Raw genomic sequence first — 57,671 nt, 5'->3', positions numbered from 1 at the left:
TCCTTGTTCTAAAATCAGATGAGAATTAGTGCCGCCAAAACCAAAAGCGCTAATAGCTGCCCGTTTAATTGATGCGTTATTATTTGGCCATGCTGTAGCTGTTCTAACAATTTTATCGGCAGAAATTGTACTTTTTTCTGATGTTAAAGGTTCAGAAACATTCATGGTTGGTGGAATTAGACCATGCGACATACTCAAAATCACCTTAGTCAAGCCAACCATGCCAGCAGCAGTTAACAAGTGACCAGTATTTGCCTTAACAGAACCTACCAGAGGCGCAGCTTGATTTTGACCAAAGAATGTTTCTATGGAGTTGAATTCGGTTGTATCTCCTAGCAATGTGCCTGTAGCGTGACACTCTAAATAATCGATGGTTTTGGGACTAAATTTCGCCTCATTATAGGCTCGTTCAAAAGCTAAAACTTGTCCTTTAGGATTAGGGCTAAGTAGATGTTTACCTTTGCCATCATTTGAGAGTCCATTACCGCAGATAGTAGCGAGAATATTATCACCATCTCTAACGGCATCAGAATATCTCTTCAGCATCACCATCCCAACACCATCGGCGGGAATTAGCCCTCTAGAGGATTTGTCTAAGGGACGGCTGATGCCATTTTCTGCATATCCTTGAACACCGGAAAATAACATCCGCACGAATAAGGAATCAGCACAACTTATGGCTCCAGCTAACATGACATCAGCTTTGTGTGACCATAAGTAATGAGATGCTAGTTTAATCGCATAAAATGATGACGAACAAGCAGCATCCAGACATAAATTAATCTGGGAGAGGGAGAAGGCTTGAGCAATGATAGATGCTGGTAAGCCAGATATCAGAGCATTGTATAAAGACGCTTTAGTTGTACCTGGTAGAGCAGCTAAATCAAAGTTTTCATATTGCAAAAGTTCTCTAACAGCAGGTGCGATCGCTTGCTGGTAAATTGGAGAGAATAGCTGATTAGATAATTTTGTTGGGAATGACAAATTACCTAAAATTACGCCACATTTTGCCAGGACAGTTTGATTACCCCAATAACCACTCTGTACAATTGCTTGTTTAGCGGCATACAATGACCATTTGAAGGTGTTATCTAAACCAGCAACAAGTTCTGAGGGTAGATTGTATTCACTAGGATTAAACTGAAAGTTGCGGATGTATCCGCCTTTGAGGGAATAGGTTTTGTCTGGTGTACCTTTAACTGGATTGTGAAAGATTGTCGGATCTACTCCGATTTCTTCGACAGTTGCAGAGGATGTCGAATCTTTTTGATTAACGATATTCTGCCAGTATTCTTCAGGATTTTTAGCATCGGGGAATAGGCATGATAATCCGATAATGGCTATTTTTTCCACGATTGATATGCTCCGAGTTTGGGTATTTAGCAAGAGATAATTAAAAGGCAGGATTTACGCTGTTCCCCAAACTTTAAAGTGGCAAATTATAGCAATCCTATTTGAGTTGTGAAAGTTACTGTTTTTAACGAACCGCGTTCACGAAGTGTCTCGCAGAGAAGGACGCAAAGGACGCGAAGGTTAGAAAGAGAAGATTTCACAGAGCATTTAGGAATGGCTATAGGTGTTGAGTGTTAAAGGAAGATTATTAGCTTCGGAGGAGTTTCATTGACCAAATAATGGCGTGGGCACCGAGCATTCGTGAGTATATTTTTCCTTGGCGGTCGTGTATGATGAAGTTAGCGATCGCACTACTTGGTGTCTTAGATATTACTTCACAAGAAACGTAAAATGTTTCGTTATGTGGTATCATCTCAAACTGTTCAAATTTTTCTACTTTTCCAGGTAAACAACCTTCTTCATGAAAGTGTTGTGTCCAAATCCATAAAGCGTGCATACTCAAGTCAGTTGTGTAAGGATTTACCCATTGGACAGGGAATTGTCCTTGTTGCTGGGCGGTGAGTTCTGGCCACAGACATTCTGTAGTGATTTTTTCAGGACTGATGTTTAAAACTCTTTTGATTTCTTGAAAAGCCGCGCCATGAAATAATGTAGCTCCCCCATTTTGGTAAAAAGCTTTTCCGGTAGCGGTGATAATATTATCTTGTTCGAGATTGAGAGATTCATAAGTGGGTGCAACTGGGATTTCTCGCTGGAGATTGAGTTGAGCGCTAAAATGAAAATGGATTTTTCCTTCTGGATTTTTACTCGAAATTTTGGCTTTAAGTTCGATTCTTTCTAAGTTAACCTTGGAAACTTCTTCTATTTCTAAAATATGTTCCTTCGCTAATGTCTCATTGAAAGTAATCCCCTTCAAAACCTTGAAATCTTGGTAATAAAACAACCGATAACCGGGATATAATTGTTCACAAGCATTGATAATCCAGGTCATTGCACAAGTTGCTGGCAAAACTGGAGAACCAGCAATAGTATGATCGTGTAAAAATGGATTAGCCTCTAATGTCATTTGGCGACGAATACGATAAGTTCGTAGTTCTGAATCTAGTTCTGTCGCCATTGGAACTAGTGGACTACCAATAACAACTTGTGCAGTTGCATGATTAGTATTATCCATTTCTTTCACGAGCATTTGTGTCCCGACTGCAATGGGAATTATTTCAATTTTTCGCTCCTGAAAAATTTTCTTTAATTCTGCTGTCACCATCCCACTATCCCAAGCGCCCCAGTTGATAGCGACTACATGACATGAGGGATAACTTTGCTTAAATATATGGGCTGATTTGTTCAGAATTTCATTTGCGATCGCATAATCAGATTGTCCGGGATTTCCGTAAAATCCTGTTACTGAAGAAAACAAAACTAAATGCTGAAGTTGATTAGGATTAACGCAAGCCAACAGGTTTTCTAAACCTTGAACTTTGGCGGTGTAAACTTTTTCAAAATCTTGTTCTGTTTTCTTTTCAATTAACTTATCAGCTAAGTTTCCTGCGCCGTGGATGATTCCTGTAATTGGACCAAGATGTTGCACAGCATTGGCAAGTTTTTCTTGTAAAGCTTGCGTATCTGTGACATCGACGCTGATATATTCGGCTTTAGCTCCGGTTTTTTCAATTGCGGCTAGAGTCTTTTTAATTTCGCGGCTGGAGGTAATTTTGTTATATATCTTTTGCACATTCATGGGTGTGGGCTTCTCTCCTTGGGAAAGAAGATTTTCCATGATGCCTTTTTTCAATGCGGATTCATCAGAATTTTGAGCAAAATCTGGCTCGGTTTCTAAAATTTCGGAGCGACCAAGGAGGATGAATTTGCAGGGTTGCTGTTGGGCTAATCTGATAGTACACTCAGCCGTAATCCCTTTTGCACCGCCGCTCACGACAAAGACAGATGATGGACTAAGCTGGGCTGTTTGTGTCATAAATCCTCGTGAATACCTGCATAAATTGGTTTTTTTGGATATACGAACCGCGAAGGACGCGAAGGACACGAAGGAAGAGAAATAAGTAGCCTTCTTGTAGTAAAAAACATATTAATAGCAGCCCTAAAAAATTTGTGAAATTCTCTGTCTATTTCCTTTATTCGCGCCCTTTGCGCCTTCGTGGTTCGTTAAAAACAGTAATTTTCACAACTCAAATAGGACTGCTACATCAGCCCTTTAATCGGCAATAATGGTGACTCGTCCCTGTGAACCATACCCAACTTCACTAATATAAAGATTAGGATCGTGAAGTTCGGCTATGATGTTTTGTACTGACTGTTTGGCATCAAGTCTGGGACTTAGGTCGATCGCACGGGTGAAAACTTTTGGCCATTCCCATCTCAGAGTTTTGGTTAATCCGAATAAACCAGCACCGATCGCACCAAAGTTGACTTTGTACTCTAAGCCGAAGGCTCCATCAAGATGAGCAACTGTGCAGAAACAACTACGTCCATGACGCGCGGCTTCGTTTAGAGAGGGTTTGAGGTGTTTCGCCATCAAAAATACGTGCTTGACGATCGCCTTTTCTGGTTCGTTGTAGGAAATACTCCCAGTGTGATTTGCTACAAATATCGGATGTAGATGGATGAAAGCCCCAATCGCTCCGCAGTGAGATGCGATCGCTTGCAATTGTTGTTGGAGATGTTCTTCACTCAAGTTTGCTAAGGTGACGCGGGTTACTCCTATGGGTAAGGGCGCTTGCTGGGGGATGAGCGATTGGGGGAAGCTGACAACTACTACTTTCCAGCCTTTCTCGATTAGGGATTCAGCTAATTTATAAGTGGTGAGGGAACCATCATCGGTGATTAAACCGATATGTCCCTCTGGTAACGTGAAATCCAAATAATCGGGCTGTGGTAAGCTTCTGAGTTTGACCGGATGGCGCTGGATATTATGCTCTAATTCCGGTGGTTGTTGGACAAACTCAGGCTCAGACTTTTTTTTTTCACCTCCAGCCAACTGCTGTAGGTAATCGACTATTTGACCGATGGTGCGGAGATCGCCGAGTTCTTCAATGTTTGGCTTGGGTAAGTTGGGGTACATTTCTTGCATCGCCCCTAAGATTTCTACCCGTTTGATGGAGTCAATCCCTAAGTCGGCTTCCATATCCATGTCCAGTTCCAGCATCTCGACTGGGTAGCCCGTCTTATCACTGGTGATGGCTAGTAGGGTTTCACCTAAGTTTGCAAATTCATCACTTGTAGCGAGTTCTGGTTCTGGTGCGGTGACTACCTCAACTACTGGTGCAGTCTCTACTGGAATCTCAGTTGCTTGTTGTACTTCGTGAACTGCAATTTCTACAGAAATATTTTTGGAAGTATGGGATTGCAGATACTCTACAACTTGACCGATGGTGCGTTTTTCTGACAGTTCTTCTAAATTGGGCTTGGGTAGGTTGGGGTACATTTCCTGTAGCGCCCCTAAGATTTCCACCCGTTTGATAGAGTCAATCCCTAAATCAGCCTCCATGTCCATGTCCATTTCCAGCATCTCGACTGGGTAGCCCGTCTTGTCGCTGGTAATGGCTAAGAGGTTTTTATCCAAGTCAACAATATCGATAGTTGCACCAGATACAGGTGCAGCAGTTGTGGGTGCTGGTTCTGGGGTGAATGCAACAACTTCGTTGACTGGAGGTGAGCTAATTTTGACTACAACCTCGGTTTGGGGTTCTACAACTGGGACAGGCTCTACTGTCTCGACGGTGGGGAAGTGGGGAGTGGGAAGTAAAGACGCGATTGATCGTGTCTCTACTGGGGATACAGGAGTTTCAACTACAGGCTCTACGGCTGCCGCCAGAGGTGCTTGGGTAACATTTAAGGAATTTTTAGCTACAAGCTCGGGTACAGGTAGAGGTTGGCTTTCTACTATCTTGGTAGGTGCGTCAGTAACAGTTGTTTCTGTAGTGAACGGATAGCGTACCCCGTTACTTAGTTTCTCTGTTAGTTGGGTTGCTCCCTCACCAGATATGATTTGAGAATACTCTTGCTGGATGAGTTGGAAAAAGTTTTTAGTATATTCCAGTTGCTCTTGGAGATATTGCTCATGGATGCGTAGGGTTTCACCTTGTTGAGAGTGAAACTGCATCATGCTGCGCTCTAAGCTTTCCATGACAACTAGCTTCATTTTGGCAGTTTCGGCTGTTGATTTACTTTCACTCAACAATGAATTCTGCTGCTGCATCAGTTGGAAAAACGCTTTGGCGTATTCCATTTGATGGTTGAGATAAGTACCGTGAACTTGTAAATTTTCGGCTTGATTTTCCTGAAACTGTGTTAGCAGGTATTCTAAACTTTCTAAAAGTTGTTGGTAATTTGTAAGTTTTTCTGGTGTTGGTTGCATCTTAGATTCCTGGGCTGGTTGTGAAAAGGTCACAGGATTCATTTGTTGCTCTGTTTGGGTGATGATATTAGCAGTCACACTATTAGCGATCGCAGGTGTTTTTTTATGTCCGTTAGTCTCTCTGACTGCGAGAGTTGGAGTTACACCGGGGCTGGTAAACAAAGGAGCCGCATCAGAATATTCGGGGGTGGGTAATGTGACTTTATGCCCATCTTGCAAAGCTAGAGCGAAGGCATTTTTCGTTTTTTCGGATCTGTAGTTGATGCCGTTTAAACGGACATTTAATGTCTTCTTCGTCTCAATTGGCGGTATAGTTTGGGGAAGTTGGTAAGGATCGAGGTTAGTCAAAGCCAGACCAATTACCCGCAACTGCACAACTGCTTCTCGCAAAGAGCGATCGCTATTCTTTTGAGTGCTGGGGTTCAAAGATACGGTAAGATGAGGGCGATCGCCAAGGATATCTTTTACCAAATTGTTCAGAATTCTCCTTGGGCCAAATTCCACAAAGCAAGTACCACCGGCTGCATAGATATTTTCAATTTCCTGTTTAAACAGCACTGAGTTGGAAAGGTGCGTTTCCAGGATTTTTTGAATACCTTGAGGTTCATTGGGATACTGCTTACTGGTGACGTTGCTGTAAACAGGGATTTTGGGACTTTGGAACTTGACAGACTTAGTAGCGATAGCAAAGGATTTTTGAGCAAAGGCGATTAGCGGTGTATGGAAAGCTGCTGATACAGGTAACAATACAGCTGTATATCCTTTCTCATGTAAAGCCTCTCTGATTCTCGCTATTTCTCCGGTGGGGCCAGCTAAGACAAATTGAGTGGGAGAATTTTGATTAGCGATCGCAACTTGGGGAAAATGCTTTAGCACTGCTTCCACTTTGCTGATGTCTTCTTTAACAGCCAGCATACTACCCGCATCATGATCCGGGTCTTCGGGTGCAGCCATTGCTTGACCCCTAGCTTTCACCAAGAACAAGTAATCTTCCGTACTCAAAACCCCCGCAGCCCACAAAGCTGTGAGTTCTCCAAAGCTATGTCCCGCCACAAAATCTGACTTGAACCCAGCTTGTTGGAGTATGCTGTACATCCCTGCACTCAACACCCCGATGGCTGGTTGAGCGTATTCTGTGCGTTGTAAGGCAGCAATTTGGACATTTTTTTCTGCTTCCTCAAACACCGGATGAGGAAAAACGATTTCTGATAATGGCTGCAAATTATCTTTGATTAACAAGCTATCCATATAGCCATGAAGACGCCGCATCAAAGGAAAATTCATCACCAGTTCGCGCCCCATCTCCAAGTATTGCGAACCTTGACCAGAAAATAGAGCAACAACTTTTCCACCCAACTCCATACCAGAGGCGCGGTAATAAATCCCTTGGGGATGCTCCCAAGATGCTGCTGTTCCTTTGTTTTTCAGCCAGTCAATGCTAGTTTGCAACAACTTGCAAGCGTCTTCGAGATTCTCAGCTACAAACCCAAATCTGGCAGCAGAGAGGGGAATCTGTGGCGATTTGCATTCCTTGACTAATTCTGCATAGTGTGTTTTTGCTTCAGGCGATCGCAACTTACCTAAAATCTCTTCAGATTTGCTCAACAATTGGTCTACTGTGGGAGCAAATAACAGCACTTCACTAGCATCACTATGTAAGCGGTAGGCGTGGTTTTGGTCAGCTTCATATTCTTCCAAAACGACGTGATAGTTGGTGCCGCCAAAGCCAAAAGAACTCACACCCGCGCGTCTTGGTGCTTCCCCTTCTGCACGAATCCAAGGTCTGGTTTCGGTATTCAAATAAAACGCCGAATTTTTAATATTGAGTTTGGGGTTCGGCTCAGTAATGTTAATTGTGGGCGGTAATACTTTGTGATGTAAAGCCAAAGCAGTTTTAATCAAACTCGCCGCACCCGCAGCCGCTTTTGTGTGTCCAATTTGTGATTTTACACTACCCAAAGCGATGTGCTGTTTTTTGTCATCATGTTCGCCAAAGAAGTCTTTTAAAGAGCCGAATTCTGTGGGATCTCCAGCCATTGTGCCGGTGCCATGTGCTTCCATCAAACCAACAGTAGCAGGAGAGAAGCCAGCATCTTCATAAGCACGTTCTAAGGCTTTAATTTGACCCTCTTTACGAGGAGCATAAATGCTCTTATAACGCCCATCACTGGAAGTCCCAATTCCTTTGATTACAGCATATATTTTATCCTTGTCACGTTCAGCATCTTCTAGCCGTTTGAGGACAATCATCCCGATCCCTTCACCCAACATCATCCCATCAGATTTAGCATCGAAAGGTTTGACATTTTCACTAGGAGAAACTGCCGGTGTTTTGCTGAAGGATATGTAAGCCATGATGGTGTTATCGGTATCAACACCACCAGTTAGCATCATGTCAGAACGATGCTCAACTAGCTCACTAATTGCCATTTTTAAAGCACCAAAGGAACTAGCGCAAGCGGCATCAACTACGCAGTTCATCCCGCCAAAATTTAGACGATTGGCAATTCTACCCGCGACTACGTTAGCTAACATTCCAGGGAAAGCGTTCTCATCCCATTTCACATAGGCGCTTTTGATTTTATCAACGATTTTTTGGGTATCCTCATCAGATAAACCACTGCTTTTGAGTACTTTTTCCCAAATCGGATATTCCAACCTCGCAGAAAGTGGCATTCCTAATTGCTTGGCCATCGCCACGCCTAAGATTACGCCAACAGTCTCGCGGCTAAACTCACGTTTTTCGCCATAACCTGCATCTTCCATCGCCTCTTTCGCAACCACTAAACTTAATAGTTGCGATACATCTGTGACTTCCAAAATGCTGGGTGGGATACCGAATTCCATTGGGTTAAAATCAACCTCTGGAAGAAATCCACCTCTTTTACAGTAGGTTTTATCTTCAGTAGTTCTCGGATTAGGATCGTAATAATCTTCCACACTCCAGTGAGTGGAGGGAACATCAGTAATACAGTCAATTTTGTTTACTATATTTTGCCAGTATTCTCGCAAGTTTCTAGCTTTTGGCAATAGAGAAGCCATCCCAACAATGGCAATAGGATTGTGTTGTAATTGTCTATTAATTCTGTGGATTGACATTGATTTATCTGACCTCATGTTTTTTTCCTCTATAGACCTCATCACAGCCTTTTCACAATTATTGACAAGGCTTTCTAACTCCGCTAAGGCAGTATCAATTGAATAAGCAGACATAGGGCATAGTTAGTACTGTGGATTCTGTAGCTACAGTAATTTCTGTTGCCTACTAAATAATGGAAAACTCTCGTTTTGTAAGCAGTTAGCTATCCTATCTGTGCTAAATGCTTTTTTCTAAATCGACACCACACGACACATACTGCCCTAATAAAGCCTTAGATTTACAGGCGATTTTGGCACACAGCGATCGCACAAAAATGTTATACAACGCTAGACTGTTGAGATTGTGGCAATAGGTCAATGACGTTGTTAAAACTGGTAAAATAGTCTTGGAGTGTAATAGCTGCTTGACCAGTGAATTCAATCCATTTGTAATCGTAGAGATTTTGAGCAATGGTATCCCACTGGAGCGATGAAAACTGAGGAGTAGGTAAGGGAACAGAAACGCTTTTTTCGCCCGAAACCGTTTGATTATCTAGCCTAACTACAGCAACATAGCTGATGTTAATGACAACGTTCTGTATCTTGATAAATGTCATAGCCAGTTTCAACGTCCAGGATAATATATTTTATGCTACTTCACCCAGTAAAGTTGACAAGCTCGTTACAGAAAAGACACCACCTTTCATCCGAATTTATGCAAGTTGAAAAAGTAATTAAACGATCACAATGTGATGACAAAGCAGTTATCTTTAGTTATTTTTAATTTAAAAATATCAATTCAATAACTAGTTTGTCTAACCACTTTAAAGCATTGAATTAATAAAAACACTAACATACTTTACAGAAACTAAATCTTTCCTTTAAAGTTATTTTATAAATAGCCCTCCACCATTACTGATGTGAATTTTGCATAAAATCTAGCATAAAAGTATAATTTCTAACTATATAAATGTGTGAGAGATTTACCTCGTTCCCAGTCTCCGGCTGGGAATCCCCCTCATTCAGACTCCGCCTCCCTTACTCGCGGCAAAACCGGAATTGAGCTGCATTTCTAACCTCCGGCTGGAAACGAGGTTTGAATAGACCACGCGGTAGGGGCAATTCATGAATTGCCCCTACAAAATATCTGGTTCAATTAAATGAAAACTGTTGTAAGTTAACAATGCAAATTTGTTGTCTAGTAAGTCACAATTCAATGAATACATAGATAAATTGAATAACCATAAGTATTTTTTCTCAGAAAAACATCATAATTGAGTCAAAGTTGTTAGTTATTTTTCAATATAAGTCAACTTCAGAAGCAAAGCAGTTATTTATAAAGCAAATGTTAATTTTTACTATGTTGCTTGATAAACATAATATAGGTTAAATGAGTCTTTAGTAAAAAGTAGCTCAGATTTTGCATCTACCAACCAATCCGCTCTGTAATCAATTGCACGGCTAATAAGTAAGTGGGTCAAATTAAATATAAAACCTCACCCTGCCTCCGGCTTCCCTCTCCGATGCTTTGGAGAGGGATTGAGGGTGAGGTTTGATCTGATATTTAATTACGCCTACCTATTTAGTAGAGGGAATTCATGAATTGCCCCTACTATAAATCGCTATAAGAATGTCTTATAGTACAATACGCTTGGGTTAGAGCCAAAAACCAAAACCAGCGTAGGTTGGGTTGAGGAACGAAACCCAACATTTTGCAGGGTTGGTTGGGTTGAACGAAGTGAAACCCAACCTACAATTATCCTTAACTGAACTGTATTGTCTTATAGTACACAACCTTGCTAATAATAATCTGTTAGTAATATCAAATCTACTTAATAACTAACTATTTGTTGGTATTCAATTGCTAGACAAGGAATTAGTGATGAGTAAATTCTTCAGTCTCTAATCTGACTGTGATTAAAAGTTTTAGTGATAGAATCAGGACTTATGCCAAGTCAACCAGTTGACAAAAACCGATTTTTACGGCATACTTAATGACAAGTTTATCCAAGTTTTGAGTTCATTTTTATTAGCGCTTCGTTGTGATTGAGAGTTAAGTTTTCTGGTTAGCGCTATTGTATTTTACGCTACTGGAATAGATATGAAATTAGGATATAACTTAGGAAGCTTTGAAGTAACACCACCATTAATTTTCACGCCATAAGAGCGAGTTTGGGCGGCAAAAGCGTACAACAATTCATATAAAACCAATTTAGACCCATCCACTTGATTAAGGTAGAAAACCTAGAGGAAAAGCCCTCTTGGTAATTTGCGGATGAGTCTATATCTAATCGACTAAATATAACCAGGCTATCCCCTAAAAAAGCAGAATTGGAATGAAAATATGGCAGCAAATAAAGAAAGCCGATTATTCACAAAACCCGTAGGCCGATCGCAAGTAATTTTAGCAGCTTCTCTCACTTTAGCAGCCGGATTAATCGCTTTCTATAGTTTGGCACCGTTTTCGTCTAAACCGAAAGTTCAGACAGCGCCAGTGAATCCTCCAAAAGCTGCTACACCTGCGAAAGTTGCTGTGACTGCTTTAGGACGTTTGGAGCCAGAAGGCGAAGTTACTACTTTGACTGCTCCCACTTCTAATAATGGGGTGCGAGTAGAAAGACTGTTGGTAAAAGAAGGAGATACGATTAAGGCAGGGCAATTATTGGCGTATCTAGAAAATTATGGTCGTTCCAAAACAGCTTTGCAACAGTCTATAGACCAACTGCAAGTTGCCAAAGCTAAACTAGCGCAGGTGAAATCTGGAGCTAAAACCGGAGATGTCGATGCTCAAAAGGCTGCGATCGCCCGTTTAGAGCCACAATATAAAGGAGACGTTGCCACACAACAGGCGACAATCGCCCGCATCCAGGCTGAAGTAGACAATGCTCAAGCGGAGAACGATCGCTATCAGCAATTATACAAACAAGGTGCGATCGCAGTTTCGGTAGCAGATACCAAAGCTTTGCAACTCAAGACTACACAACAGCAACTAACAGAAGCCCAAGCCACTCTCAAGCGGACTCAAGACACATTCCAAGAACAACGCAAGCAAGCACAAGCACAACTCACAAGTATTAGTGAAGTGCGTAGTGTAGATGTTCAAGTAGCACAAACCGAAGTCAACAGTGCAACAACTTCTGTTCAACAAGCAAAAGCCGACTTGGATTTAAGTTACATCAAATCTCCCATAGATGGCAAAATTTTGAAAATTCACGCCAAAACCGGAGAAGTCATCAGCACCAACAAAGGATTTGCTGAAATAGGTAAGACATCTCAAATGTATGTGATTGCAGAGGTGTATCAAACCGATGTTCAAAAAGTGCGTGTAGGTCAAAAAGCCACTATTAGCAGCACTGCATTTACTGGAACATTACAGGGAACTGTAAAAGAGATTGGTTGGCAAGTTGACAAGCAAAACATCTTCAGCCTCAACCCCGGATCAGATACAGACCGCAGAATAGTTGAGGTAAAAATCTATATCGATAATCCCGCAGATAGTAAGCGGATAGCTCGTTTAACCAACTTACAGGTGGATGTCGCCATTCATATTTAGTTATAGGGCATAGGGCATGGGGCATTGGTCATTCACAAATGACAAATGACAAATGACAAATGACAAATAACAAATAAATCCATGATTTTCAAAATTCCTTTAGCATGGCTACAGCTAGCCCAGCAAAAAATTCGTTTACTAGTAGCTGTAGCCGGGATTGGTTTTATTGTGCTGCTAATGTTTGTGCAACTTGGTTTTCAAGATGCTCTCTATTCCAGTGCAACCGCAGTCCATCAGAATCTCAAAGGAGATTTATTTTTAGTTAGTTCGCAATATAAATCTTTGACCTCAAATCAAAGCTTTTCGCGGACTCGTTTGTACCAATCTCTGGGGTTTGATGGCGTAGAGTCAGTTAGCCCGATGTATTTGCAATTTGCCAAACTCAAAAATCCAGCAACTAGTGAGAAATATTCAATATATGTGATTGGTTTCGATCCAGGCAGACCTGTGATCAACATCCCAGAAGTTGAGAAAAATTTAGATAAACTGAAAATTCCCGATGTTGTGCTTTTTGACCGGGGTTCTCGTCCAGAGTTTGGCCCAATAGCTGAAAAATTTAATGCGGGAGATACTGCACAGACAATTGAAATATTTCCTTACAATTCATTAATTGGCTATAGAGTGAGAGTTGGTGGTTTATTCAGCTTGGGGCCTTCTTTTGGTGTAGATGGCAACTTACTTGTTAGTGACTCAACTTTCTTGAGGATAAATCCCAATAGTCGTCCGGCAGATATGATCGACATCGGTTTGATTTCCCTAAAACCTGGTACTAATGCAGAAACAGTACTGAAAAATTTACAAGCAAGTTTGCCTAATGATGTTCAAGTTTTTACACGCCAAGGCTTTATTGATTTTGAGAAAAAATATTGGGCAGTCAGAACACCCATTGGTTTTATACTTAACTTGATGTTAACAATGGCTGCGGTTGTTGGTGTAGTTATTGTTTATCAAATTCTTTATAGCAATATTGCTACGCAGTTCGTTGCTTACGCCACTTTAAAAGCCATAGGTTATGCCAATAGATATTTATTAAATGTGGTATTTCAGCAAGCTTTAATTTTGGCAATTTTAGGTTATATCCCAGGATTTCTTACTTCTGTGTTGTTATATAGTTTTGCAGCCGAAGCAACTAAATTACCAATAGTTATGACCACTAATAATGCACTGATAGTCTTAACTTCAACAGTATTAATGTGTATAACATCAGGAGCGCTTGCTATCAACAAACTCCGCTCCGCAGATCCGGGAGATATTTTCTAGCTGATTATTAGCGGCAAAATAATCAAATTATTTTGCCTTGATATAGACTTATAACTCAATACGCTTGGGTTGAACATTCGTGTTACCCAACAAACCACGACAAATGTTGGGTTTCGTTCCTCAAACGCCACTTGCTTCAAGTCGGGAAACCCGCCCAACACAGTGGCTCCCCAACCTACACAGGTTATACCAATTTTAGATTTTAGATTAAAAGTCTTTACCAAAATCAAAATTTTGTACAACTTTGAAGTCTTTTATCTAATAACTCCAATTCACCCATTTAACAATAATCCCGACTTTATGAACCTCAAAAACAAAACCCTCCTAATTACCGGGATTGATCAACTTGTCGGTTTGCGTACAGCCGAGTTAGCCATAGCGCAAGGAATGAAGGTTCGTGGACTGCAAAGTTCTACAGAACAGAACAAACAATTACATAATTTAGGTGTTGAGCTAATTATTGGTAGTATCACCGATTCTACTATTGCTCAAAAGGCTTGTCAGGGAGTAGACATCGTTTTACATACAGATCAAATTGCCGAAGAAACTGGCGCAATTAACCATTTTCGTGATGTCAATGTTGGTGGTACTGTCAACATGGCTAAAGCCGCTAAACAGGCTGGTGTCAAAACATTTGTGCATCTATCCAGTGTGATGGTTTACGGTTTCAACTATCCGAATGGTGTTACAGAATCAGGTCCACTTTCTGGCGAAAATAATCCCTACTGTCAAACGAAAATAGAAGCCGAAACAGCACTATTAGAATTGAATAATCCTCCTGATTTTGGGATCATCGTTATTCGAGCCGGAGATATTTACGGTCCGGGAAGTATTCCCTGGATAGTCAGACCAATTCTGATGATGCGTCAAAAATTATTTGCCTGTGCCAATGATGGTAAAGGAGTAATCAATCATGTATATATAGATAACTTGATTGATGGCATCTTTCTGGCGATAGAAAAAGAAACCTTCGGTGAAATATTTAATATCACCGACGGACAAGAAACTTCCTGGAAAGAGTATTTTTTGTATTTAGCAGCAATGGAAGGTTTAGCAGCACCCCTTTCATTACCGAAAGATGAAATCAAGTTGTTTCTAAAGCTGCGTGTTCAAGGACAAAAACTTTTTCGCCAAAAAGTTGATATTTTACCAGAGTCTATAGATTTTATGACTCGTCCCTACGCTTGTTCCATTGTCAAAGCACAAAGCCTGTTAAATTATAAACCTACAATTGACCTAGAATCAGGAATGCAGCGAACACATGAATGGCTGCAAAAAACGGATATTCAAAACTTGATCAAATAATCTCTTGAGAGTGGGGAGTAGGGAAATAGAAGAATTAGAATAGTAGGTTTGGTTTCGCTATCGCTCAACCCAACAAAGCATTGAGAATGTTGGGTTTCGTTCATCAACCCAACCTACTAAATTCTGACTTCTGAATTCTTACGTTGTATCTACCTAACAATTATCTGCAACTAAGCATAAAATCATCCCTACATTTTCCGAGTACTTATTTTCTATGAGTAGCAATCAGCCCCGATTGAGCATAGGATTACCTGTATATAATGGTGAAAAATTTATCAAAGAAGCCATAGATTCACTCTTGGCTCAGACCTTTGAAGATTTTGAACTAATTATTTCAGATAATGCATCTACAGATAAAACTGAAGAAATTTGTAGAGCATACGTCGAGCAAGACCAACGTATCTGTTACTATCGCAATGACAAAAATATTGGTTGCGCTCGTAACTTCAATCGCGTCTTTAAATTGTCTTCGGGTGAGTACTTTAAGTGGGCAGCCTATGATGATCTACATGCTCCAGATTTTATCAAGAAGTGTGTTGAGGTGCTTGACCAAGACCCTACTATCATCTTATGTCACTCCCAGACATATTTCATTGATGAACAGGGTAATTTTCTCCAAAACTACGATATAAAACTCAAGGCAGATGCATTAAAACCACAGCAGCGTTTTCACGAATTGCTGACCAAGCACTTATGTTATCAATGTTACGGGGTAATTCGTGCCAGTGCCCTGAGAATGATACCGCCTATGGGTGGTTACGGTAATGCAGATGGAATTTTCTTGTTAAGACTTGGTATTCTTGGTAGGTTTTATGAAATCCCTGAATACCTATTTTTTGCTAGAAGCCATCCGCAACAATCAATGAGTATGTATTTCCCTAATTATTTGTTGTTTACTAACAACAGTAAAAAACACTCATTGAGTATGCTGCCTGATTTTTATGCATATGCAGTATGGTTTGATTCAGCAAAGAAAGGAAAAATTTTATTGCCACATTGGAGAATCATCTGGGAGTATGTACTCTCAATCTGGCGTAGTCCCCTGAGTTTATATGAGCGGCTGTATTGTCATATAAGTCTACATCAGCAGTTAAAAGGGACAGAATATCTTTTGCTGAAAGATTTACTAAAAGTGCTGCAAATACTTTGGAAAAGTTGGCATAGAGCATCAATTAAAAAACAGCAAGCCACACTTTGACAAATTACTTCAGAAAAAAAATCTGGCGTTCGCAGCTTTTATCACAGAGCATCTCACTTGCGTAAAAAGCCTTGTAAAACCTCACCCCAACCCTCTCCTTACTAAGGAGAGAGAGCAAGAATGATGCTCCCTTTTTTCAGCCCTAAAATCACCTATTCTGACTGTAAAACTATGTTGAAACTATCTCAATTATGTCGTGTTTTGCTTGCAACTTTAGTGAGTATCAGCTTTGCTAAAACAGTGAATGCCGAGCCGACTGCAAAACTTACTGTTGTGGTATATGGAATACACCACCAAAAAGGTGAGATTTGCTTGCGACTTTACCCAAGTGAACGAGGATTTCCGACGAGTAGTAATAGTGAAGATCAAAGTGGCTGCGTTAAGATTACTGGAAGTTCTGTAAAAAAAGAATTTTTCGGTTTGAAGCCTGGAACTTATGCTGTCGCCGTGATTGATGATCAGAATGGCGATCGCAAACTGAATAAAGACTTTTTCGGTATTCCTAAAGAAGGTTTTGGGATTTCCAAAAATCCAACTGTGTCCATAGAAACAGGTACACCAAAGTTTCGTGATGCCAGTTTTGTTGTAAACAAAAATACAACAGTCAACATCATCATTAAATATTCGCTGGATTCGTAAAGGGAGTAGAGAGTGGGGGAGCAAGAATTTTGGATTTTAGATTTTGGATTGAAATTTAATCCAAAATTTAAAATCCAAAATCCAAAATTGAATTGCCCAATGTCCAATGCCTCATGCCTCATGCCCCATGTCCAATTCTTCAGAATTACGGTTTAGATCAGACCTACATATAAACAAGCCGAAATTCTACCGGAGATTAAAAATTTAATGGAAGATTTGGCGATATTTCTCTCTAAGTCTTTGATGAGTTGGGTGGTTATTCAGGTGTGTTTTACGCTTGTCTTTATATGGTATCTGCGCTCATCCAAAAAAAACTTATTACCAGATGACCAGTTGCCCAAAACCGCAGTGATTCTTTGTCTACGCGGAGCCGATCCCTTTTTGCCTAGATGTTTGCGATCGCTCCTAAATCAGAATTATCCACAGTATGATTTAAAGTTGATCGTTGATAGTCACGAAGATCCCGCTTGGAAAATTGCCAGTGAAACCATTACAGAGCAAGAAGCAACCAATGTTCAAATCAGCCCTTTGAGAATAGTACGCAACAATTGTAGTCTCAAATGCAGTTCTTTAGTGCAAGCTGTCCGCGAGTTGGATGATTCATACAAGGTGGTTGCTCTAGTAGATGCTGATACTATAGTCCATGTGAATTGGCTGCGAGAATTAGTCAGTCCTTTAAACGATGCTAAAGTGGGGGCAACAACAGGTAATCGTTGGTACGTACCTACAGGTCAGTATTGGGGATCTTTAGTGCGCTACATCGGCAATGTATCCACAGTAGTGCAAATGTTTATCTTCCAGATTCCTTGGGGTGGATCTTTAGCTGTGAAAACAGAAGTATTTCGCCAAACAGAACTGCTAGATAAGTGGGGACAAGCTTTAGGCGAAGATTTTATGATGCACGACATCCTCAAAAAACATGGGTTGCAGGTAAAGTTTGTGCCTTCGCTGTTGATAGTAAATCGTGAAGAGACCGATTTATTCAACTTAATAGACTATCTCAAGCGTTTAATGCTGTATTCTCGACTGTATCACCCACGTTGGTTAGCTTTAGTTAGTGAAGCTGTTTCTAGCATTTTGTTTCCGACTACAGTTATCATCTTAATTTTAGAGTTGTTGTTAGAGGCAAAATGGGAAGCTGCGACTCTCTTGTTAAGTTGCTATGGAGTCTATACTGTCGGATTACTCTTAATAATGCTCGTTTTGGAATTAGAGATACAGCGAGTCGTTCGCTCTAATAACCAGGCGATCGCCAAATTATCAGCTCCTACAATCATTAAAATGTTAATTGGGATTCCTCTGACACAGTGGGTTTATGGGTTAGCAATACTATCGTCACTATGGATTTCAACAGTTACTTGGCGCGGTGTTAGCTATCGGGTTCAAAGTCCCTGGAATATCCGGCTAATCGAATATCGCCCTTATCAATGGTTGGATCAGCCTATTGATAGCAAGGTTTCTCTTTGAACTGAATCCTTGGATTATGAACTAGGGCATGAAAGTTCTTACACTAAACATTCCCTAGTCTTCAAAATATATTATCTTATATTTAGTAGAACTATATTAGCTATAACCCTTGTTAAAATATACGCTTTGTTTGTTGATTAGCAAAATGTATTTGCATTAATGGCAAGGGTTTAGACAAATATATTAAGGGGGATTTTGACTTAGTATTTTGGATGTTTTGATAGTTTCAATTCAGGTTTATAAACATCCGCTTTACAATCGACATTTTCGGCTATTTGACAATGCGTAAATCCTTAGTTGAACTGTATTATATCAATGTCCGCCAAATTACCGATAATAAAAGAACCCCACCCCCAACCCCTCCCCGCAGGCGGGGAACTCGGGGCCCCCTCTGGGGATTAGGGGCAGGGAGACAAAGCATAGCTTTGGCGGGGTGGGGTTGCTCACGTTTAATAAGCAATCAAGCGGACATGATATTAGTGGGAATTTATGAGCCAAATAATCAGGATGTTCATAAAACATTTGCTGCGTAAATCCTAAATTAAAAACCAGCAACTTCTTGAAATATTCCCCTTTTTTATGACTAAGCAAAAACTTCGCATTGCACTGTTTACAGGATTGTACGCTCCTTTCTTAACTGGAGTTTCCGTTGCAGTACACCAACGAGTTCGTTGGTTGCTAGAGCAGGGACATGAGGTTTTTCTAATCCATCCGCAAATCAACGATCGCTACCCCAAAAATGTTGGCGATCGCCCCATGCCAGGTTTAGATGAAATTCAGTCTTTCTCCAATTTCTCTGCTTACGCATTCCCTACACAACCACTGCTATTTTACAAGTCTCTTCCTCAACCGTTGAACTATCGACATTGGAGTGATACTAAGTTGCTGGAGAAATTCCAGCCTGACATTATAATTGTTGAAGAAGCGGCGCAAATGAGAGGTTTATACTCATTTTTCTTGCAAGGTTATGGTCGCCCCATTGGCATTGAATACGCAAAACGAACAGGCACGCCAATAATATCACTCTTCCATACAGATATTGTTGCCTATATCAAATATTACTTTGGCGATCAGTTCTTCAGCTTGGTTCGTCCGATCATTCCTGTTTTGGTTAAACAATTTAGTGAGTCTTATGACTTCAATTACTTCTCTTCTAAAGAACAACTCACTAAATACGAAGAACTGAAATGCCAACGCGCCGAATACGTTGCTTATCAAGGCATCGATTGCGAAAAATTTCACCCGCGAAACATCTGTTACGATCCGATTCCTAATGACAACCGACCGACTCTTTTGTTTGTCGGACGCATCACCCCCGAAAAGAACGTCAACCAACTACTTGATATATTTCCAGTCATAGCTGCCAAAATCCCTGATGTCCATCTGGTGATTGTTGGTAGTGGTCCTCTAGATGAAGAGATCCGTCAGCGTGCCCAAAAGTTTGCATCCGGTATTACCATCTGGGGCGAGTCTCATGGTACAGAACTTTTGGGTTGGTTTGCCAGAGCGGATGTTTTTGTCAACCCTTCCGTAACCGAGAACTTCTGCACTACAAATAACGAGGCGTTAGCGTCTGGAACGCCTGTAGTTGCTGTTGTTGCACCCTCAACTGCAGAACAGGTATTTCCTGGTCGCAACGGCTTCCTTGCCCAACCTAACAATCCCACAGATTTCGCCCAAAGGGTAATTGCGATTCTGGAAAATCCCGATTTGAAAGCAGATATGACTCGGCAGGCCCGCCCTTCCATACTCGAATTTGATTGGTCAGCATGTATGCAAAAATTAGAAGACAAACTTTACCATATTGTTGAAGGATCACGGAAGCTGGAGGTAGGTACAGGCAGTATAAGACCATAACGATTATATGGTGTTCGCCTAACGAGCGGAATCGAAAGACCTCTCCCTGGTTTTACTACGTAAAACCGTCCCTCTCCGACTCGGAGAGGTCCCTAAAGAAACTGGCTATTAGTCTCGATGGGATCGAGTTTCAGCCAATTCCACAAGACGGTGAAGCACCCCCGCGCTCGGAGCAGTCTGCTGCTGGTGTGCCTGGGACAATGCTAACAATCGCCGAAGCAAAGAAAGCTCTCGCCAGAACGTTCGGGGTCAGCCCCGAAGCTGTAGAAATTACGATCCGTGGGTGATGAGGGGCAACAGTATGTGGGCAATCATCGCCACAACCTCTTGAAAAGAGCGGTATTGGCATTGAGCCGCGATCCTTGCGAAAACGGAAATAAATGCTGAAAAAACTTGCCCTATAAAGCTTGCATCTTTTTTACTTTCTCCAGCTTTACCCAAATATAAGAAGACTAGATTTAGTACACAGTTACTAAGTTGCAGAGATCGCCAAGACTTCATTGCTGTCTTGCTGGCATTTAGGTTTGTTTTGGTGCCACTGCTAACGGCGAGTAATACTCCAGTAGCTTTAACACTAGCGATCGCAGTTAGTATTATTTTAGTTTTCTGTGCTATCGGTGCTTTGGTAAGGTAGTTTAAAAGGTGAGACAGCAGAAGCGATCGCTAATTATTGCCCTATTATTTTGCTACGGAAGTAATTTTTATGACATATGTACAAAAATTCTCAGTATCTCTGGCTGCAGCAGCTTTAATTGCCTTGGGTACAGCGCAAATAGCGCAAGCAGTATTATTAGTTGAATCAGAGTCAGCCGTAGTAAATCTTGATGCCAAAGAAGTGTTATTCACTGTAAATTTTAATAAGGCGCCAGACTTTTTCACAGTTGATAAATTTAATCGGCACGCCGACTCTTTCCAATACTTTATTGATCCGGATGGGGAATTGCCTATTTTGAATGCATCCCCTATCTATAGTAACTTTTCGTCAATTATTCGCGGAGAAGAAATCCCTGTTGCAAGTGACATTCCGATACGTGATGTTTTTTCAGTTGGTGCATCGGAACCAAATTCAGGAGGCTGGGGTAAAATTCGTGGTTCAGTACCATACAGCCTTGATGGCAATGTCCTGAAATTTTCAGCACCTCTGCAACTTATTGGAGATTCAGATGGCGTGTTTAGCTATCAATTGCTTTTGACTGAGTTTGGTGCCTGGAATGGTATTACAAACGAAAATAAGTCTATTATTACCAGTGTTCCCGAACCTAATTTGGCTTGGGGTGCATTAACTTTTGGAGCCTTAAGTGTAGGCTTACGGCAAAAACGTAAACGTAAATCAGCCGTTAGTTAACCTACCTCACCCTCAATCCCTCTCCTTATAAAGGAGAGGGAAGCCAGAGACAGGATGAAGTCTTGCATTTTATTTAATCCACGTTCCTAAATCCCGGAAAACCATTTCTATAATTCATCCAAACTAGTTTTAGCACCATGCCAGCCATGCAAAATCGGCATAGTAAACAATCCCCATGCCAAACCTGTAATCAACCCAAAAGGCGTAACCAGATAATTATTAAAACTCCACAAACCGAAAATTTGTGCTGCCAATTCCAAAGGATAAGCCATCATCAGCACGCTAGCTAAAGCCGCACCACGTAAGCCATATTGACCTAACCAGTAAAATCCCTTACCACCACCACCAGTTACCCCATACAACAGACGAGTAATCAGCAAACCAGTGACAGTGCCGTAGCAGCGCATACATACAGCCATAATAAACGGGGGTGCCAAATCAAACCCCATAGTTGGTTGCGGACATACATGATTACCCATGAAATAGATGATGTCCGCAATTCCCCCAAGCAAAAACACCCCAGACGCAGCCAGAAAGGGAGCAATTGGCGGGCCAAAAACCATCCCCACCAACATAAAATCAGCAATCAAACTGACCCAATTAACCTGCAACTCTTCACCAAAAGCTACTCTTGTCATTCCCTTTCTTCGCGCCCTTCTCTTCGAGACACTTCGTGAACGCGCCTTCGCGGTTCCTTCTCCTAACCTATCTTATTAACATAGGGACTTGTCAACTTATCCAACTGCTGAATCAACAGACTGAGGAACAAACCGACATCCGTCACCACACCCACCGATTCTACAGAACCGCGATCGCTTAACTTAGTCACCACAGCTGGATTAATATCCACACACACCATTTTCACACCAGCCGGAGTCATATTACCCACTCCAATGGAATGCAGCATTGATGACAGCATCAAAATCATCTCCGTACCTTCGAGGTGTCTAGCATAAGCCTCCTGTGCTTTAATCAAATCCATTTGGGTATCAGGCAAAGGCCCGTCATCCCGAATCGATCCAGCAAGCACAAAAGGTACATTATTGTGGACACATTCATACATCACGCCACTTTTAATTGCCCCTGCCTCCACAGCTTTGGGAATGCTGCCATAACGACGGATACTATTAATTACCTTGAGGTGATGGCGGTGTCCACCACGGACGGCGATACCCCGCTTCATGTCTACACCCAAGGAAGTGCCCATAATATTTTGCTCAATGTCGTGAACTGCGATCGCATTTCCACCCAGTAACGCCTGTACATATCCTTCCCGAATTAGTTGCGCCAAGTGTTCACCGCCACCAGTGTGAATCACCACCGGCCCAGCCGTGACAACTACCTTACCACCAGCATCGCGGATTTTCCGCAATTCCCAAGCCACTTGTTCAACAACCAATTCCACGCGCCGTTCGCTAGAAACCCCCGCCGACATAAAGCTAAATTCTTGGGTGCTGCGTAGTTCCCGCGATTCAGTTTTGCGGATGGTGCGGATACCTAGCACGTCTACAATTACCTGTTCGCCAACTACTAAATCACGGAGTATTTTACACCGAGCGACTAAACCAGTGGGAGTTTGAGTAATGGCGATCGCGCCATCCATCCGTTGATTTTCTACCTTCACCCACTGACCATTAATTCGGACTTCGGTGGGATAAATTGTACTGACGTAGAAATCATCAGGCGCAACGCCATCTTGGATCACTGGTTCCAGTTTGGCATCTCGCTCATCTTGGGGTAAATTGACTGCACCCAAATCAATCAACATTGAGATAATTTCTTCCATCACCTCATGGGATGGTGCTGATACCTTCACTTCGGCGGCTGAAGTACTTTGTCGTTGTTCTCCCAAGTTAAAATTCAGGACTTGGAAACTTCCCCCGGCGTCTATAATCAAATCCAAAGCGCGGTTAATTAAACCTGCGTCCAGCAAGTGTCCTTCCATGCGAATGACGCGGCTTTCTACCGAGACATTGGCATGAATTTCATCTCTAACTGGTTCTGTCACCCGTAGAGTTAAACATTTAGCCGCACCACCAGCTTTGAGAAATTCGGTAAGTGGTGTTTCCAGCACTTGGAAACCTACCTCCACAAGGCGGGTTTTCAAAACATCACTCGCCTTGTTCATGATCACAATGCTGTCTACATTCACCGTATTACAAGCGAAGTTAACTGCATCGGCTTCTTCAATTGCGATCAGCTTTTCTGCTGCGACTCGCATCTCAATTAAGCGGTTGGAGTAAGAATCAAAAGCGCCGGGATAGTACAGCAAATAGCCATTTGCTAGGGGACAAAAGCAGGTATCCAAGTGATAGAAACGTTCATCTGTGAGTCGCAGGGAAAGCACCTCAATATCCAGCCATTTAGCTAGATAAGGGTGAGAATCTAATTCCGAGCGGAAACCGTATCCCGCCCATAACCAGCGTCCTTCTCGATCCAGCAGTGCGTCCCCTGCTCCCTCAAAGGGCAAATCTTTGGGTAATTCATTGACTTTATAACCATTTGCCTCAAACCATTGTTTGAAGAAAGGTTCTTCTCCCTGACGTTCTTTGTGCAAAAAGCGACTGAGGACGACGTTATCTCCCAGTACTAAGCCAGCGTTGGCGGTGAAAACCAAATCAGGCCAGCCTTTTTCAGGTGGTACTAAGTCTACAATGGCGTGTTCTTTAAGGATCTGGTGTAGTCCCTGCCACTGTTCTACGGCGCGATCGCGCGATGATTTGTGAATATTCCCTTCCATCCAGGGATTAATCACATAGTCCACGTCGTAGTGGTCAGGAGGACACATTAAAAAGCGAATACGGGAAGTCATAAAAATCTTACAAGCGTTTTATATGCTACAAGCCTATTTTAGATACAGATTTTCGATTTACTGATATTTGGTAAAATCTGCTATTAGAACTTCTATCTTTTGATAGTTGAAGGTTTTACAAAGGCTTCGTTATTAATTCTATTACTGGAAGAGACAAAGTGAGGAGAATAAGTACAGAAGGTGACAAAACAGCATGGATCTCTTGGACATGACTGTTTCAGTAGTTCTGAGTAAGGCTGCTCTTAACAGAGGATAAATCCCATACTTAAAAGTACTTTAATGTTCAATCGTTGTTAAATAGCGGCTTTGACTTACCGAGTAGCTTGTAATTTTTGGACTGTGGCAAGAGTTTTTAATAAATAGTTGTAGCGTCGGGCAATACGTCTTAAAGTAGCATGGAAACCAAAATGTCTGCTAAAAAACGATTCTAGCGATCATTAATCAGGATTTACGCAAAAAGGCAGTGAAAGCCCTGATTTACCGTAGGGTCAATTCATGAATTGCCCCTGAGGGCGTGTAGTTTTGCGTAAGTCCTATTAATAATAAAATCCTACCACGGTTTATTAACGCTTTGAGGAGATTGAAAGCTGCATGAAAAAGCAATTGTCACAGAGATGGCTTATTTCTAAATCTTGGTTACGTTTTTTAATCATCATTTTATTAGTAATCGGTGTATTTTTTCGCTTCGTCAATCTTGACAACAAAATTTATTGGGGTGATGAAGTTTTCTCATCATTACGCATATCTGGCTATATGGTGTCAGAAATAAATGAGCAGTTAAGTAATGGTCGTTTAATCAGTATAGAAGATTTGCATAAATATCAGTATCCCAATCCTGAAAAAAACACAATTGATACAATTAAAGGGATTATCTTAGAAGACTCACAGATTTTGCCGCTATACATCTTGATGACGCGGTTTTGGGTAGAATGGTTTGGCAATTCTGTAGCAGTGACAAGAAGTTTTTCGGCATTTATTAGTCTGCTTACCTTCCCTTGTCTTTATTGGTTATGTCAAGAATTATTTGAGTCTTCACTAATCGGATGGATAGCGATCGCATTGGTAGCCGTTTCACCTGTTCATGTCGTGTATGCACAAGAAGCACGAGCATACAGTTTATGGATAGTAACCATCTTAATATCAAGCATAGCACTGCTGCGAGCCATGCGCCTGAAAACAAAGGTTAGTTGGTGCATTTATGCAGCAACATTATCACTAGGGTTTTATACTCATATATTTTTTACCTTGGTTGCTTTTGCACAGGGTATTTATGTAATTGCAATCGAACGCTTGCGATTGAGTAAAACATTGATTTATTACCTGCTATCATTCCTTGCGGGATTTCTAACTTTTGTACCTTGGATTTGGATTATTATTACCAACCCTCAGTTAGAAGCAGTAGATTGGGCAAATGTTAAATCAACATTATTTGCGTCAGCTACAAGGTGGGCTGGCATCTTTAGTCGGACGTTTCTTGATTTAGGTATTAGCCCTAGCGATCCCGGAAAACTTAAGATTGCCTTAATTCCTTTTATTTTAATTATTTTAGCTTTAATGATCTATTCAATTTATGTTCTCTGTCGAAGAACCTCTAAAGAAGTTTGGTTATTTATTTTAACCTTGATTGGGTCTGTAGGGCTTCCTCTACTGTTATTAGATTTCGTTTTTCAAAAGCGATACGCTACTAGTCGATATACACTTCCCTCAGTTTTAGGTATACAGTTAGCTGTTGCTTACCTCTTGACCACTAAGATAACGTCTATTTCTACTAAAGGTTGGGAAAAAAAGCTCTGGTCACTTGTAACTTTCATACTAATTATGGGCGGAGTTATATCTTGTACGATCCACTCTCAAGCCCAAATTTGGTGGAACCAATTCCCGGAAAAATACCAAGAATATCCTCAAATTGCTCACACTATTAATCAAAGTAATAAACCGCTTTTAATTAGTGATGATAGCATAATTCCACGAATACAAATACTTGGTTACATAGTTACTCCCAAAGTGCGATTTCAAATCGTAGAGAAAAATCAGTTACCAGAGATGACTAATGACTTTACTGACATATTCTTGTTCAATCCCTCTGACTTGTTAAAAGCTAGAATCGAGAAAATTTATAACTCGAAGTTACAGCAGATAAACGACTTTCTCTGGAAAATAACAAAATCTACTTAAACTAAAGATACAGGGGTATCTAGGGTTGGGAGTTGAGTTTAATATAGACCTAATCCCCAACCCCGTCTCCTTAGTAAGGTTACGGTGTAGACACAAGTCGAAATAAAGCTCGATTGACCATTTCTCGTTCCCATGCTCTGCATGGGAATGGCTGATTAGGGGCTGCTGCCTCCAGTCAAATTGAGTCGGAGCCTCAATAGACTTCTTGCATAAATCAAAAATTAAGAACCCCACCCCGCATTTGAGTAAAGCAAACGCTCCCCTCCCCGTAAGCGGCGAGGGGTTGGGGGTGGGGTGTTAGGGACTTTTGCAAGAGGTCTAATGAATGCGTTCCTAAGCCGAGCCTGGGAACGAGTCAATAGCCTCTAAGATACCTCACCCTGGTTTTACTACGTAAAACCTGTCCCTCTCCTTATTAAGGAGAGGGATTAAATATAGGACAGGGTGGGGTTTTAGAGACTTTTGGGTAATCTGATAACTTGTGTGTACACCGTAAGCACATGAGGACGGGGCTATGATGTACCTCATATGATCAGGTTAAAAATTAATATTAATTAGCTTAATAGGTGGCACAATTAGAGCCAAAATATACTTTAATTAAATTCGTGATTTAAGTATATATTACTATGGCTGCGGCTTATGTCATTACCTCTTGACCACCCGCTAAAATTTGAAATCAGACTGCCATCCTCCCATCCTCAGTTATTAGAAGGATTAGATATATGGCTGCGCTTAGGTTTGATATCCGATACCCAAGTTAGGCAGCTATGCCAAGATTTTCTGGTGTGCGCGGTGGTGTTGCAACCTCAGCCAGAAGCTAAAACAAAGGTAGTATTTGCAACTTCCGACTCTGTGGAGCAGTTGGCCGTAGCAGCTTTAGAATCTAGTAGCCGTAGACAACCGCAACAAAAACCAGCTAAACCCAACTTTATCAGCACAATGTTGCAGTCTTTGGGAGCAGAACTGAGTGTCCGTTGGCTGCTTTTTCTAGGGGTATTTCTGGTAGTAGTGTCTTCTGGGGTACTGGCTGCAAGTCAGTGGGAGAGGTTTCCCGCTTCTGGACAGTATGGAGTTTTATTTGCTTATACTTTGAGTTTTTGGGGGTTAAGCTTTTGGGCAACTAGGCAAAGCAACCTCAGATTGACGGCTCAAACTTTGCTGATTGTCACCCTTTTGTTAGTCCCAGTAAACTTTTGGGCAATGGATAGCTTTCGGTTGTGGCAAAATCCTCTGGATTGGATTGTAGTTGCGATCGCCTGTCCTACCCTTACTGCTATAACTGTTTTACTCTCCAAAAATCGTACCATTTTTGCCAATTTACATCCTGGCAAATTACCTCTAGCAAATATTCTGGGGCTAAGTTATCTGCATTGGGGTTGGCAATTAAAAGGATTTCCCTTGATTGCGATTTATCTGGCAATGATCGGCACAACTATTGTTACCGTTTATCACAATCTTTACCAACAGCCTAATCTTGTCAGCGAGGAAGATCGGCGCGATGTCTACGACGGGCTACGCCTACGCCTTAACTTAAGTATTAGTTTACCTGCTGCTGTCATTATTTATGCCTTGATAGTACTGTTAGTGCGGGCGATTTTTGTTGCTGGGGTAAATGTGACGCAGTTGGGGTTAGCTATTGGTATTTGCGGCTGGTTGGTAACTTGGTTAGCACAGCCGGGAGGGGAGAGGGCAGGGGGCAGGGGGCAGGGGGCAGGGGGAGCAGGGGAGGCAGGGGAAGCAGGGGAAGTAACAGTAATATTTTCCTCATTGCCTCCATCTCCCTCATCCCTCTTACTCTGGGAAAAACTTGGTGGCATTTTACTCTTCCTGGGTTGGCTGGTTTCGGTAGTAAATTATCCTTGGCAAGCGATCGCTGTCAGTGGTTTGAGTTTATGGTTTGTGGGAAGTAGCTTGCGGCGATACAGTTCAAAAGTTGACTTCGCGGCGGTTTTTGTCATCGGCTTACAGACGATTTGGCTCTTTTGGCGGTTAGTACCTAATAGCTTACAAAAATGGGCGATCGCAATTGGCACCCAACTCACCAATTCTCAAAATGAACCTGGGGCGTTACTGGGGATAGCTTTATTTCCCTACGTAGTTTTGATGGTGGCGCTCACAGATAACCTGCATCGCACCGAAAAGCGAGAATTAGCTAAATTTGGCGAACTGCTCACCCTCTTATTTGGAGCTTTTTTAACAACGATCGCTCTGATAAATCCCACATTGCGATCGCTAAATCTGCTATTTTCCACAATCACTCTGGCATTCATCACTCAACGCCGCTCCCCCTCATCCCTTCCCCTGGTATATCTAACTCACATCATGGGTGTGCTGACGTTTTGCTCTACCATTAACTGGCTGTTACCAAGTCTGAGTCAACAAGCTTGGGCAAGTATTTTATTAGCTCTGATGGTTGCAGAATGGATATTTAGTCTCAATGAAGGTTTATGGCGACATAGTGCATGGGACATCGGTTTAGGATTAGCCGCCGCTAGTTTTTTCCGATTGTGGATGAATGCAGAATTATCTTGGTATGGCATAGCTGATAGCCAAGCTGATTGGGGAGTCATTTGGCTAGTTACGCCGATAGCTCTCACGGGTGTTGCCAATTGCACAATTATAGAGCGTCGGACTACTAGCCGTTACTTAAGTGTCTTGGCTGTGGGAGTTGCCCAGCTACTTACTTTACAGCTACCAGAAACCAGATTAATCGGTTTGGGTGTGGGTGCCGGATTGATGTTTGCAAATACCCGCTATTTACGAAACCAAATATCTGCGGTAATTACAGAAGGATTTATTCTGAGTTTCATCGGGGCGTTGCTGTGGACAGGTGTACCTGGTTTACCTCACCTGGCGCTAGCAGGTTGGTTTGTCGTGGGAGCGATCGCAACTCTTAGTCTCTGGTTAGCGCAGACAGTTTTGAGCCAACGCAGTAACGAATTAGCAGTTATATATTCAGCCGCCAGTGATAAATGGGCGATCGCCTTGTGTGGTTTTGAGTTATTGGGTTTGACGCTACACTCAGTCCTGATTTACCGAGGGTTTACTACTTCGGGATTTTTGTACTTAATTGCCACTGTGATCGTCTTGATTGCCATTGTTTATCGCAGTTGGCGCGAACCGATAAATTGGGCATTTTATAGCATCGGTTGGTGTTTGGAATTGTTGACTGCCGAAGCGCTGGGATTTGGGGAACACTCAACTGTTAAAATAGCGATCGCAAATATCGCTTTAGGTTTAATTGCTCAACTTGTCGGAGAGTGGTGGCGACGACGACATCAATTAGAAAGGCTTCCCAGCAGTTTTCACATTTTGCCATTAATTTATGCTGCATTTAGTGTCTTGCTGCGTTTGAACACCTTTACCGAGTGGACAGGTTTGTATTCCTTAGGTGTAGCTTTAATTATCATTGGCGTGGGGCGACGGCGCGAGAGCTTTAAACCCCTGCTGTACTTAGGAATCATTGGCGTATCTATTTCTGCCTATGAACTTTTGTTCTATCAAATGTTACAAGCTTCAGGAGGAGCACTGGGTGATGCATTGATTGCCATGTCTGCCCTTGGTGCCAGTATCATGTATGCTTACCGCATCTTGTCGCCTTGGCTTGTCAGCTACTTACGCTTAACTCCCCAAGAACTGAAAGGAATTGCTCATATTCACTGGGCTTGGAGTAGCTGTTTATTAATGACTGCCATTATTACTCCCATTGGAGTTAACCGTTTGGTGGGATTGGGAACGGGGGTATTTTTAATTCGTTATGCCATCTTTCAGGGACGAAATTCGCGCACTTCCTCCAGCTCCAACATCTTTGGAGGAATCACAATAGGCGAGATGTGGGTTTACCTGGGCTTATTAGAGGTAGCCGGGATGAGGATTTATTGGCGGGAGACAGCAGTCGGAAAATTTTGGGCTGGGCCGTTAGTTCCTTGGAATGGTGCGATCGCCTGTGTGGTAGCCTATTTTCTATACATCCTACCTTGGGAGAATTGGGGTTGGTCTAAAAGACCTTGGCAACAAGCTGCATACATTGTACCACTGATCATTTTATGGGAAACCAGACTGCAAACTTACCCCATCACCTTGCTACTCGCAGCTGGATTTTACATCTTCCTAGCAAAGGTGGGTGAAAACATCCGTCTTACCTATATTAGTGTGGCGTTGATTGATTGGGCGCTTTACCGTTGGTTTAATTCCTTACATCTAACTGATACTCTGTGGTATGTAACACCCATTGGATTATCACTGCTTTATATTGCTCAAGTCGATATCCAACTAAAGCTACCAGAGTCTAAAGCCGCTCGTCATATTCTGAGAGTGTTAGGTAGTGGTTTAATTTGTGGGTGGGCAATTTTATTTCATCAACATACAGCCTGGATACCGGGGATTTTCAGCCTCATCGCCATTTTTGCCGGATTAGCTTTAAGAGTGCGGGCTTTTCTCTACATTGGTACAGCCACTTTTTTAATCACTACAATTTATCAATCGGTAATTTTCAGCTTGCAATACTCTTTCTTAAAATGGGTTGTTGGCTTGCTAGTTGGCATCCTACTGATTTATATTGCCGCCAACTTTGAAACCCGTCGCGCTCAAATAACTTCCTTAATTCGTAGCGCCATTGATGAATTTCAATCATGGGAATAGCGATAGATATAGGAATCCGATTTGATTCCTGAAATTAGTTGCCCAAGATGTTTTTTAATTGCTTCAAGAGTTGAGGCATCCGCAATCCACACAGATGAAAAATTATCTGCTACCGATGCCCACTTTGGTGCTAGTTCTTTGGAACGATTTTTGTCTCTAATCTTCTGTATTACTTGCTCAAATAGCACCAAAAAAAGATGGCTGGGCAAACTATTAAGATGTTGAGATAAGGCTTGTTTGCTTACCTCCATTGTCGAAACCCACATCAATCCTTCAACTTCTAATATACGTAATATATCTGTCAAATACTGTATTTGAAGATATACTAAGCTGAGAACTATTGCGGACATTACTGGTAAGGTTAGTACACGTGAGCCTAAGCTACGTTCTTTATCTTTTACATCTTTGAGATTCGCAAATGTCCCTGGACTAAGTAGTTCAAATAATCGTGATTCAATCTCCTAGCTCTCAGGCGCTGGCGCCGTTACACGATGGCGAAAGTCTGGATTCCCTTGTTTTTTCCGTGGTTTACTCATGGCTAAACTCAGCACCCTTGTGTTGAGTTTAGGCAATTAGTGGGCTCCTCTTGACAAGACTCTATTTTTCTTAACTTGACACCAATGGCAGGATGCCCACCCCACCCCACAAGATGGATAATTTATTTCTTGTCAGTCCCTTATACCTGGCTTTGGGACGAATCGTTGTGTAGTTTACCTTCCTTGAAATCTGCTGTAGTTTAAGTTATTCTTGCTGACTTACTTACAGCTATTTTCAGGTAAATAGACCACGCAGTAAGGGCACAGCATTGCTGTGCCCCTACGACAGATGTGGTTCAAATACATGAAAATAGCTGTAATTTAGCTATTTGATGGTTGCCCAATAAAGATTACATTTGCCAAAACTTGTATTTTTGTTAACTCGCGCACCAGACGTTGAGCTTGATGTTTATAAAGTGGTATTGGCAACACTATAGGCAAATTATTCATCCATTGCCTAGCAGTAGCGGAACTACATCCCGTAATTAGGACTATTTCTTCACTACCATACATAATAGCATTTGTAGTCAGAGCTTTTTCAATCTGCACCTGCCAAAGGCGAGGCAGCATTTCACCCCATTCAATTCGCTGTAAACTAGTGCTTGTGGCTAAAACAATCAAGCGATCGCCAGCATGAAGTTTAACATCATACCAGGGCATCAAGGAATAATTATCTTGCTGATATTTCTGGTAGAGAATCGGCACAACACTGTAGCCATAGGCTATTTCAGATAGAAGCAACCCATTGAGAGTATCGCCTTCTTCAATCTTGTATTCCGTCACCATGACTATTTGCTCGCTTAAGTGAAACAAGCTCAGAACATTTTCTCCAAAGGCGGCACAAGCAAAGACTTCCGCCGACAAAGCCGCACCACACAGAACTTGAGCATAGGGAAATAGAGGGGCGACATTATCACTAAATTGGCGGTCTTGAGAGCGGATAATCAAGGTAGTGGCGGGGTTCATTGCATGAGCCATCAAACCAATTTCCAGATTTTCCATGTTATCGTCCCCGACTAAAACGATGCTTTTGGCATGGGAGAGATTCACCTTAGTTAGTGCTTCGCTAGCATTGCCAACAATCAGGGGCATATCGGGTAAAGTGTCTGGGTCGAGAGTGTTAGGATGAATTCCTACTAAGGGCTGGTTGAGTTCTTGCAAAAGAGCAGCCACTCTCTGTCCCAAGCGATTTAAGCCAATAATCACCACATGGTTGCGTTGTGGGATGGGAGGATGGGAATTGAAAAACTGGAATCTGGAAGTGACAAGGGCATCAGTTAGTAGTGCATACAATACTCCTACGAAAGCTTGACCTGTCAACGTCAGCCCCAGGCTAAACAACCGCAACCACCAAGCCATATGGTCTGAAGGTTCTGATTGCGATGTAAACTCAACGCCGCCAAATAAATCTCCGTATCCTCCCAACAGCAAAACTCCTGTTGCATAGAAAGCTTCTTCGAGGGAGATGTGAGGATAATATAAGCGGTAAAGAACTATTCCAAGGAACCACAGAATAAATACAGTAATGGCATAGATTGTCCCAATTCGCCGGATTTGATTTTGGCTTTGGTAATAAGATTGCCAAAATTGCGCTAGTTTCTCCTTGAGATTTTTCGCTGTGATGCCTTGGATAAATTGTTGCCACTGCCACCTTTGGCGATGAGATTTCCGGTGTTGCTCAGATAAAGCCAAGTCGTATGCAACATCAATGTAAACTAGCGTGTCTCCTACCTGCACTTCTGCCTCAGGGTTCCAGCCAAACAATTCTTTGAGTGGGTCAGATGAAACAGGTCTGTGACTCAAGATGCGGCGAGTTGTAAGATTGAGTCTATGTACTGGCTTGCCATTACACCAGCTATCCTTCGCTTGTACCTGGTGCTTTATCACTTGCAATAGTTCCCCTTCTAAGGTGAAATATCCAATAGCTTCAGAGCCGAGGGCTGTCAGAGCGAAGGCATGAGCTGAGAGATGAGTCGGCTCAAAGGCGACAAAATTGCCGAGATTTTCCCACAAGAGTTTGTTGAAATTTTGTTTGTCGGAACGTACAATTAGGCGAATGTGCGGATTAAGACGTCGTGCTGCAAAGGCAGCTTCTATATTTATCCGCTCATTTCTGGTCACTAAAAGTATTGAACGACACTGGCTGATATCTGCCTGCTCTAGAACACTTGGCTGGCGGCAGTCTCCGATGATTAACTTTTCTAGTAAACTTGGTACTTCTGGGATTTCCCAATGTTCGGGCTGCACATCATCAATGGCGCTGACTTTAACATCGTACTCCTTGAGGACTGCAACACAATGTTGCCCTAAACTTTGGAGTCCGCATACTAAGAAAAGGTCTTGGGGTTTTTTGGGATTGGTGCTAGGAGGGGAATGCACTTTCTGTTGATGGCAGCATTCAATACTGATAACAGTATGTGTTTTCTAGGATTATATCTCACCATTGACGTAATCGCTGGAATTGGGTATTGGGCATTGGGCATTGGACATTGGGCTTGATGTTTGATACATCACCAAAGACTTTTAAAACATCCTCTGAGAATTGAGAGAGAAGTTTAAGAAAGCAAACTAGCAGAATTGACATCCAAAAATAACGTTGCTTGGGATTGTTGGCGGAGAATAGAAGCCGGACAATCTGTACTTATAGCTCCTTGCAACATTTGTTTTACCACATTCGCTTTACGTTTTTCTGGAGCCAGACAGATAATTTTTTTAGCTGAACAAATCGTTGAGATGGTGACAGTAAAAGCATACTGTGGGACAGTTTCTAGATTCGGAAAGTGACCTGTGCTTACTTGTTGCTGACGGTTCACCGTATCCAGCTTCACTAGTTTCAAACTATAAGGATCTTGAAAATTTGCTACTGCTGGATCGTTAAAAGCCAAATGTCCATTTTCGCCAACACCAAGGCAGCATAAGTCTATTGGTTGGGCTTGCAGTAGTTTAGTATAGCGATCGCACTCTGTCACTGGTTGCAATGTATCACCTTCTATATAGTGAAATTTCTTAGGAACAATCCGCTTCTCTACACGTTCTCGCATATAGCGCCGGAAACTGGCAGAATGGTCAGCAGGAATTCCCAAATATTCATCTAGATGGAACAGAATAATTCGTGACCAATCTACATCACCCAATGCAATCAAAGCATCGAGAAATTTGAGTTGGGAGTTACCTGTTGCTAATAATACAGCAGCTGTATCCTGTTGCTTGAGAACTTGCTGTAAATGCTTTTGTGCAATTTCGGCAACATCCTGAGCCATTTCGACTTCAGAGTTGTAAATCTGCACTAGAAGATCATCAACGCGAAAAAAGTTTGTAGCGGCTAGCATTTGCTTACACAGAAGGTTATCAATTATACGGCAGTTTGTTGAGATGCTCTACCTGTCTGCCCTTACATGGCTGATCCAGTATAGATTTTAGGATTTAGCACGACTTTTTGCCCTCTATTCACCAAAGAACAATCACTAAAGACAAAAAACAATGTAAACTATTTAAATTAAGTTAACAATTATTTACATTTTATCCAAAAATCATGCTGGCTGCAATTCTCTTTGACCTAGATGGCACTATTGTCAACACTGACCCGATACACTACCGAGCTTGGCAGAAAACGCTGTTAAATTACAGCATAGAAATTGACGAAACATTTTATAAATGCCGAATTAGTGGTCGGCTAAATCTAGAAATTGTCAAGGACATTCTGCCACAATTATCAGCAGCAGAAGGACAAAAATTTGCAGAGGAAAAAGAGGCGCTTTTTCGCGAACTCGCCCCGCATCTAGAACCACTGAGTGGATTTTCTGAACTACTAGCATGGACAGAGACCCATCAGTTAAAACGTGCATTAGTAACTAATGCCCCTAGATTCAATGCAGAATATATGCTAGAGGTTTTGGGAATAAAAGAAGCTTTCCATACAGTTGTTTTAGCGGATGATTGTATTGCAGGTAAACCCGACCCTGCACCCTACCAAGTTGCCCTGAATAAGTTGGGGATTACAGCAGAGGAAGCGATCGCTTTAGAAGACTCTCCCTCTGGTATTCGTTCTGCCGTGGGCGCAGATATCCGCACCATTGGTATAGCATCCACCCACGATCCGCAAGTTTTGCAGGAAGTTGGCGCATTTATGGCAATTCCAGATTTTACTGATTTGCAGTTGTGGACATTGCTAAACTCACTCATTGAGCCAAATTTAAGCGCGATCGCTCCATTAGTCAATAGAACGCTATAGCGATCGTTTGGATGTAAAATTCGGACAGCAACTGATAAAGCTAATATAGTCAGTCGCTCTGTGGTAAATTTCTGAAGAGACAGATATTTTTTAGCGATCGCAGCTAGACAAATCAGTTGATTATGGTAGAATAAGAAATTGTGGTTGCTATTTAAGAGCGAACGCGTAACTTGCCAGCATAGCACAGTGGTAGTGCATCCGACTTGTAATCGGAAGGTCGCGAGTTCAAATCCCGCTGCTGGCTTTCACAAATCTCGAATAACAGATTATTTATTTGTTGTTGTACAGTGACTAATTATCTGTCGTCGGTGACAAATTGTTGTCGTTGAAGACAAATTGATGTCACTGAAACTAGTTAAGCCTTTTTAGAGAATTAGTGACTAATTAATGTCATCTAATATAGAATTCATCACTCCTGTAGGCTTTAATGTATATGATATCAAGCCAGCAGCGGGATTTGCTTTCAACCCTCTTAATTCTTGGGAATAAATTATAACATCAGACAGAATAAGGCAATTTTATATCAAGTTGGTTTTCAATCCTCCCATCCTTGGAAGAAGGGTTACGACCTGAATCTCTATTCGTCAATCCCGCGATCGCCATAACTTTCAACCCTCCCATCGCTGGAAGAAGGGTTGCGACGATCGCGATCGCGATCACTCTCAATTACGTTCAACTTTCAACCCTCCCATCGCTGGAAGAAGGGTTGCGACATTTGAACCATCCCCGCAAGATATGCAATCTAACTTTCAACCCTCCCATCGCTGGAAGAAGGGTTGCGACAAGTATCTCGGAAATAGGAGGACACTATTTTTCTACTTTCAACCCTCCCATCGCTGGAAGAAGGGTTGCGACTTATCCTGATATCGATATTCGCTATGTCCCAATTGCTTTCAACCCTCCCATCGCTGGAAGAAGGGTTGCGACAGCCACTAGATCAAACGCCTGCCTAGCAAGGTTTCCAGAGCGTACTTGCGCGAACCTCGTCAAATATCCTTCCAGGATGTAATTTTTGAATTGTTCACAAAAGAAATTTATAACTAAATTCCTTGTATGGTAAGGTTTTCAGAGTTTGCGCGAATTTACTAGCAAATTTAACTTTGCTAAAAAGCGTCAAATGAAGAATTGGGGAGGGTTCCCCCTTGATCGGAGGTGATTCAGTAGCCACTACAGCAGTACATCCGCGCCCTTATTGCTGGGAGCGCACCTTATCCTGTCCGAAGACAGCAGCATCAGGGTGAGCAGCTACTAGGGTCAGAAAGCAAGACTGTATTGCTACAGTCAAACTAACCCTCATTTAACACAGTTCAGAGGCTGCAAGCAGCATGAACTGCGGCGCTATTTATTATTTTATTATCAAGGTTCAGATATTTGTCAACTTCGCCTAGCTAGGCGGAGATGATAAGCAGAAAAGGCTAATTCTTTTGCTTTTTCATTGGGACTGCCGCGAATAGGTTGTTTTCCCGCTTCAATCATGATTCCTATCTGAGCAGCTTTACTTTGAATGCTTTGAATTAATCTGCCATAGCTCCAGGAATGTACGTTAACTCGATACTGTTTGGCGTATTTTTGCTGAACTTCTACGGAGCCTGGACATTTTGCTTCGGCTATGGCTTGAATTTCACTTTGGAGAATCTCTCGCATATCCCCTAGCTTAGGCAAAATGATGCTGCCAGCTTTATAGGTTTGTGCGATCGCAATAATTTCTTTAGCCAATAGTCTGTCTACATACTGTCCTAACTCAGATGTACCAAATTGATTGGGAGAGAAGCTTTTTTGTGCTTTGTGGCGTTCGTGGGATGATGATCGCTGTTGTCGTCTTTGGCGATTTAGGAGTTCGTAATTGTCGCCAAGTAACTGGCGGATACTCCGGTAAGCTAGAACTTTGCCTGCGATCGCATCTATTACAACAACAGTTGCAGGTTTTTCTAGCCCCAGACTGACACCTACTAAAATGTGTGATTGACCTCGGTAAACGGGTAGACTAGGACGCTCAAAGGAATTGTTAATTCGAGTTAGCGTTGATTCTTTACGTTTAATAAAAGCTTGTTGTGTATCGCTTAAGCCACTTTTCATCTCGCCCCTTGGGAATTCGACTTGTTAGCTTGTCTATTAGCCGTTGAATTTGGATTTCTAGCTTACGGCGGCGTTTAGCAAATTTTTCGGGGTCTTCTTCTTTGTCATTAAGTTTACAGCCATTTTTCAGCAGATAACTGAGGGCGCTACGGCTGAGTATGTCGTCCGTTTCTTGGTAAGCATCAAATAATTTATGAGATAAGCTACGGTCAGGATTGGAAGCGGATGATTTTTTGGATTTTTTAGCCTTTCCTCTTTTAGTCAAAGGAGCATTAGAGTCAGATTCTGGCGTAGCCATTGCCAAAATCTCAGTAGCTTTGGTACGAATTGCCTCTAAGCTACAACCGCTAATTTCTACTAATTCAGTATCGCTGTTGAGCATTTCTAGCCAGCGTATCTTGCCATCTAGCTGCTGCTGTAGCCGTTTCTGTATGGCCAGCCAAGATTTATAGATGTAATCCACAACATGAATTGCTGATAGATACAAACGGCTGGGCTGACCTGTAAAGCTAGGGTCAGTTTTCAGGGGTTGGCAAAGTTGGTTAACAACAGTTGACGGTAGTTTGCCATTTTTTCGCCATTTCTCAAAATCTGGGTGTTTACTAAGCTGTTGAAGTAGTTCGTTAATTAGGGGCGTGTTCAATTCTGCCATTAACTTCCAGAGTTTTTGGCGGGTAGATTCACTGGCAATTAGGCGACATTGAATAGTAATCTGGCTCATAAAAATAAAATATCACAAAAACACATAATGTTGTACAAAAATATAATGTGTTTTAGGAGATGCTTGTATAGGATGATTCTTATGGAAGGAAAGTTCTACACAAGCACAGAAGCAGCAGAAATTACTCATTGCTCTCGCCGCCAGTTACAGTATTGGCGGGAGAAGGGAGTTATAGTACCTACGGTTAACAGTACTGGCAAAGGTCGTAATGTTTACTACTCCAAAGCTGACCTGTTGGCGTTAACGGTAATGGAACAGTTACTGTCAATCGGTTTAAATTTTGAGGTTTGCCATGCAGCGTTGGAAACACTGCGGGAACGGGAACCTTGGTTATTTAATGAGTCTGTCCCCGAAGAAAAGATGAAGCGGCTAATGTTATTACCCACGCGATCGCCTGAACAACCTTTACAACTGCTAGAGTTTGACAAGCAAGTGGCGCTAAAAGCACTTTGTCAAGGACAAACTGTGATTCCTTTCTGGGGCGATCGCATTCACGAACTATTGCACCAAAACCTCAAACGTTTTACTGAGTAATAGCAGCAAGATCACGCTGCATAAGGATGATTATCAGCACTCTCATACTGCTGATAGACATGGAGAAATACTACATTACTGAGGTTATCTACATCACTATCATCATAGGCATCTATCGGTAAGCCACTATCTTCGCTGTAGAGATAATCATAAATAAAACTTTTAATTGTAGCTTTTGTTGATTCCTTATCCCGCCAATTTTCCAGTTGCTTTAATTGTACTTTTACGGCTTGAATCAACAATTGAGCAACTTGTTTGACACGGTTTCTTGTTCTAGCATCTAAATTATCTTTAGAGGCGCAGAGTAAGTCAAAGACAGCTAAGTGTTCTTCACTTAAGCCTTCGCGGACAGCGCGGGTATCCTCTTCTGATAGGTCTTGAACAAGTTTTAACAATTCCTCAAAAGTTTGTTCAATGCTTACTCTGTCTGTTTCGCGGTTATAGTCTTGAATAATTTGTTGATAACATACGTAGTAGTCAATACGAGATGGGTTTTGTTTTAACATTCTCTGAAGTTGGCGTTCAACGGCTTCTTTCAGGCTTTGGACAGAAATATTTTTAGCTGGGGAATTGGCAAATTCTGCTTTTAATACATCAAAGTCAATCTTGCTGATATTGTAAATTTTCCCTGAATCTGCACCTGGGAGACGGGAAGTATCAACATTGATTAAATCGCTAACGACATTTTGTAGGGAATAAAGAACAGCATTAATGTCAACAGATTTTTTGTGCTGTTCTTGTAAATGCTTTTGGATGGCTTCTATAGCGTTATATTTGTCTTGATAGGGCGCAGTTAATTTTGGCTCTGTAATTAATGCCTGTTTCTTCTTGAAGACTTCCCTGGCTAGTACGTCGAAGCGTGCGCGGGATTCATCATTGGTACAGACTGCATTAACCGCACTGACTAGAGCCGCAATTTTATCAAATCTTGTCGATTCTACCAATTCTTGTAAATCAAAGCCCAGACTAGCAATGTGGTTAATACAAGCGTCAAGGGCAGTTGCGTAATCTGCCTGTAATTGATTCAGATCGTTGTAAGGTAAAATACCATCGTTGCTATCGTCTACATCTGTACGGGCATATCTGGCAAGGGCAGCACGTAAGGCTTTTAAGATACCGTTGTAATCAATTAATAAACCATTGTTTTTCCCCTCATGGACACGGTTTGCACGGGCGATGGTTTGCATGAGATTATGGCCTTGCAAGGGTTTATCCATGTAAAGGGTAGCCAAGCTGGGAACATCAAAGCCTGTTAACCACATGGCACAGACAATGGCGAGACGGAAAGGGTGTTTTTCCTTCTTAAATTCTTCTTCTAAATTGCGGTTTTTGATAATTTGACGGTGGGGAGTGATATCTAAACCCCAATCTTTAAAGGTTTTAACTTCATTTTGAGCTTCACTGATGACGACTAAATATTCTGTCTCCTCCAACCATTGCAAATGTTGTTGATGTTCAATGGCTTCTTGTTCATCAGTGGCTTGTTTAAGTAAGCGTTGCTGGTTTTGTATTGCTTGTTTCCAGTATTTATCAATCAACCCGTGCATTCGCACCGATGTAATTTTATCCAGACAGACAAGCATGGCTTTTCCTGTTTGCCAACGTTGGGTATAGTGAGCTACTAAGTCTTGAGCAATACGATCTAAACGTTTTTCGGCTGTTAGTATTAAATATTCTCCCCCCAGGCGACGATAAACAGCTTCTTCCTGTTCGCTGTCAAGGTTAAATTGTTCGATAGCTGCGGCTAGACGTTTATTTAATTCCTCAGAAGCGGCGACTTGGCGTTGAGTACCTTTATCGTCATAATATAATTCTTCGCCCCGGTTGTCGTAGTAAAGAGGGACTGTAGCACCATCTTCGACTGCACGTTGAAAGTCGTAGGTAGAAACGTAGTCACCAAAAACATTGCGGGTGAGTTGGTCTTCTTCTGACCCCATCAAGGGTGTACCAGTGAAGCCAATAAAAGAGGCATTTTCTAAACCCTTACGCATATTTTCCGCGAGTTTACCATATTGGGTGCGGTGTGCTTCGTCGGAGATCACGATAATATCGGAACGGCGGGAATAAATGTGATTGGGTTTATTGAATTTGTGAATTAAGGTGAAAACGTAGCGATGGTTATCTTTTAGTAATTCGTCTAAGTTGTCACCACCTGTGGCTTGAGTGTTGGTATCTTTGATAGCACCAACACCAGTGAAAGTTTTCACAATTTGGGTATCTAATTCTTGACGATCTGTAACGATGACAAAGGTGAAATTACCTATTAGCTGGCGGTGGACTTTGCGGGTCAGAAATGCGATGGAATAGGATTTGCCACTACCTTGAGTATGCCAGAAAACGCCGAGCTTCCCTTTCCTGACTTCCCGTTCTTGAATGGCGATAAAGGCACGGTTAACGCCTAGAAATTGATGGTTTCGAGCCAGGATTTTGATAGTTTTACCGCTACTGTCATCAAAGACGATGAAATTTTCGAGGATGTCGAGGAAATTATCTTGAGGACACATTCCCATTAGCATTGTCTGGAAGTCAACTTTACCTTTTTCTTCTTCTTCTAAACGTTTCCATTCTTGGAAGTAGCTATAAGGACTGGTAATGCTACCGACTTTTCCCACTATGCCATTACTCAACATGACTATGGCGTTGTAGTGAAAAAGTTCAGGGATGGTGTCTTTATAGTCGGTATAGTTGTCTTCGTAAGCGACCCTAACGTTGCGGTGGATGGCTTTGAGTTCTATAAATAGTAAAGGTATTCCGTTAACAAAACCGATGATATCAGGACGACGGGAGTAGAGGGAACCTTGAATAGACATCTCCCGCACTACTAGGAAATGATTATTTTCGGTGTGTTCAAAATCAATCACTTTGAGGCGGGGATTGATGGTTTCACCCTCTGAGTTTTTGTAGGGTTTCTCTGGGATACCTTCGCGGATGAGTTGGTATTTTTTCTGGTTGATGGTAACTAATTGGTCTGAAATATTGGATGTGGTGAATTGCGCGATCGCATCGTCGTATACTTGCTGTGGATGACCAGGGTTAAGTTTCTCCAGTGCTTGGCGCAGATAGCGTGTGAGGACAACTTCCCGTTTATCTTTGCGTCCTAGTGTACCGTTAGTACCGAAGGTTTCTTTTTTATATGCGTAAACTGAGTGCCATTTCAGGGTTTGTTCAAAGAAGTTAGCGGTAGTTTGTTGTACCAGGCGGTCTTCGGAATATTCGGTACTCATGGGGGTGATAGGTAATAGGAGTAGCTATTCTAAAAATAGCCTTGCTAATGGTAAAGTAGCAACTATCACTTATAATGCACGTAAATAATATCTATCTGATTTTTGGTTTGTCTTGTGGATATCCAGTCGCCACAATGTCAAATATGTTATTATTTTTAATTTAGTAAAATTTTGTTATTATATATTTACCCTGCTACTTGCGAAGTCTCAAGTTCCACTTGGGATACGCCCAAACGCAATCCTTCGGGATATGTTACGGGCATAGCAAGAGCGGGGCTTTAAATTTTTGAGTTAGATTTTGTTTTACTGGTATCTACACTAAAATCTTCAGGCTTAAATAGCCAGTGTCGGTATGGATGATTCCATTTGTTGGTAACATCTCCATGCACAGAAGTACTAACTCCGATATTAAAGCGCGGATATATTTTGCTAATGCGCTGGTAGATGTGAGTATAAAGTTTTTCTTTCGCAATTGTACGCTTGGCTCGAAATCTTGCACCATCTGGCTTTTCTTTGTGCTTATTGTTGAGCCTAAACTGCATTGCTCCCAAAACTACGTCTAAGTATTGTATTATTGGGTGGTTGTGCGATCGCACTTCAGCTATCTGGTTTTCGTCAATGTAAATACCCGCGCTTTCAAGCTGGGGATTTTTATTTAAACCGAGTAAAAACTTTTTCAATCTTTCAGCTTTTTCTCTTGTATCTGGAAGGTCATCCAAATACATCCGAAGCCTGATATTTTCATCTGTTTGATTAGAGTATTGCAGTCCAAAAGCGTGTTTAAGAAATTGATAATAAAGCAAAAAGTATTCGTTATCTGTCTGCTCAGTACTTAAATTGTTAGGAATATTACAATTCTGAGTAAACATGATTCTGATTTTGACGATATCGGCTTCGATGAAGTCAAAAAATGCTTCCATCAAACCAATATATTTATCCAAATATTGATATGTTACTTTTGACCATTTAATCTCGTTGTGCAAATTTAAATCATTTTTCTTCGCTATTAAAACTTTCTGGACTTCGCGCAAGTCCTGAGAACGTAGTAACGCACCACCATAAAAGTGAGAAAAGAAACGTCCTTTGTCAATCGATTCGTCGCAATAAATTATGTACTCTTTAGACAATTTCTTTTCTCCTATGGTGATGCTACCTGCTAGTTAATCACTAGTTGGTTTGTACTATTTATTTTTTCCTATGGTAATGCTACCAGCTAGTTAATTGCTAGTTAATTTGTACTATATTATCAGGAAAATCTTTAATTTATACAGCTATACTTCCATTTATGAGGCGAGGGAGGAGTACATCACAGGCTTCTTTGAGTTTTTGATTTTGCCAGCTTAAAAATTTTATTTGTTTAAAGATAGGAGAAGCAATATTATCAAACTTTTTAATAATATGAGAGGGTGGAGATAAAACTTGATACTGTTCAAAACAATCTGGTTTCACCCGTTGTCTACCATCTGAACCAGCCATACTATTGATAGCGTGCTGACGAAAATTATAAAACCTTGCTAGACAGTAAACCCAATAAGGCGTAACTTTAGTAGAACGCATAACAATAAATTCGGTTGAACCTGTAGCAACCATATCGTCATTGTCCATAAATTGAACAAAAGCTGTCTTACCATTTTCCAAGCATGGGGTAATTCTTGCTAATAATGTGTCACCGTTTTTAAACTTAGCTCCGCCGCCAACAGGTCTTGTTTCTACTTCACTAATACTCATTGACTTTGTAGATACTGCTTCCATTGGAACGTATGGTCTGATTTCGCCTTTGGGAGCAGAAGTTTTAGGATTGAAATCAATAATTTCGGTAGCAGATACTCTATTCCACCCCTCTGGAATGCCATCAATTACGTTCACTGACTCGTGGACGGGGAAGCGCAGATGTACAAACCATTCCTTGTAAAGCAGGTGGATGGACTCTTCCAGCAGTGCTATTCGGCGGTTGTTGTTGTCGATGAGGTGATCGTAGGTTGAGAGAGTATCAGCGATACGTTGTTGGGTTTTTGGTGAAGGTTTAATAATCTCCAGACCATGAATATGATTCCGATTAAGAGTTGGATTTGCTCCCCCAGAATCAAATCTCTCTAGTTCTAATGTTTTCAAAAAGTAATAAACAAACTTAGGATTATTGCCTTTAAAATCTTTGACCCATAAAGTTGTATCGTGAGGCCAAAAATCGCTTTCAATATAATATTTACAATGTGATGTTAGAGCAACAAAACCAAACTGCTGTAAAGTAAGTAGCGATCACATCCTCCTATCACCTGAAACCGTCACTGGGCGATCGCAACAACAACCTTTGCAACTGACAGAGTTTGACAAACAAGTGGCGCTAGAAGCACTTTGTCAACGACAAACTATGATTCCTTTTTGGGGCGATCGCATTCATCAATAATTAAGGGATAATCTCAAAAGCTTTAGTAATCTCGCTGAAGACTTTTAGCAAAAATTCTACACCTTGGAGGATAACATTCAGTACATCACGAAGTTTTTATAAGTCCTGCTACGTGAACATTCAGGCAGAGTATTTTAGATATTTTTATTGCTTACTCATAACCACTAAAAACTAAATTGTGCCAATTAAGAGTGTAGAATGCTTAAGAAGTTTGGTTGGTTTTTAGGATTTTTTAAATGTAGACAAATATGAATAATTTTTATTAATAATTTGTGTCTTTCAACAAAACTGATTGTAACTCTGTTACTGTCTTTGTTTCCCATTTCGTATACTCTCTTGGGTTCTCATGAAATTTTTCCCATGCTTTCCGCATAAGAAATGGTAGATTGTCCTTACTATCAGGTTGCTTGTGGTAAGGAACTAGACCAACTTTTTCCCATACCTTTATTACTTGTTTAGCCAGTTGCCGTAAAATTTCATCTGGGTAACAGTATTCATATTCTCCATCAGGAGAATCTACTAGAATTAACTTAAAATGTTCCCATTCTTGAGTTATGTTTTCTACTTGTTCAGATTCTCCAAGTTCCTCTAGTGTTAATAAAATTGCTCTCATTCTTGCTTCGTCGGCAGGATGACTTCCTTCTTCCCCAAAACTTGGATAGTAAATTTCTGGATCAGATTCCAGCAACAATCTTAAATGAGACCAGCCATATGCAGAACCAACTAAGTAAGTAGCACAGATATCACAAGAAAACTCAACTATATATTCCTGTAACCATGTTTGCTCTAATAACTTAAAATGATTTTGATAAGCTATTGATGGAGTTTTATTTTTTAGGATGTCCCTTTGTTCCTTAATATATTTACATAGAATTTTTGAGAAAGGTTGAGTAATTTCTGTTTCGTAATAGTTATATAGCAAATGCCCTAATTCATGTACAAAATCTGGTATAGCTAGTAAAAAATTATCTTCACATAAAGGAATATTAATTATATTTTCTATAGGAAGTGCAGAAAAATAATCTGAACTGTGAGTACTGATTAAAGGATACTCTTCACAAGAGTAATTTACTTGCTCACAAAAGAGTTTAGCAAATTTATAAAAATAGTAATCTTTTTTATTAAAATGATATAATAAAGTGATCTTAGATGTTTCTAAAATATTTACGTCTTCTGCATAACGTCTATATGAGTTAATTTGATTTTTTAGTAGAATTTCTACACCAAAATCAGGATCATTAATAATTTCCTCTATATCATAAGCTAATTTTTCTAATTCTGTAGATACATTGTTAATATGTAATTTTAATTCTTCTGGTAAATTGTTTGAATCTTTCAAATGTTCAATTAATGTATGGCAACGTTTAAGTAATAACATTACTTGTCCGCAGAAAAATTGTGACATCATAAAATTTATCTACCTTCTTCGCAATTTGCGATATAGCCTTGTAGTTTCAGCGTCAAGTTGTTCACATAGTTCATCAAGATGAACAATAAACTTCTCTGTTAGAGGTTCATCGCCAACTAGACCCTGTTGAACTTCTTCAAGATCATTTTTATACCAAGAGATATCTCCTTTATGTTGTTCCTGTAAACGCTTAATAAAAAAGGGTGGTACTTGAGAAGGATTTTGTTCACCTTCCCCTACCCCATTACTGTCACTTAGTTGTGCAACTATTTGTCCTAAGATATTAGCAAGATAATTTCGTGCCGTAATAATTTCTTGAGCCGTTATTTTATTTGCACTCTGTAGCTTAAAGTGGTGCTTTTTTAACAGAATAATATAATCGTTAAGATTTTTGAACAAATTAGCGGTACTTTTGTATTCTTGAGAAATTATTCCAATTCCGCTCATTATCTGTCACCTCACTTATTTTATTCATCTTCATCTTCATCAGTTAAATACGCACCTCTTTCCTCTTCATCAGGCTCATCTTCACTATAAAGAGCAGCTTCATCATCAGACTCACTAGCTATAGGTTCCAGGAAAGTATCTCCTAATTTTATAGTAGCGGGATATCGAGCAGATTTGTCAGGGGCAGCCCAAGCCCCCAATTGTGATAGGCTAAAGACATCACTGAGTGCCTGTGTTATATCTAACTCTAAATTGCTATATGCAATTTTAATATGTAATGGATTTGCTGTACCTGAAAAATTAAATGGCCATCCAGTTGTACAGACAATACCTTCTGCATTATCAATTATAAAGTAGTCACCGATACTAGGATTTTCTACAGTATTACTTGGTTCGTTGGTTGGCTTGTAGTACAACCGTAAACGTGATGAACTGGTTTTGTGAATTTCTATTACTCCTACCTGAACATCTTTTACTAAAAATCCTTCTTGCTGTAAAGCATTAATTGCCTTGATAAATCCCTGATATTCTTCTACATAACTTCGCCCATCTCGATGAATGATAATTGATTTCGGGTGCAAATCTAGAGAGTTAATATCTTTCTGTAAATCTTTCTTTAGTATGCTCAGAATTTGTCTTTCTGTAAGTTTTTCTCCCTGAGCAGATGGATATGGACGAAAATAGCAATCTTTTCCCCCATTGTATATATAAGTAAATCCTGCATAATTATTGAGTACATCAATTCCTATATATACTTCATAATGCAGAGAATCTTTGAGAGCAAAAGGCCATTGACGATTAACCAACAGCATTCCTAAAGCTGTAAACCGTATATAAGAGAAATACCTTTGTTTTTGTTTTGGATTTTCATTTATTTGATATTCATTATTTTTTGATAGGAAGAACTTCTTTACATTACCTGCATCCACACATTGAAACTGCAAAGTTTCATACAATTCTCTTTTAATAAAGTTATGGAAATCAGAGTGTGCGTTCTCCGGTAGTATTAATAAAGCACAACCTCTATCAATTTCATTCTTCTCTACTTCTCCTTTAATAACTTCTACTTGCTGGCGCAAGTTTTTGGCTTTTTGGTCATCATAGATTATTTTTTTAAATTTGTAAGAATGGGGAAAAAATTTCCCCATTTGATACTCAAAATCCTCTTGAAACTTCTGAGCAATAGAGCGATGTATAGATTTAGGTATAAATATATACTGAATCTGAAGTGCGTCTCTAGTTAATAATCCCGCTTCTTTCTCTAGTAATAATTTCAACCTAGTTTTTCCATAATCTTGAATATTTATTCCTGTGTTTTCATCATTTCTGTTAATGTGTAAGATTTTATTATTACCAAAAATTAAATCAGGTATTTCAAACTTATCTATATTTTTTTCTAAAGGTTCTGCGGGTATGACTAATTTAAAACTATTGCCAAAATCAATATTCTGAAAGTATTTATCTATCAGTTCTTTGCTTTTTTCTAATCTGTCTATTGGCTTTAAAATGGAATAAGGATGCAATTTTGCCACTTTTTGATCATTAGTTTTATAGGTTTTGTAACATAAATCAGATGCTCCATATCTTTCTAGATTTTTATAAGGATATTGGTAAACAATAGCTATTGAATTTGGATCTACTTGTGTGGCAACTTCTAAATCAGAAGTAGTCGCAAATTTTTTCGTGTAATCATACACATTATAAGTTTTCTTATCTCTTTCAGAATAAAAGATTTGTTCACTAATACAGTAATCTGTAGAAGCTAAAAATTGTATTCGATACCATTGAACGCCAAATTTATAGAGAAAATGGTGCATTCTGTAATGATTTACATCTTCACCATTAATTACACGCGCCCAAAGAGATATTCTATCTACATAACGGACTGTTGTATCTAAGGATATATAAATATTTTTGTCCGCTAAATAGTGAAGACGATAAACAAAGCCTCGTAATACATCGACTTGGCTATCATCTCCTGCATTGATAGCTTCTCGAAAATAAAATGAGCCATAGCTATCATTCCAAATTTCTGGTACTTTTATTAAAGCGGAGCGAATATTATAGCTTAACAGTCTAAGTGCTAACTTGATTTGATGAGGAGTAATATCACTAAAATTCAGTTCATAGATATTGGAATCTGGTACAAGAACTGCTACGTGCGGAATTAAACGCCATTCTGTTTTTATATCCTTTGTAAGCTCAGTAGTAGCAAGGTAGACTTTGTTTCCTTGCCAATATAGACAAACAGGTTTGCATAATGAAGATGCAACCATTCCAGCTAATCGATGAAGATTTTCGAGGTAGTTTTTATTTTTCTGTGGAAGTTTAGTGACTTCCCACAATCTGTACTTATAGGATAGTTCAGATAAATTTTTGATGGCAAATAAATTTAGAACGTGATTGGTCATGAAGTGAGCCTCACACAGATTTGTTGAAAATTACAATATTCACAAGATAAATTACTATTCGCATAATCATAATCCTCTAGGTTATCGAGATTATATTTACTATCACTAGATAAAGCTTTGATTTGTGAAATACTTTGATAAATAAAATTATCTATAGTATTTATGCTGTCTTCATTCACATAATGTTTCGTTAGCTTACCTGTAAAAATATTAGCTTCAACTAGTAATAAATCTTCTGGATTATATTTTTTCCATTTCCATTTATTTAAAGCTGCTAGAGCATATAGATTTAACTGCTTGGAATAATCACTAGTTTTGCTTCGACTAACTTTCCAGTCAATAATACACAACTTATTTTTACCGTAATTCATTACTAAATCTAATTTAGCTGAAACCGGACAATTATGAATATTAAATTGTATTAAAGACTCGGTAAAATAATCATTTCCTTGCTGTAAAAATTGAATGAATCTTTCTTGAAAATATAAATATTCATAACACTGCTTTATTTGTTTATATAAATCATCAATAAATATTTGAGGGATTATGATATCATATTCGTGGTCTCGCAAAGCCAAAAATGAGTCGCCTGCTGCTTTTTTAGTGATATTAGCGTCTCTATACTTTTTCTGTTTTGAAAATTCAAACTGCTTTTTCGCCAAAGAAATTGTTTGCTCAATGAGTTCATTAACAGAGATGATTTGGTGCTTTTGTAAAGATGGTGCTAGATACTCTTCAAGAGCTTTGTGAATTAGAGATCCTCGCCATTCATCAAGGCTACTTAACTGTTTAAGTATAAATGCTTCCCGACGAAGAGTATCTTTGGCATTGTGAGATGCCATCGTTTGGCTGAAGAAGTACTGTTTTTGACACCTACGAAAACAATTATGGGTAGATATAGACCACTTCATTATCAAGAGGGTTAAGTCTTTATTTTTACATTCTCAATTATTTAGGCTGAATCGACAAGACAAAGACTCAAATCTTCTTTTGGCACTCAGTCATCTCAGCAAAGGGTGTTCTACATCTGCCACAAAGTCCATACTCCCATAAAGCAGGTATTTTAAACCTATCCTCACACTTGGGACACTTGGACAGTAAACGCAAATTATGGCGATTGCATCCCCCCGTTTCCTTAAACTGCCACTCAATCTGGTGACAAGGTGTTTCTCCATAACAAGCCCCACATAACCGAATGGGTTCATGTTGCATTCCTACTCCAGCAGGTGGAAGCATTTGAGCTAACCTGTCTGCATCTACTTCTACTACAGATGCGATCGCTCCCAACTCTTTTTGGCTAGGGCGAGGGTTAAAATGAAATCTTTCCCACCGTGCCACTACAGCACCAATCCCAGCTAGATTACCCAACCCAGCAGGAGATAAATGGTTAGCACGTCTAAACCGGCCTAGAAAATGACTCAGGCTTTCCCCTAGATAGGGTTCTATAATAAAAAGCCAAGGCTTAACATCTGGTGCTGTCATTACTTGTACTCTTTCGCCACTTCTTGTAAAACAGCCTTATCAATCTTCTTAAATCCCTTAGATAAAGAACGAATCGCTGCTTCCCTAAGAATCTCATCCAGCCGGCCAATGTAACCTTCAGTTGCCGATGTGAGAATTCGCAGCATATCCTTGCTAGTTAAATTAGAAGAAACAGGCAGCTTCAAAACTCTATCTTCCCAGGCTTGCACAGTATCTTGGAAATCTTTCCCCGATAACTTGCCGAAGCGATGACAAGCCCGAAAGCGGTTATAAACTTGTTCATCTCGCTTGATTACTGCCTCCAAGCGATCTGTTCCCACCAATACCACAGCAATTCCTAACTTGTCATAAATATCTCGCACCTCAGCAAATGTCTCTGGTTTGAGGCGATCGGCTTCATCAATAATCAGCATTTCTACCTCACACCCCTTAAGTACCTCCATCGCCCTCCCACGAAAATCAGAAACAGTTCCCTTTGTTGCCCGAAACTTGAGGTACTCAATCATCTCCTTGAATAAATCCTTAGAGCCGCATTTTTGCGGAGGCTGAATATAAACTACAGGCACAATCGGAGGTCGCCCAAGTTCTTGGTGTGGCTTGTGCCTGTACCTATAGGCATCACAGGCAACTGTCTTGCCAGTCCGTGATTCCCCAACTACTCGGCAGGATTGCCGTGCTTTGCGCTTGCCATCCAACCAATCATGGAGAGTTTTTACCTGCTGTAGCGGCACAATGCTCTTACCCTTGAGACGAGCAATTTCAGCTTGCAACCACTCATCATCCGCTTTTACCCCACCCAATTGCTTGGCGATCGCTTGAGCTTCTGTCATTGTTTAAAACCCGTATTCTTCACGAAGTTGTTCATAGTCCCACACTTCCATGTCTTCGTATTGAGAGTTAACCTCAGTGGTAGATTCCACTTCATCTGGTTCAACTACTTGGGAAGGCAAGGACTCAGTTTTACTTTCATCAACCCCAGCAGATCGCAAAACCGCCTGTTCCAATTTTTGACGCTCCTTACGGCTTTTCTTGGTTGCTACAAGAGCATCGCGGTCAACGACTTCTTGCAATAATGATTGATTACTGATAGTTTTGCCTGCGGTGCGAAGTCTGCGACTTGCTGCCTCAGCCTCATCTAATGCCAGTTGCTCTGTCTCCAAACCTTGAGCGTGAGCGCGGGTCAGAAATACTTCCTGATTGTTTTCCTGGCGATAAACCAAAATTGTTGTAATGTCTCTGGGGTCAAACCTTAAGTTGACAGTTTCTCCGGCATAACCTGCCAGATATTCTCCTCGATACATCAAGTTCTGGAACTGCAAGCAACCACCTCTTTGCACAGTGCGCCGTGACTGCTTCATTAAACAGATATCCAAATCTCGTTCTGGTATTGGTACTGGTACTGTAGGCAACCCTGCTTCCCAACGCTCAAAGCGAGTTTGATCACCCATCCGAGCATCAATACTTTGGTTGTAACGATCTACGATGTAACGCACAAGTAGCTGTTCCAGTTCTCTCAGAGTGAGCCTTGCGTCCTTCTCTGCATCTTCTGGGCGTTCCTGCACATTAGATCCGGTGTACCCAGGAAGCGTTGAAAATAGTTGGTCATTTAATGTTTTGAAAGGACGTTCTACTACTCCACCTTCAGAAGGGCGATCACGTAAATGACAGACAAACCCTAACTGCGCCCCAATCTGACTTAAATGGTTAGAGCGAAAGTCTTTACCGCCATCAGTATAAAAATGTTCTGGCTTACCATAGGTTCCCCACTCACAATGCAGTTTGTACTCGAAACCATACTGTTTGGGTAGAATTGCATGGCGTAATGCTAATGCTACTACCCCAGAACTGGGCGCATCAAAGCCCAAATTGATACCCATAATGCAACGAGAGTAAGTATCAATTACTGTTGTTAGCCAGGGACGACTGAGCAATTCACCATGTTTATCTACGAGCAACACATCTACGCGGGTATGGTCACATTGCCAAACATGGTTACTGTAATCAACGGATAAATCTTTTCCTTCACGAGTTTTAACTGAAAGCGTTGTCCCTCTCCATCCAGGGCTACGAATACTCTTAGTTTTTTGTTGTTTTTCCAAGATGGGCGCTAATACCCGTAACACGGTTTTGTAATTGGGCGGCTTAGAGTCCTTTAATTCACGGGCTTTAGCCTCGACTCTGAGAGCAACTTGTTTAGGCGTCATACGTTTACTACCCTTGTTACCCTCGTTGTAAGTTTTGGTAATGAATTTTTCCCAAAACTCACCAATACGATGTTTTCCTTTATCAGCCCTACCTGTTTGAGTGAATCCGACTAAACCATCTTGTTCCCAGTTTTTTACCAACCTTTGTACCGTTCGCAACGATACATTTAGTTTCTCTGCTGCTTCCCGCAACTTTTGTCCATAAGTTGTGCGATCGCAGGGTTCCAGTAAACTTTGGATTACCTCTAGCTTGAGTTGGGCTTCCTCTGAGAGTTGTGTCACAATTACAATCTTCTCAAGAGTTGTATCACTTTCTCCTAGTAAGCCTTCCATAGGAATTGCCGAGGTATGAACAGCTAAATCAGAGTTTTGCTGACTGTTCATAATACATATTTTTTTTATAAAAACATATTGTTATTCTAATTTAACAGAAAGCGACAGTCAATTTGTCATTATGAAAATACACAAAAGCTTTTTTCTCTCTGATGAAGCGACAGCTAATTTGTCACTATTACAGGAAATGACAGCTAATCTGTCACTGCCAAGATGTTATCTTAATACTGCTAAACCGCTATAACCTATACTGAAAAAGGATTCCATGGATGACATTAATTTGTCACGACGACATTTAATTAGTCACTGTACAGTCGCAAATGACAAATCCTGATTTTTTCGCTTATACATAAACAATTTTTTTGTCAAGTTTAATTCATAGGGCTTACGCAAAAGTATTCTGTGTGCAACTTTCTCTCAAACCTAACCCCCAAGCCCAACCCTAAAAGGGTTAGGGAACAAGAATCAAAACCTCTCGACCTTTCGGGGAGAGGAATGGAAGCGGGGTTTTAAGAATAAGTCGCACATTGCGCGTAAGTACTAGGCAATACAGTTCAGTTAGCGCCTGCCTCCCCAATGCCCAATGTCCCAATACAGTTGTTACTAATTACCACTTTGTGACTCTGAGGATTGTACCAATTGACACGAAATAATCGGGCTAATGAATGCCAAGATCAGAAAAAGGATGCCCCAAGGATATTAAAAGTACTATGCCAGAATTACACCAATCAATTGCCCAGCATTATCACGAACGGACTAAATACAACCCTGAGACTCTCGCCTCCAAAAATCAAGGGTTAGACTGGGCTAAACAGCCAGTGCCCTTCAAAGAGTATAAAATTGGCTCTACTTTTGATCTCAAACCCTATATCCAAGAAAAACCAGAGACATTTGCTAATAACCCAGATGCTCAATGGTGGCAAAGACTTTCAAGGCTGCTGTTTCGCAGCTATGGATTGACGGCGAAAATGCCTTCTATGGGTAGCGCGGTGTATTTACGGGCTGCTCCCAGTGCCGGCGGACTATACCCTGCCGAGGTGTATGTGGTTTCCCGTGGCACGTCGTTATTGCCGCCCGGACTGTATAACTACCAGTGTCGGACTCATTCCCTGATGCATTATTGGGAAAATGATGTTTGGCAAACTCTCCAAGCAGCTTGTTTCTGGCATCCTGCTTTAGAAAATACCCAACTAGCAATTATTGTCACTGCGGTTTTCTATCGTTCTGCTTGGCGCTATGAAGATCGGGCTTACCGCCGGATTTTTCTAGATACGGGACACCTGTTGGGAAATATCGAATTGGCTGCTGCGATTACTGACTATCGCCCCCATTTAATCGGCGGTTTTGTGGATGAATCGGTGAACGATTTGCTTTATATCGATCCGCAACAAGAAGGTGCGATCGCTATCTTACCTCTGGCAGACTTGTTAGATGTCAATCAAAATTTGCCATTGGGATGTACTGCTTTACCTTCCGCCACCGAAACCAGTTATCCTCAAATCCCCGATGGTGAATTGCTGGCATATTTCCATCGACACACCCAGATCCAATTAGGTATAACTGGCAATCTCAATCTACCAACTATCAAACAAGAAAAATCTTTGGAGGATAAATACAATTTTCCATTCTGTTTAAAAATTCCTACCACCACTACGCCTATAGACTGGGGAAAAAATCTGTCAGAACTGGAAATCACTATGTACAAGCGACGATCTACCCGCGCTTACAATGGTGAGGATTTAACTTTCGATGAATTGAAAAGTTTACTCGATTTCACTTACCAACCGCAAAATTACATTGATCAAAGTTTAGATATTTCTCCAGACTACTTTGATCTAAATTTAATCGAAACATTCATTGCTGTTTGCGGAGTTCAAGGATTAGAAGCGGGTTGTTACTATTACGCACCGAAAGCCCAAGAATTACGCCAAATTCGGTTTAAAAACTTTCGGAGAGAGTTGCATTTTCTCTGTTTAGGACAAGAATTAGGGCGGGATGCAGCAGCAGTGTTATTTCATACAGCCGATCTGAAAGCTGCGATCGCCCAATATGGCGATCGCGTTTACCGTTACTTACATCTGGATGCCGGTCATTTGGGACAACGCCTGAATTTAGCGGCAGTCCACCTGAATGTCGGCGTCAGTGGAATCGGTGGATTCTTTGATGACCAAGTGAATGAAGTTTTGGGTATTCCTGCTGATGAAGCTGTTCTATATATCACTACATTGGGACGCTCAAGATAAAAAGAATCTCAGAGGGGCTATTTCGTTCTAAACATAAACCGCCCCGAACTTTAGTTCGGGGCTAATAGCTAAAGTCCGTTAAAACGGACTATAACCTTTTCTCAGTCGTCTTGAGACGACTTTCGCTATTAGACTCAGAATTCATTCTGAGGCGGGTTAGATGAGAATGAAATAGCCCTAGATTCGTTCCGCTTATTTCAGGTTATTAACTTGGGTTTGGTAGTGGCGCCATTTTTGCTGCTGACGCGCTCTTTTCTCCTCGGTGAGGCTATCAAAACAATAGGGACAGGAGATACCTTGCTCATACTTTGGAGCCACCTTATCTTCTTCAGAAATCGGACGTCCACAACAGAAGCACCGCTCACAACTCCCTTCCTCCAACCCATGACTGACAGTTACCCGCTCATCAAAGACAAAACATTCGCCTTCCCATAAACTTTCCTGTGCTGGAACTTCCTGCAAATACTTGAGAATGCCACCTTTGAGATGATAAACTTCAGCAAAGCCTTGGGCAAGCATGAAGGATGAGGCTTTTTCACAGCGAATACCGCCTGTACAAAACAGAGCAACCTTTTTGTGTTTAGTTGCGTCGAGGTGGTGTAGCACATAATCGGGAAATTCCCGGAATGAGCTAGTTTGGGGGTTTTCTGCTCCTTGGAAAGTACCGATATTCACCTCATAATCATTGCGGGTGTCAATCAAAGTTACCTCTGGATCACAAATCAAATCATTCCATTCCTGGGGATTGACATAAGTGCCAACTTGCTCAGTTGGGTCTATTTCAGGCAACCCCAAAGTAACAATTTCTGGCTTCAACCGCACCTTCATCCGCTCAAAGGGCTGGGTTTCGGTATAGGATTCTTTGGATTCTAGGTCTGCTAAACGGGGATCATAACGCAGAAAGCAGAGAACAGAGTCAATCGCCTGACGCGAACCCGCAATTGTACCGTTAATGCCTTCTTGTGCCAGCAAAATTGTCCCCTTGACATCTTGCGCTTGGCAGTAAGACAGTAGAGGATCTAGTTTCTCGGCAAAATCTGGCAGCTTCACAAATTTATACAATGCTGCGACAACTTGGATATTTTCTGGCTTCATCCTTTTGGTAATGGAACAATATAAGGTAGAATCACAACGGCAACCAAAGTTACCTACTATTTTAATTTTATGGGGGTTTAGCTCAGTTGGTAGAGCGCCTGCTTTGCAAGCAGGATGTCAGCGGTTCGAGTCCGCTAACCTCCATTGCAGATGTTTTGTTAAAATGTGCGATGCCTGCGGTGGTAACAGAGCAGTTCGGCAAGTTCACTGTGCCACTTGCCGAAGTGCGGGCTACGCCTACGCACATACAATGTCAATCAAAACCTTATTCTCTATAAAGAAATAGGGTTATTTTCGCTGCTAGGCAAGGGGTTATATCATGTTCGCTTGATTGCTTATTAAACCCGAAGAACCCCACCCCGCCAAAGCTATGCTTTGTCTCCCCTCCCCGCCGGCGGGGAGGGGATTAAGGGGTGGGGTGCAATGACTATGGGAATCACAACGAATTACCCGGACATGATATTAGGGGACAGGGAAGTTGATATTGCATCCAATTGCCCGTTGGGAAAAGTGGAAAGATCGGGCGATCAAGAATTGCTACAATAAGCGTCTTAGTTGGCATCATCGAGAGCCAGTTACTCAAAGTTGGACTTATATATACTTAAGGGGGTTGTTTGAAAAAACGTCCATTGGGATTAGTGGTAATTGTTCTCTACAAAACATTTACCGCCTTGCTGCTTATGGCTACTTCGATCGCGTTATTATTGACATTAAAAAATTATCAAAATCTAGAGGCTTTTTCAGATGATTATGTTTTAGAAGGTAAATCGATAATTATTGATTGGCTTTTAAATAAAGTTCTCAACTTAAATCCCCGAACCTTGGCATTTAGCGGCATTGGAGCAGGAGTCTATGCTATTGTTACTAGTATTGAAGCCGTTGGTTTATGGTATGAAAAGCGTTGGGCACATGTCTTGGTGTTGGGACTTGTGGGTATCAGTATTCCGCCAGAAATTTATGAATTGATTCGAGGCTTCTCTACGATAAAAATATTGATTCTTGTATTGAATTTAGCAGTGTTTGGCTATTTATTCCGGAATTTTCCTAAACATCCAAAGTAATACCAATTCAAAATTCAAAATTCAAAATTAATAAAGCCTGATTTACAGCAGTTTTCATGTATTTGAACCACATCTGTTGTAGGGGCACAGCAATGCTCATTGGTGTCAACTTACAGCAGTTTGCGATCAAATTCACCACAAAAAAAGCTATCTAATAGGCTCAAAAAACAGACCACAATGATTAAACCAATTTAGAGCATTTT

The 57,671-nt window shown here is 41.0% G+C and carries 36 protein-coding genes, 2 tRNA genes and 1 CRISPR repeat array (1 of these 39 running past the window's edge); of the genes, 16 read left to right on the top strand and 22 right to left on the bottom strand.

Going from position 1 to position 57,671, the window contains the following annotated elements; translation table 11 throughout:
- From V7K36_RS32130 to V7K36_RS32115, 4 genes are all read right to left on the bottom strand, one after another.
- On the bottom strand, positions 1–1,353 hold the beginning of the coding sequence (locus V7K36_RS32130; protein WP_335121899.1) for a PfaB family protein. 3,417 nt of this gene lie to the left of the window's left edge; the window shows 1,353 of its 4,770 coding nt (coding positions 1–1,353); the start codon lies at positions 1,351–1,353; the stop codon falls past the left edge of the window.
- 247 nt (positions 1,354–1,600) lie between these two features.
- Entirely contained in the window at positions 1,601–3,328 is a 1,728-nt protein-coding gene (locus tag V7K36_RS32125) for an SDR family NAD(P)-dependent oxidoreductase (protein WP_335121897.1), read from the bottom strand.
- Positions 3,329–3,565: 237 nt separating this feature from the next.
- The gene (locus V7K36_RS32120) at positions 3,566–8,941 is read right to left on the bottom strand and encodes a beta-ketoacyl synthase N-terminal-like domain-containing protein (protein ID WP_335121895.1); all 5,376 of its coding nucleotides are present in this window, start codon (positions 8,939–8,941) and stop codon (positions 3,566–3,568) included.
- Positions 8,942–9,144: 203 nt separating this feature from the next.
- On the bottom strand, positions 9,145–9,423 hold the full coding sequence (locus V7K36_RS32115) for a hypothetical protein (RefSeq protein ID WP_335121893.1): 279 nt from the start codon (positions 9,421–9,423) through the stop codon (positions 9,145–9,147).
- A 1,727-nt stretch (positions 9,424–11,150) separates the two neighbouring features.
- Between V7K36_RS32115 and V7K36_RS32110 the strand changes: the two genes are divergently transcribed.
- The 8 genes from V7K36_RS32110 to V7K36_RS32075 all read left to right on the top strand — a co-directional run bounded on the left by V7K36_RS32110 (position 11,151) and on the right by V7K36_RS32075 (position 21,430).
- Positions 11,151–12,359 (top strand): ABC exporter membrane fusion protein, encoded by a 1,209-nt coding sequence (locus tag V7K36_RS32110; RefSeq protein WP_335121891.1) that lies wholly within the window; start codon positions 11,151–11,153, stop codon positions 12,357–12,359.
- An 81-nt stretch (positions 12,360–12,440) separates the two neighbouring features.
- Positions 12,441–13,619, top strand: coding sequence for an ABC transporter permease DevC (gene devC, locus V7K36_RS32105; protein WP_334831066.1), 1,179 nt, complete (start codon positions 12,441–12,443; stop codon positions 13,617–13,619).
- Positions 13,620–13,919: 300 nt separating this feature from the next.
- Entirely contained in the window at positions 13,920–14,924 is a 1,005-nt protein-coding gene (locus V7K36_RS32100; protein WP_335121933.1) for an NAD-dependent epimerase/dehydratase family protein, read from the top strand.
- Positions 14,925–15,138: 214 nt separating this feature from the next.
- Complete coding sequence (locus tag V7K36_RS32095; RefSeq protein WP_335121889.1) at positions 15,139–16,122, top strand: glycosyltransferase family 2 protein; 984 nt, start codon at positions 15,139–15,141, stop codon at positions 16,120–16,122.
- Between the two features lie 171 nt (positions 16,123–16,293).
- On the top strand, positions 16,294–16,761 hold the full coding sequence (locus V7K36_RS32090) for a DUF2141 domain-containing protein (protein WP_335121887.1): 468 nt from the start codon (positions 16,294–16,296) through the stop codon (positions 16,759–16,761).
- A gap of 207 nt (positions 16,762–16,968) precedes the next feature.
- Positions 16,969–18,228 (top strand): glycosyltransferase, encoded by a 1,260-nt coding sequence (locus V7K36_RS32085; RefSeq protein ID WP_335121885.1) that lies wholly within the window; start codon positions 16,969–16,971, stop codon positions 18,226–18,228.
- A 579-nt stretch (positions 18,229–18,807) separates the two neighbouring features.
- On the top strand, positions 18,808–20,085 hold the full coding sequence (locus tag V7K36_RS32080) for a glycosyltransferase (protein WP_335121883.1): 1,278 nt from the start codon (positions 18,808–18,810) through the stop codon (positions 20,083–20,085).
- A 703-nt stretch (positions 20,086–20,788) separates the two neighbouring features.
- Positions 20,789–21,430 (top strand): hypothetical protein, encoded by a 642-nt coding sequence (locus V7K36_RS32075; RefSeq protein WP_335121881.1) that lies wholly within the window; start codon positions 20,789–20,791, stop codon positions 21,428–21,430.
- Positions 21,431–21,537: 107 nt separating this feature from the next.
- Here V7K36_RS32075 and V7K36_RS32070 read toward each other — a convergent pair whose 3' ends face one another.
- A complete protein-coding gene (locus V7K36_RS32070; protein ID WP_335121880.1) occupies positions 21,538–22,068 on the bottom strand; it encodes a DUF2085 domain-containing protein in 531 nt (176 codons plus the stop codon).
- A gap of 62 nt (positions 22,069–22,130) precedes the next feature.
- Positions 22,131–24,242 (bottom strand): bifunctional arginine dihydrolase/ornithine cyclodeaminase, encoded by a 2,112-nt coding sequence (gene argZ, locus V7K36_RS32065; RefSeq protein WP_335121878.1) that lies wholly within the window; start codon positions 24,240–24,242, stop codon positions 22,131–22,133.
- Between the two features lie 591 nt (positions 24,243–24,833).
- On the opposite strand from argZ, the gene V7K36_RS32060 reads away from it, so the two are divergent.
- Both V7K36_RS32060 and V7K36_RS32055 read left to right on the top strand, forming a co-directional pair.
- Positions 24,834–26,417 (top strand): glycosyltransferase family 39 protein, encoded by a 1,584-nt coding sequence (locus V7K36_RS32060; protein ID WP_335121876.1) that lies wholly within the window; start codon positions 24,834–24,836, stop codon positions 26,415–26,417.
- Between the two features lie 639 nt (positions 26,418–27,056).
- Positions 27,057–31,058 carry a DUF2157 domain-containing protein gene (locus tag V7K36_RS32055; RefSeq protein ID WP_335121875.1) on the top strand — a complete coding sequence of 1,334 codons (4,002 nt, stop codon included), beginning with the start codon at positions 27,057–27,059 and terminating at the stop codon, positions 31,056–31,058.
- Here the strand turns inward: V7K36_RS32055 and V7K36_RS32050 are convergent.
- The 3 genes from V7K36_RS32050 to V7K36_RS32040 all read right to left on the bottom strand — a co-directional run bounded on the left by V7K36_RS32050 (position 31,043) and on the right by V7K36_RS32040 (position 34,923).
- Complete coding sequence (locus V7K36_RS32050) at positions 31,043–31,408, bottom strand: hypothetical protein (protein ID WP_335121873.1); 366 nt, start codon at positions 31,406–31,408, stop codon at positions 31,043–31,045. The two genes, V7K36_RS32055 and V7K36_RS32050, sit on opposite strands and share 16 nt — an antisense overlap.
- A 507-nt stretch (positions 31,409–31,915) precedes the next feature.
- On the bottom strand, positions 31,916–33,973 hold the full coding sequence (locus tag V7K36_RS32045) for a potassium channel family protein (protein WP_335121872.1): 2,058 nt from the start codon (positions 33,971–33,973) through the stop codon (positions 31,916–31,918).
- Positions 33,974–34,149: 176 nt separating this feature from the next.
- A complete protein-coding gene (locus V7K36_RS32040; RefSeq protein ID WP_335121870.1) occupies positions 34,150–34,923 on the bottom strand; it encodes a glucosamine-6-phosphate deaminase in 774 nt (257 codons plus the stop codon).
- A 203-nt stretch (positions 34,924–35,126) separates the two neighbouring features.
- On the opposite strand from V7K36_RS32040, the gene V7K36_RS32035 reads away from it, so the two are divergent.
- On the top strand, positions 35,127–35,825 hold the full coding sequence (locus V7K36_RS32035) for an HAD family hydrolase (RefSeq protein ID WP_335121869.1): 699 nt from the start codon (positions 35,127–35,129) through the stop codon (positions 35,823–35,825).
- Between the two features lie 172 nt (positions 35,826–35,997).
- Positions 35,998–36,069 (top strand) — tRNA-Thr (locus tag V7K36_RS32030).
- Between the two features lie 288 nt (positions 36,070–36,357).
- Positions 36,358–36,752: a CRISPR direct-repeat array (repeat unit 37 nt; unit sequence CTTTCAACCCTCCCATCGCTGGAAGAAGGGTTGCGAC).
- Positions 36,753–37,199: 447 nt separating this feature from the next.
- On the opposite strand, the gene cas12k (V7K36_RS32025) is transcribed toward V7K36_RS32030, so the two are convergent.
- Both cas12k (V7K36_RS32025) and cas12k (V7K36_RS32020) read right to left on the bottom strand, forming a co-directional pair.
- On the bottom strand, positions 37,200–37,901 hold the full coding sequence (gene cas12k / locus V7K36_RS32025) for a type V CRISPR-associated protein Cas12k (RefSeq protein ID WP_335121867.1): 702 nt from the start codon (positions 37,899–37,901) through the stop codon (positions 37,200–37,202).
- Positions 37,861–38,622, bottom strand: a complete 762-nt coding sequence (gene cas12k / locus V7K36_RS32020; RefSeq protein ID WP_335121866.1) for a type V CRISPR-associated protein Cas12k — start codon at positions 38,620–38,622, stop codon at positions 37,861–37,863. The genes cas12k (V7K36_RS32025) and cas12k (V7K36_RS32020) overlap by 41 nt, the downstream gene beginning before the upstream one ends.
- 81 nt (positions 38,623–38,703) lie before the next feature.
- On the opposite strand from cas12k (V7K36_RS32020), the gene V7K36_RS32015 reads away from it, so the two are divergent.
- On the top strand, positions 38,704–39,156 hold the full coding sequence (locus V7K36_RS32015) for a MerR family transcriptional regulator (RefSeq protein WP_335121864.1): 453 nt from the start codon (positions 38,704–38,706) through the stop codon (positions 39,154–39,156).
- Positions 39,157–39,167: 11 nt separating this feature from the next.
- On the opposite strand, the gene V7K36_RS32010 is transcribed toward V7K36_RS32015, so the two are convergent.
- The 10 genes from V7K36_RS32010 to V7K36_RS31965 form a co-directional block, all read right to left on the bottom strand.
- The gene (locus V7K36_RS32010) at positions 39,168–42,380 is read right to left on the bottom strand and encodes a type I restriction endonuclease subunit R (protein WP_335121863.1); all 3,213 of its coding nucleotides are present in this window, start codon (positions 42,378–42,380) and stop codon (positions 39,168–39,170) included.
- Positions 42,381–42,658: 278 nt separating this feature from the next.
- Positions 42,659–43,507, bottom strand: a complete 849-nt coding sequence (locus V7K36_RS32005; RefSeq protein ID WP_335121861.1) for a DUF3800 domain-containing protein — start codon at positions 43,505–43,507, stop codon at positions 42,659–42,661.
- Positions 43,508–43,643: 136 nt separating this feature from the next.
- The gene (locus V7K36_RS32000) at positions 43,644–44,492 is read right to left on the bottom strand and encodes a restriction endonuclease subunit S (RefSeq protein ID WP_442948537.1); all 849 of its coding nucleotides are present in this window, start codon (positions 44,490–44,492) and stop codon (positions 43,644–43,646) included.
- A 554-nt stretch (positions 44,493–45,046) separates the two neighbouring features.
- The gene (locus tag V7K36_RS31995; RefSeq protein ID WP_335121859.1) at positions 45,047–46,192 is read right to left on the bottom strand and encodes a hypothetical protein; all 1,146 of its coding nucleotides are present in this window, start codon (positions 46,190–46,192) and stop codon (positions 45,047–45,049) included.
- A 9-nt stretch (positions 46,193–46,201) separates the two neighbouring features.
- A complete protein-coding gene (locus tag V7K36_RS31990; protein ID WP_335121858.1) occupies positions 46,202–46,639 on the bottom strand; it encodes a hypothetical protein in 438 nt (145 codons plus the stop codon).
- 20 nt (positions 46,640–46,659) lie between these two features.
- The gene (locus tag V7K36_RS31985) at positions 46,660–49,050 is read right to left on the bottom strand and encodes a hypothetical protein (protein WP_335121856.1); all 2,391 of its coding nucleotides are present in this window, start codon (positions 49,048–49,050) and stop codon (positions 46,660–46,662) included.
- On the bottom strand, positions 49,047–49,961 hold the full coding sequence (locus V7K36_RS31980) for a PD-(D/E)XK nuclease family protein (protein ID WP_335121854.1): 915 nt from the start codon (positions 49,959–49,961) through the stop codon (positions 49,047–49,049). Before V7K36_RS31980 ends, V7K36_RS31985 begins: the two co-directional genes overlap by 4 nt.
- A 67-nt stretch (positions 49,962–50,028) precedes the next feature.
- Entirely contained in the window at positions 50,029–50,532 is a 504-nt protein-coding gene (locus V7K36_RS31975; RefSeq protein WP_335121852.1) for a TniQ family protein, read from the bottom strand.
- A complete protein-coding gene (locus tag V7K36_RS31970; RefSeq protein WP_335121850.1) occupies positions 50,532–51,362 on the bottom strand; it encodes a TniB family NTP-binding protein in 831 nt (276 codons plus the stop codon). Before V7K36_RS31970 ends, V7K36_RS31975 begins: the two co-directional genes overlap by 1 nt.
- 3 nt (positions 51,363–51,365) lie before the next feature.
- Positions 51,366–53,120 (bottom strand): Mu transposase C-terminal domain-containing protein, encoded by a 1,755-nt coding sequence (locus V7K36_RS31965; protein ID WP_335121848.1) that lies wholly within the window; start codon positions 53,118–53,120, stop codon positions 51,366–51,368.
- Positions 53,121–53,779: 659 nt separating this feature from the next.
- Between V7K36_RS31965 and V7K36_RS31960 the strand changes: the two genes are divergently transcribed.
- Positions 53,780–55,312: a SagB/ThcOx family dehydrogenase gene (locus tag V7K36_RS31960; protein WP_335121930.1), complete on the top strand. Its 1,533-nt coding sequence runs from the start codon at positions 53,780–53,782 to the stop codon at positions 55,310–55,312.
- 192 nt (positions 55,313–55,504) lie between these two features.
- On the opposite strand, the gene trhO is transcribed toward V7K36_RS31960, so the two are convergent.
- Positions 55,505–56,407 (bottom strand): oxygen-dependent tRNA uridine(34) hydroxylase TrhO, encoded by a 903-nt coding sequence (trhO, locus tag V7K36_RS31955; RefSeq protein WP_335121845.1) that lies wholly within the window; start codon positions 56,405–56,407, stop codon positions 55,505–55,507.
- Positions 56,408–56,478: 71 nt separating this feature from the next.
- On the opposite strand from trhO, the gene V7K36_RS31950 reads away from it, so the two are divergent.
- Positions 56,479–56,551, top strand: a tRNA-Ala gene (locus V7K36_RS31950).
- Positions 56,552–57,021: 470 nt separating this feature from the next.
- Positions 57,022–57,468, top strand: coding sequence for a DUF2127 domain-containing protein (locus V7K36_RS31945; RefSeq protein WP_335121843.1), 447 nt, complete (start codon positions 57,022–57,024; stop codon positions 57,466–57,468).
- The last annotated feature ends 203 nt before the right edge of the window (positions 57,469–57,671 follow it).

Source organism: Nostoc sp., assembly GCF_036919555.1.
Lineage (GTDB): Bacteria > Cyanobacteriota > Cyanobacteriia > Cyanobacteriales > Nostocaceae > Nostoc.
This window is presented reverse-complemented; position numbering and strand designations above follow the sequence as displayed.

Bases quoted from the DNA above. Each gene is read 5' to 3' on its own strand.
- trhO (WP_335121845.1), bottom strand. From the start codon at position 56,407: ATGAAGCCAGAAAATATCCAAGTTGTCGCAGCATTGTATAAATTTGTG.
- V7K36_RS32115 (WP_335121893.1), bottom strand. From the start codon at position 9,423: ATGACATTTATCAAGATACAGAACGTTGTCATTAACATCAGCTATGTT.
- cas12k (WP_335121866.1), bottom strand. From the start codon at position 38,622: ATGAGCCAGATTACTATTCAATGTCGCCTAATTGCCAGTGAATCTACC.
- V7K36_RS32035 (WP_335121869.1), top strand. From the start codon at position 35,127: ATGCTGGCTGCAATTCTCTTTGACCTAGATGGCACTATTGTCAACACT.
- V7K36_RS32125 (WP_335121897.1), bottom strand. From the start codon at position 3,328: ATGACACAAACAGCCCAGCTTAGTCCATCATCTGTCTTTGTCGTGAGC.
- V7K36_RS32050 (WP_335121873.1), bottom strand. From the start codon at position 31,408: ATGTCCGCAATAGTTCTCAGCTTAGTATATCTTCAAATACAGTATTTG.
- V7K36_RS31995 (WP_335121859.1), bottom strand. From the start codon at position 46,192: ATGATGTCACAATTTTTCTGCGGACAAGTAATGTTATTACTTAAACGT.
- V7K36_RS32075 (WP_335121881.1), top strand. From the start codon at position 20,789: ATGACATATGTACAAAAATTCTCAGTATCTCTGGCTGCAGCAGCTTTA.
- V7K36_RS31975 (WP_335121852.1), bottom strand. From the start codon at position 50,532: ATGACAGCACCAGATGTTAAGCCTTGGCTTTTTATTATAGAACCCTAT.
- V7K36_RS32070 (WP_335121880.1), bottom strand. From the start codon at position 22,068: ATGACAAGAGTAGCTTTTGGTGAAGAGTTGCAGGTTAATTGGGTCAGT.
- V7K36_RS31965 (WP_335121848.1), bottom strand. From the start codon at position 53,120: ATGAACAGTCAGCAAAACTCTGATTTAGCTGTTCATACCTCGGCAATT.
- V7K36_RS32110 (WP_335121891.1), top strand. From the start codon at position 11,151: ATGGCAGCAAATAAAGAAAGCCGATTATTCACAAAACCCGTAGGCCGA.
- V7K36_RS32015 (WP_335121864.1), top strand. From the start codon at position 38,704: ATGGAAGGAAAGTTCTACACAAGCACAGAAGCAGCAGAAATTACTCAT.
- V7K36_RS31985 (WP_335121856.1), bottom strand. From the start codon at position 49,050: ATGACCAATCACGTTCTAAATTTATTTGCCATCAAAAATTTATCTGAA.
- V7K36_RS32100 (WP_335121933.1), top strand. From the start codon at position 13,920: ATGAACCTCAAAAACAAAACCCTCCTAATTACCGGGATTGATCAACTT.
- cas12k (WP_335121867.1), bottom strand. From the start codon at position 37,901: ATGAAAAGTGGCTTAAGCGATACACAACAAGCTTTTATTAAACGTAAA.
- V7K36_RS31970 (WP_335121850.1), bottom strand. From the start codon at position 51,362: ATGACAGAAGCTCAAGCGATCGCCAAGCAATTGGGTGGGGTAAAAGCG.
- V7K36_RS32090 (WP_335121887.1), top strand. From the start codon at position 16,294: ATGTTGAAACTATCTCAATTATGTCGTGTTTTGCTTGCAACTTTAGTG.
- V7K36_RS32040 (WP_335121870.1), bottom strand. From the start codon at position 34,923: ATGCTAGCCGCTACAAACTTTTTTCGCGTTGATGATCTTCTAGTGCAG.
- argZ (WP_335121878.1), bottom strand. From the start codon at position 24,242: ATGACTTCCCGTATTCGCTTTTTAATGTGTCCTCCTGACCACTACGAC.
- V7K36_RS32120 (WP_335121895.1), bottom strand. From the start codon at position 8,941: ATGTCTGCTTATTCAATTGATACTGCCTTAGCGGAGTTAGAAAGCCTT.
- V7K36_RS32060 (WP_335121876.1), top strand. From the start codon at position 24,834: ATGAAAAAGCAATTGTCACAGAGATGGCTTATTTCTAAATCTTGGTTA.
- devC (WP_334831066.1), top strand. From the start codon at position 12,441: ATGATTTTCAAAATTCCTTTAGCATGGCTACAGCTAGCCCAGCAAAAA.
- V7K36_RS32080 (WP_335121883.1), top strand. From the start codon at position 18,808: ATGACTAAGCAAAAACTTCGCATTGCACTGTTTACAGGATTGTACGCT.
- V7K36_RS32095 (WP_335121889.1), top strand. From the start codon at position 15,139: ATGAGTAGCAATCAGCCCCGATTGAGCATAGGATTACCTGTATATAAT.
- V7K36_RS31990 (WP_335121858.1), bottom strand. From the start codon at position 46,639: ATGAGCGGAATTGGAATAATTTCTCAAGAATACAAAAGTACCGCTAAT.
- V7K36_RS32055 (WP_335121875.1), top strand. From the start codon at position 27,057: ATGTCATTACCTCTTGACCACCCGCTAAAATTTGAAATCAGACTGCCA.
- V7K36_RS31960 (WP_335121930.1), top strand. From the start codon at position 53,780: ATGCCAGAATTACACCAATCAATTGCCCAGCATTATCACGAACGGACT.
- V7K36_RS32010 (WP_335121863.1), bottom strand. From the start codon at position 42,380: ATGAGTACCGAATATTCCGAAGACCGCCTGGTACAACAAACTACCGCT.
- V7K36_RS32085 (WP_335121885.1), top strand. From the start codon at position 16,969: ATGGAAGATTTGGCGATATTTCTCTCTAAGTCTTTGATGAGTTGGGTG.
- V7K36_RS31980 (WP_335121854.1), bottom strand. From the start codon at position 49,961: ATGAAGTGGTCTATATCTACCCATAATTGTTTTCGTAGGTGTCAAAAA.